Raw genomic sequence first — 57,671 nt, forward strand, 5'->3', positions numbered from 1 at the left:
GCCCCCCCCTGCTCCCCCTGCCTCCTGGCTTTTAACCTCTAAATATATTTTTATCGATGAAATCCTATCTTGCCGCGGCTATTCAAATGACCAGTACACCTTGGCTAGACAAAAATCTAGCGGAGGCAGAAGAATTGATTGATTTAGCAGTTCGTCAGGGGGCAGAGTTAATCAGCTTGCCTGAGAATTTTCCCTTTATGGGCGAAGAAGCCGAGAAAATGGCTCAAGCTGAAACTATTGCTCAAACTACAGAAAAATTTCTTAAAACCATTTCCCAAAAGTTCCAAATTACTCTATTAGCTGGAGGATTTCCAGTTCCTTCGGGTGATGGCAAAGTATATAATACGGCGGTGTTAATTGATGCTAATGGTCAAGAATTAGCCCGTTATCAAAAAGTTCATCTGTTTGATGTTAATTTACCCGATGGTAATACTTATCGGGAATCTAATACGGTGATGGCGGGGACGGTTTTACCTCCGGTTTATCATCATCCAGAGTTGGGCAACCTGGGAATATCGGTCTGTTACGATGTCCGATTTCCAGAACTCTATCGCCATTTATCCGCAAAAGGAGCAGAAATTTTATTTGTCCCAGCAGCTTTTACTGCTTATACAGGTAAGGATCATTGGGAAGTTCTCCTCAAGGCTAGAGCGATTGAAAATACCTGTTATGTGGTCGCACCTGCTCAAACAGGATGTCATTATGGGCGTCGGAATACCCATGGTCATGCAATGATTCTTGACCCTTGGGGGGCGGTTTTAGCCGATGCTGGTGATAAACCAGGGATTGCGATCGCAGAAATTAATCCCACCCGTCTGGAACAAGTTCGTCGCCAAATGCCGAGTCTGCAACATCGGGTATTTATGTGAAATGGGGATCACGGATTTAAGAGGATTTCACGGATTTTAATCTGTGTTAATCTTGCCAGAATGGTTGTTCATTTCCTACATGGGTTGTATTAGTAGCACTGTAAATATTGCCCTGTAATTCTTGATAATAGTCATCATCTAAGAAATTAACATTAATTCCGGCAATGGCAACCCGACGTTTAAAGTCTTCTTGGGTGTAGTCTCGGCCATCAATTAAGGCTCCTTTCGGATTAGATACTAATAATTCCCCATTCACATAAACCGAATTAATTAAATTTGGCCACCAAGCATACCCACTATAACTAAATAAAGCCGGAATTCTAATAATTTGATCATTTCTGAGATTAAATTCTTTTTTGAGTTGATTAATTAAGGGTTCGATTTTCTGTTTTTGTAAATTCAGATTATGTTGGATTAATAATTGATTATTTAAGGTAGCTCTGACTGTTGTTTGAGTGCTTAATCCGCGATTAATTGCCGCCCCTTCATAACCTTGTTTTTCCAGTTCTTTTAATAGTTTAACTCCTTCCTCTGGACTAGCAATTAACATTAAAGGTTCGCCGGAAGCACTAGGAATAAAATTAATAATTTCATCAACATGACGCAACATCAACCAAGAAGTATCAATGGCAACGGGATCACCTTGAACTTTTTGGGCTTTTAAAAACTCAACAACTTCGGGATTTAAACTAACATTATCAGCTGTGCCATAATAAATTCTTCCCAAAGGATAATCAGGTAAAGCGGGAGTTACGGCTAAATTATTATACCAATCTGCCCATTGATTAAAAGCATCTAATTCCCGAGGTTTACCCACTTCAAACCAGCCAAAATTTTGATTCATTAAAGATTTAGCATAATCATCACTTTCCGCACTTCGGTTTCCTTTTAAAACCACCGGATTTTTCTCTAAACCTTCGGGTTTGGGAAACTGAACATAGCCTATTTCTTGAGTTCCTCGCATCCATAAAGTCGCCCCTGGTGTGACTTTAACCTTTGCCCCAGTCTTTTCAACAATGGTTTTTACATCTTTAATGATAGTTTGATTATCACCGCGATCGCTAATATGAACCTCGGAAACAGGTTCAGTATTATCAGACATAATCCAAGGAGCAACCCCCATAGAAATGCTATCCGTTGCCACCACAATTCCCTGTTTGCGAGCAATGGCTTTTAAATTAACTAAACCCGACCAATTGCTATTAGCAAATTGTTTTGCTTCTACTCCTAAAACAATATCTGAACCAAATTCTAAAGGCGTTGTACCCGATAAATCAATAGCTTTCCACCCGGTCGATGTTTTCTGGAAAATATTAATATAGGGTTGTGCTGCTTGATCAACGGTGAGCAATAATTCAGAACCTTTATACTCTGGATCAACTTTAAAATGAACTAAAGCCAAATCCTTTTCATCTTCAGCCCCATTAACTGTTTTATCTCGCCAATCGGGTAATCCATTAATATCATCATCATCATTATTAAATAATATTAACGGCCCTAGGGATAAAGACCATTGTTCCGGGCGTTGTTGATCTTGTTCATTCACAATACCATCTCGGTTTGTATCTCCATAGAGTTTAAACCCGGGAAATTGAGGATTTGCAACGGAAACGGTCGAAATTGTTTGCGGTTTTTCTGGTTGTTGTTGTTGGGATTGTTGGATTAAGGCGCGTTGATAGGTGGCGATCGCTAAATAACCCTGATATTCTACGGTTTTATCAATAGCTTTAGAACTCAGAAAAGACTCTCTAGGAATTTTCCGTAGGGTATCAATAGCTTGAATCCATAATTGTTGTGCAGTTTCCCAATCTTCTATTGTATTAGTTTCAGATTGTTTACCAAAATTTGCCGCTTGAGTGGCTATTTTTATTACCTGATTCCAAGTTTCCAGGGTTTTTTCTTCAAATTTAATTTGAGCTTCAACTTGGCGATTAGCTTTAACTAAAGTTTCGTATTGTTTCAGTTGCAGTTGATATTGCCAAACTTCTAAATTACTATTAATATCAGGAGGACTAGAAACTTTCTTCAATTCAGCTTTAATCAAATCTTGTAATTGATATAATTCGGCTAAGGATTGGGGTGTAACTTCTGTGGTTTCTGTGTTATAATTGCCCGGAGTACCTGCTTCAAATCCTTGCAGTTGCACGCCGGAGTCATTAATCCGATACTCTAAATTGAGATCCGTTGGTGAAGATTGGGCTAAAGTTGAAGGGGCAGGAACTAGGATAATTCCAACAACTACACCCAAAGCATTAATTAAAGCAACAGCAATGTAGCGCATCCAATTCATGGTCAACCTCAGACATCCTGATTGATTGTACCTGAAATTGGCTAACTGTAGATCAGATATCCCTCAATCCTTTTTAAAAAGGCAGATTTTAAAATTCTTAATGGTAGGGGCGAGGTCTTCTCGCCCTCTTAATATCCTGAATCTGACAACCTTTTATCCAATTCCCAATAAAGGATCACTAATATTAATAATAGAAATACTATTTTTAACAGTATTAACATCGGTAATATTAGCCACTAGACCAAAAATATTTCCGGTTGTCGTTTGACGAATAATTATTCCCTGAGATATTCCAGTTGCTAGTTGTAAATTAGCAGTTTGATCAAATGTTTCTAGGGTTAATTCTTGTGAATTTAAACTAGCAATAATCACAATTTTATCCCCTTCTGTGGGGTTAAAATCCGTAATGAAATCGGCTTCTGTGGCGTTAACCGGAACTTCGGAAGCATTTGCACCTAAAATAAAAGTATCAGCATCAGTGCCGCCTGTCAGGATATCAAAGTCTAAATCTCCGATTAAAATATCCCGTCCGGCACTACCTTCTAAAATATCTTTTCCTTTCCCGCCTCTTAATAAGTCATTTCCATCACCTCCCATTAAGAAATCATCCTCACGATTGCCATTAATAATATCATTTCCCCCATCGCCATTAAAAGTATCATTTCCCTGACCGCCTCGGAGTAAATCAATGCCTTCGGCACCGGATAATTGATCATTTCCGGTATTACCATTCATAACATCAGTTTGATTAGAACCCACTAAAATATCATCCCCAGCTAAAGCCAAAATACCCCCCGGATATTCCCTTGTCCATTCGGGCAAAACTAACCCGGTGGGTTGTTGGGAAATATTAAAATAATTGGCGGGTGCTAAGATATCAATATCATCGGTTAAAACAAACAGTTGAGCAGATTTTCCCGATAATTCGGTTAAGGTTTTATAACTGCTTAAAATATTAATATCTTCGAGAATTAGACTCGGTTTCACTTCCAAAGTAGGGGCGGTACTTAGGGTAATTTGGGGGTTTTGTTCTAATAATTTATTAACCCAAGGTTCCGCAATGGGTAGAATGGTGTTAAATAAGGGTTCATACTGGGGAAAGAAGGTGAAAATAACGGGTTTAGCAATGGGAAAAATGACATTGCTAATGAAGTTAATAATTTTGTTAAACATAGGGAAAAATTTTTAAGTGAAAATCATTAGTTATTCTTTTTGATTTTGCACTTTCATTTGTGATCATTCAGGATAGTTTTTTCAGCTTTACCCTCTCTGACAAAAACTCAACACGCCCAACCATTAAATAAACGGAAAAACCCCCATCGGCGCGGAAAATCTTGCCGGGGGTTTTACTTGTATGAAATAATTATTTCAATTAATTTTTACTAAAATCGAATCTTTTTCCACCTTGGCAATATAGGTGGGGAGAGGTTTATCAGCCGGGCCTTGTAGCACCTTACCATCCCCGGCAAATTTGGAGTCATGACAGGGACAAACAAAGACATTTTGGTCTTTCTCCCAGGTCACGGCACAACCCGCATGGGGGCAAATGGGATTCACGGCCTTCACCTGATTACTATTGGTAGGATCTGGAATTACCAACACCTTCCCCGACGCCGTTGCCGCTAGAAGTTGCCCTTTAGCACTCAGATCGGAAACAGTCCCAACGGCCACAAAGCCATCACTGCGGGGGGAATTGACGGTCAAATTTTCCTTTGTCCCCGAGCTACAGGCAGCGAGCGCCAACGGCATCATACTGCCTACACCCACTAAACCGACAAATTCTCGACGCTTCATAAATACCTCTTTGATCAGTCAATTGGCTTAAATTACCGACTCATAAGCTTGACCAGAGGTTACACTAGGACAACTAGCTGTATCCCCTTCATTAACTACGGTTTCACCAGAAACTTTACAGACGTAGAAAGGGGTAGCCTCGCGCCAAGCGGTTAAATTCTCAGACGCTTCTGTGTAGAGTTTAGCGTGTTGAGTTTCGGCCGCCAGCGCATAGTTGAGGCTTTTCAAAGCAGCCTCGTTATTTTCAGTTTTGGCTTGAGTAATAAAACCAGGATACATGGTATCCCGTTCATAGGATTCACCCTTAATTGCTTGCTGTAGGTTTTCAGCCGTCGATTTCGCTTCTGGGGTTGTAATCGTATTTTTGGGAGTTGCTCCCATGGTTTGAATGACCTGAGCATGGTTATCTCGGTGGATTTGTTCCGCTTTAGCAGCCGCCCGGAACAGACTGGCAACTTCTTTATATCCCTCTTGCTCCGCTTTCTCAGCAAAGCCAAGATACATGACATGGGCGTTGGACTCCCCATTGTAAGCAGCTTGCATATTTTTCAGCGTGGGGGATTCTGCTTGAGCAACTGGTTGGGCTGGTGGTTGTGTAGGAGGTGCCTCCACCTTAGCAACAGGAGGTTGAGATTGGTTACAACCGAATAGAGATGCTGTTCCCAGAACCGCCAGAGAGGCTAAAACGGCTGTTTTTTTGGACAGACTGTGGGATTTAAAAACGCGAATCATAAAATAATCTCCTGAAGAAAATTAAGGGGAAAGATATTAATAATCTGAACTAATTTCAACAGTAGAACCAGAAGGGGGAAGAAATTGGGGTAGATGGAAAAAAAATTCACACAATGGGTAAACGAACTTGAAAACAACTACCAACCCCCAATTGACTACTCACCGTAATCTCTCCACGATGCTGTTGGGCAATGGTTTGAGCGATCGCCAGTCCCAAACCAGTCCCCCCAACCCGTCGAGATCGGGCGCGATCTGCTCGCCAGAATCGATCAAAGACAAATTTCAAATCTTCCGGGGCAATGCCAATGCCTGTATCGGTAATTGCGATCGCCACTGCATGATCTATTTTCTTCATAGAAAGTATTACTTGTCCTCCCTCGCAGGTGTAATGGAGGGAATTTTCCAGTAAATTTGTGAATAAGCGATGGATTTGCTCAGAAATTCCCCTAACTTCTACATTGGGCAGTAAATAAAACTGAAGGTCAATGTTTTTGGCTTGAGCTTGCCCCTCTAATAACGAGCTTAAATCCTGTAGGAGCAGATCCAGTCGGATCACCGTTGACTCCTGGGTTTGGGTAATCACATCCGCATCCATCCGGGCTAACAACATCAAATCATCCACTAGCCGGGTCATTTGTTTAGTGGCATTAGCAATTCCCACCACCTTCTTCATTTCCAGGGGATGAATTCGTTCTGGGTAATATTGCATCACCTCCGCCGAGGTCTTAATCGCCGCTAACGGACTGCGGAGTTCATGGGAGGCGTCGGCGGTAAACTGTTTCAATTGTTGTAAACTACGTTCAATTGGTTTCAGGGACTGGCGGGTCAGCCAGATACCACCTAAACCCGTGACTGCTAAAATGACGCTACCCCCAAACAACAATCCCCATCGGAAGCGGTCGAGCAAATCCTCCACCTCGGTAATATCTTCGCTGGTGCGAATATATCCTTCTAATTGAGGTTTTCCCTGTGGGTAACTGTAGACGGACAAGGTGACCAGACGAATGTTACCCGGTTCTAAGGTTTGCCAGCCGGGAACAGGCGGGAGATCCCAAAGCAGTGTCCCGGCATTGCCCACCAACTGCCCCTGAGCATTAAACCATTCCACACCCTGATTTGGTTCTCGCAATTTCCGCCAAGGAATATCTAAGTCTTGATCGTGATCTAATCGCCGGGGGACATCGGGATCAAGGATGTGATTGGGATTGCCGTTTTCCTGTGCTTGGAGATATTCAGCTTTGATGCTTAATAAACTGTGGGAGGCAGCCTGTGCTAGTACCTCCAAACGATGCTCGAACTGAGCATAAAGACTATGATAGGTAAACTCATAGACGGCGATAATTGATGACCCCAGGATGGCTAACATCACCGCTAAGTAATATAAAAGCAACTGCCAACGTAGGCGATGGGATGTAGTATATTTAGTTCTGTTTAAGTCGATACCCCAAGCCATAAATACCTTCTATTAAATTCGCTGGCGCACCTGCGGCTCTTAATTTTCTTCGCAATGCTTTGAGATGAACTTTTACCGTTTCTTCCATGGGTGGCTCGTCCAGTGACCACAAATGGTCAATGATCGTGGCCCGACTGATCACTTGTCCTTGATGTCGCAGGAGTAAGTCTAATAAACCGTATTCTTTGGGAGTCAGGTTGAGTAGTTGTCCCTGATAGGTGACTTGACAATTACTAGGATTCAGCGATAATCCATTTGTTTCTAGTAGGGGTGTTTGGGTGGTGCTACCCCGACGCATTAAGGCTCTGATCCGCGCTAGTAATTCCGGCAGGTCAAAGGGTTTCACTACATAATCATCGGCTCCCACATCCAGACCCATGACCCGATCACTGCTGCCATCCCTTGCCGTCAGCATCAGAACGGGAGTCTGATGGCCATTTCTGCGCAATCTCCGGCACAAACTGATGCCATCTAGTTTGGGGAGCATAATATCTAACACAATTAAATCATAAGCAGAGGACTCAATCAACTGCCACGCCAGTTCACCATCCCCAACAGCATCGACTATATAATGCTGTTTGTCGGTCAGAACTTGCTCTAAGGCTTCAGCAATTTGCTCATCGTCTTCTACTAATAAGATTTTCATTATTAACTTCAGCAGGATCTGCCTATGTCTTCTTTATTTCTATGTTTTCGTCTTGACTAAACCATAATAACCGAATTCCTAATACCGCAAAACCGATGGCGGCGGCAATTTTAACTAGACGAGTGGGTAAAACTTCTGCAACCCCTTGTCCCACTATCACACCGAGGAAACTGGCTAATAATAGGGCGGTGGCTGTACCAAAAAAGATAGCCCGGGGGGATTTGCTAGTCCCACTCAAAGCGATCGCCGCCACTTGACTTTTATCCCCTAATTCTGATAGAAAAACCGTGATAAAAGTCAATCCTAATAGTTGAAAATCCATAGATTTAATTATCACTAATTTAGTGTAAAACTTCCCAAAACAATAGCACCGAAATCAATAATAAACTGCTACCCGCAGCCAGTTCTAAGGTTCGGGGTGAAATCCGAGAAGCTAACCATTGTCCGACTAAAACCCCTAAGAAACTGGTTAAAACTAATGCACTTCCCGCCCCGGCAAAAACGATCCAAGGATTACGAGATTCTGCTGTCATTAATAAAGTGGTAAGTTGGGTTTTATCTCCAATTTCAGCTAAAAAAATAGTAATGAATGTGGAGACAAAAATCTCCCCCGTATTGGGTTTCACCGAATCTTGCTGTTGATCTGTCTGTTTTGCGGAATTAGCGATCGCAGATAGTTTACTAGCGGGGTCTTCCTGAACTTCAACAAGGGTTTGGGGTGAACTCATTGGTTGACGGTTGGGGTAATATTAAAACTATATCATAATCTTTTCATATTTTACCCCATCCGGCAATAAAAAACTGGGAAAGTCCCTAGAATTCATACCCGACGGTTTGATTAAAACGCTCCATTTCCGGGGAATCATCCCCATAGATGCCTTCAATTTGTTGTTGACAACAATCAATGGCAAAATCGTTTAATTCTGACGCTTCAATTCCATATAATTCCTGAAAAACATCGGATTCTACCCGACAAAATCGAGGGCGCTGATCATAAATTTTGCATTCTTTAGTTTCAGAATCAAAATTAATACACCATCCATCTTCTCCAACTAAACTTAAATATAATTGTAAGTCTTGCGGGGCTAAATATTGATCTAATTCAGGGCGTTCACTGGGGTCGAGATGACAGCACGCCCCACATTGTTTGATACAAAGCCAAGTGGTCATAATTCTGGATTAGCAGTTTTTAAATCAGTTGTTTCTGGTTGAGGATTAACCGATGGAGGAGAACTTGTTTCCTCAGATTCCGTTGTTTCTGAAGGAGTTTCAATTTCTGCAATTGTCATCCCTTCTTCAACACTTTCTGATTCTAAAGTATTAGTTTCAGAGGATATTTCTCCTATCACAGATTCCTGAATTTCCTCAATAATAGGATTAACCTGTTCTGTGATCGTTTCCACAACAAATTCAACCTGGGGAGTCACAATTTGTTCAAAGGGTGAAGGAGAAGATTTTTCAACTTCTTCTAGGATTTCTGGCTCACTAACCGCAGTTTCTGGGGTGAATTCCCCCTCAACAGCTATTGTTTCCCGATCCTCAAATTCAGCAAACTCATCCTTAGTCACCGTCTGACTGTCTTCTACAACCGTGGAAGCCGGGGGAACGGGGGTGGGTTCTGGGGATTTCGGCTGACTGGGAGTTTTAGGGGTTTTTGGCTTTTTATTGAATAAACCTGTTAAATTACTGACCAAACCCGATAGGGTTCCGGCGATCGCCGGGATAGATTTTTGAGGTTTAGAATCGGTTTTTGCAGTCTTGACCTTGGGAGTAACTCCAGGTTTTTCTGCTTTGACCTTGGGTGTTTCTACCTGGGTGTCTGAAGTTGGGGGAGTAATCGATGGTGTTGCTTCAGTTTCAGGAAGACTCTGTTCTTGGGTGATCGGGGAGATCGGCGGTTCCTCTACAATTTCTGGGGATGGGGAAATAATTTCTGGTTCGGGTTGTTCCTGGGTTTCTACAGGGGTCTCAGGAATCACTGAGTTGTTCTCAGACACGGGTTCGGGAGCAGTAACAATATCCTGTACGGGTTTGGGAAAAATTACCGGGGACTGACCACTGAGAAAGCCATTCAGTTTTTGTTTCACCTTCGCTGGAACCGGGGTTTGTTCAGTCACGGGGGTTGCTGATCGTCGTAGGGTCAGAACCTCCCATCCCAACCAAACCAACAGGGACACACTCGCCACCTGACCTAACAGCACGGCTCCGGTAATCCGTCCCGCACAAGCCCACAGAATTAGTCCATAAAACAATCCGACTCCACTCCAGACGAAATCACTTTTGCGGTGCACTTCTGGAAAGAAGAAGGCAGCCATATAAAGGCCAAAACTTGCTAAACCCACTGCGATCGCTAGAATATATGCCAGCATTTTTCCCTCTCACTCTATCAAAAAACCTCTATTCCGTTATTTTACCGTTAACGGTTGACGGTTAGCCGTTGAGATTTTGACTATTGGCTGTTGACGGTTTGTGATTCAGATCATAATTTAATGTGAATTTTATCACCTATCAACATTGTAGGGAATCATACGGAAAAGAAACATCGTCTAATTAATATATATATATCTACGATTTAAGGGTGCGGCTAGAAATTGTTTGATGGGGAGTTGATTATGTTAGAAAAATTATTGTTGGCGGCTTTTATTACGTTGTCTCTACATTTGCAAGTAAGTGTGAACTGGTTCGGCTCTAAACCATTATCCTCAATGGGAGTAGCCTCTCAAATGCAAGTGGAAAAAATTGTTCTGTCTCCAGACGTGATCGAGTAGATTTGGCTAACCTAGGCTATTTTAGGGACTAAACAATCCCTCTATCCTGTAGATAGAGGTTCCCTAAAAATCGAGTTTTCTTTTATGAAACTTTTCTCATCAAGATTTCATTTCTAGCTTACCCTAAATCGTTTCAGATTTTCCCTCACAAATCCTGATTTCCCATTGTCCACTCCCTCTTGCTATAATAAAATTCATAAATTTTTACTCCAAATTCCTCCGTTTTTCAGCCGATCTAAACAGATTCAGAAGCGGGGTTTTGTAAAATAGTGATTAAGGATTTGATAAAACTGGCTAGGGGAACTGCAATAATTAATCCGAGAAATCCGGCAATTCTAGCACCAATTAAGAGAGAAAGTAAAATTAAAACTGGGTTTAACCCGGTAAATCCTCCTAATAACCGAGGCGCAATACCATTTTCGATAATTTGATCGACAATAATTGCTGTAATTAAAACTTTTACCCCTAACCAAATACTATTCAAAGCCACTAAAAAGCAGATTAAACCAATTCCTAAACTGGCTCCGAAGGGAAATAAAGCCATTACCCCAATTACCATGCCAAATAGTAACCCAAAGGGAACTTGAATGATCACAAATGCTAAAGTCATCAGTATTCCTATCAGTGAGGCGACGGAGGCTTGACCAATTAAATAATTCTTAAAGTTTTTTTTGAGTGCTAGACGAATAGGAGTGCGAATTCGGACTGGAAAGAGTTTATATAAATCGTCCCAAAGCTGATCTCCATGCAACAATAGATAAAAGGTCATGGCGACCGTAATAACTAGATCTAATACTCGACCAAAAACCGTTAGTACCCCTCCAATTACATCTCCGCCTAGACTCTGAACTTGACTCGATAATTTTTCTAAAAGCTGAGAGGTGACTCCTCCAATATTCACTGGAATATGACGACTCATGGCCCAAGATTCTAGGGTTTTAACTTGTTGAATTCCTGATTCAATCCAACTGGGAAGACGTTCTATTAAAGTATTAAACTGTTGGAGAATCATGGGGATGAGGGTAATCCCTAAAATGATGAAAATAATTAATGTGATCAATAAAACCCCTAAAATTGCGATTGTCCGTTTGAATCCATAGCGTTGTAATCGTTGTACGGGATAATCTAAAAGAAATGATAATAGGGTAGCGGTGACAAAAATATTGATAATTGATTTAAAGTATTCTAACGTTAGTAATAATAGCCAACCATTTAAAACTAAGGCCGGAATTGCTGAGGCTATGACTAATAATCGGAGCCACGAGTTTTTAGTATTCATATAGGGTTTAACCATTGTTAATCTGATCCGTTGGGCCGGGACTTGACAAAAAACCCTGGTCGGGCTATTATATATTTACTGGTCTGTCGTTCGCGCCCAACCTTGACTAATTAATCAATAATTTTACTATCACCCAGTTCAGTGTCGCCAACTTATTTGTGTTTTCCTGTCCTTGGGGTTAGGCCATAGTTTTTGCTAAAGCTGCTAACGGTAAACCCGGAGGATAAATTCCTTCTTCCTTAATTCGCCGAATATTAGCATCTGGAATGGGAACTTTCAGATAGTTCGCCACCGAGCGTACCACATCCCCCCGATCAATGATACCCGCTATGGCGACCGCCGGAGATAATACCGTAATTCGACGTAATTCTTGGTCTTCCATCAGATTAATTACCTCCACCAATGAGGCTTTTTCTGATACCGTAATCAGTTCATTTAGAGGTTGCAGAATTTGATTTAAAGTTTGACTTTCCCATTGACTGCGTTCAACCACTCGCAACGCTTCCACGGAAACCAACCCCCGATAACGACCATTAGAAGATGCAAAATACACCGGAATGCTCTCAACCCCAATTAAATATTCATCGGCGAATTGACGTAAACTCAAATCCGCATCCACCACTCGAAATTCCCGGGTCATAGCGTCCCCAGCTTTAATATTAACTAAAGCTTCTTGTAGATCGGTGATTCGATTATAGGAAGTGGCATTTTGTAAGACAAACCAACCGATTAAAGCAATCCATAACCCGCCATAACTTCTGGCTAAAAAAACCGAAGATAAGCCCAAAGAAATGGCTAAAATGCCTAAAAACTGTCCTGTTCGTGCCGCCCAACGTACCCCGGTTAAGCGATTTCCAGTAATTTTCCAAACCGTTGCTTTAAGCACCTGTCCCCCATCGAGGGGTAACCCGGGAATTAAATTAAAGATTCCTAAAACTAAATTAATTCGGGCTAATTCCCCAACCACGGCATAAATTAAACTCGAATTCGGTAAGAGTTGGGCAACAAGATTCAGAATAAAAAATAAGCTAAAACTTACCAGAGGGCCAGCGATCGCCACTTGAAACGCTTGACCGGGGGTTTTTGATTCCTTATCAATAGCAGCCACTCCCCCAAACAGAAACAGAGTAATGGAGTTGACTCGAATTCCCTGGGATTGGGCGACCAAACTGTGGCCTAGCTCATGGAGTAACACCGAAGCAAATAACAAGAGTGCAATAGCTAACCCAGCAACCCAAGATAAAGTTTGCCCCCACTCCAAATAACTCTGGCGATTGGCAACCGTAAACAGCACAACAATCACCAACCAAGAAGAATCAACAAAGAAGGGAATTCCAAATAACGATCCAATCCGCCAACCTGCCTGCATGAGATGTCTTTGACTCCGTTTATTTCATTGTAACGGTCTAGGGTCTGCGATCATCGACCCCGGCCAAAAAATAGTCTGGAAAATTGCGACAGCCTTTACGGTATGATTGGGGTCAATAGAAACATCTATCTAGTCAAACTTTAGCCTGGTTTGGGCGATGCCATTGTTAGGAGGAACAAAGTAAGTGATTAAGGTCGCAATCAACGGTTTTGGAAGAATTGGACGTAACGTTTTACGCTGCTGGTTAACCCGGCAAAATAGCAATTTAGAGTTTGTGGGCATCAATGATACTTCTGATCCGAGTACCAATGCTCATTTGCTGAAATACGATTCCATGCTCGGCACACTCAAAGGCGTTGATATCAAAGCCGATGAGAATTCCATTACCGTCAATGGCAAAACCATTAAGTGTGTTTCCGATCGTAACCCATTAAATCTGCCTTGGAAAGAATGGGGTGTGGATTTAATTATTGAATCCACCGGGGTCTTTATTACCGAGGAAGGTGCTTCTAAGCATATTACCGCCGGAGCCCAAAAAGTCCTGATTACGGCTCCTGGAAAGGGAGAAGGCGTAGATACCTTTGTGGTAGGTGTGAATCACCATGACTACAATCATGATCAACACCGGATTCTGAGTAATGCCAGTTGTACCACCAACTGTTTAGCTCCCTTTGCCAAAGTGCTGCATGAAAAATTCGGCATTGTCAAAGGCACAATGACCACAACCCACAGTTACACCGGAGATCAGCGTCTGTTAGATGCCAGTCACCGGGATGTGCGTCGGGCCAGAGCCGCGGCGGTGAATATTGTTCCGACTTCCACGGGTGCTGCAAAGGCCGTTGCTTTAGTGATTCCTGAACTGAAAGGAAAACTCAACGGGATTGCTTTCCGGGTTCCGACTCCTAATGTCTCGATTGTGGATTTAGTGGTGCAGGTAGAGAAGGCAACCTTTGTTGAAGAAGTGAATTTAGCTCTGAAAGAAGCTGCTGACGGCCCCATGAAAGGGATTCTGGAATATAGCGATCTGCCTTTGGTGTCTTCTGACTACAAGGGACATGATGCTTCTTCGATTGTGGATGCCAGCTTAACAATGGTGATGGGTGGCGACATGGTGAAAGTGGTCGCCTGGTATGACAACGAATGGGGTTATAGTCAACGGGTGGTTGATTTAGCCGAATTGGTGGCTTCCAATTGGAAAGCCTAGATTTAATTGGGACGCCGTAAGTCCCCCACTGAATTTGGTAATCCGAATCAGTGGTGGGATATAAGGCAGGTGATAACGATTGCATCTAGTATGGCTTTTTTGCTAGGCAAAAACAAATGCTGGATGTAATCCGAATCACCAATTATTTGATTGAGCTAGTTCACCACAATATCAATTGGCGTTAAAGTATTGTTATCGCCCGAGGTGATGCTGAGTGTTACACAAAGTTGTCCAAGTCCGTTTATATCCATCAAAAGAACAAGAAATACAACTAGCTCAAACATTTGGTTGCGCCCGTTGGTGGTGGAATTATGCTCTGAACAAATCTATTGAGACTTATAAGGAGACGGGTAAAGGACTTGGGCGTGCAGCACTCAACGCATTTCTCCCCCCACTCAAAAAAGCTGAAGATACGGTATGGTTAGCCGACTGTTATAGCCAAGTTTTACAAGCTACAACACTTAATCTAACTACAGCATACAAAAACTTTTTTGAGAAACGTGCCGGATTTCCTAAGTTCAAATCTAAGCAGGGCAAACAGTCAATTCAATACCCTCAAAACGTCAAAATTGTCGATGGTAATGTCAAACTTCCTGGCAATATTGGGATAATCAAAGCCAACATACATAGACCAATTGAAGGGAAAATCAAGACTGTAACTGTTAGTAGAACACCATCAGGCAAATATTTAGCATCTATCCTGACAGAAGTAGAAGGGGAAAACCCTACTGTTTCAGAAGGTAAAATCTATGGTATTGATTTAGGAATCAAACACTTTGCAGTTGTAACTGATGGCGAAAAGGTTTCTAAATACGATAATCCTAAACACCTTGCTAAACATGAGAAAAATCTCAAACGCAAACAGAAGAAATTAGCGCGTAAACAAAAGGGGAGTAAATCCAGAAATAAATATCGTCAAGTTGTTGCCGCATTATACGAACGAGTTAGTAATTCCCGGCAAGATTTTTTACATAAACTTAGTCATAAGTTGGTCAGCGATAGCCAAGCTGTTATAGTAGAGAATCTTCATGTCAAAGGCATGGTTCGTAATCACAATTTGGCAAAAGCAATTTCTGATTGTGGATGGGGAACTTTCACTAATTTCTTAGCCTATAAACTAGAACGAAAAGGTGGGAAGTTAGTCGAGATTGATAGATGGTTTCCCAGTTCTAAACTCTGTTCTAATTGTTTCTATCAAGTCAGTGAGATGCCGTTGGATGTTCGTGAATGGACTTGTCCTGATTGTGGCACTGATCATGACCGTGATGAAAACGCAGCGAGCAATATTAGAGCAGAGGGTATCAGAATACTTGCATTGAGCGCAGTCGAAATGCTAAAGACGGATGGTTCAGCCGTTTCTGCTGTAGGAGGGGATGTCAGACCCCATCTTGGGCGAAAGCCTAAGTTGCGGCATTCCCCTGTGAGTACAGAAGCCGACACTGTACTTGGTACTCCAAGTCAGTGTGGGTAGTTCACCTCCCTGTTATCGGTGAAAAGTGCTGAAATCCTCGACTCAAGGATAGTTTTTCAACAGTTGAGGGTTCAGCATTATCTATTAATAGAATATCTGGGTTAGCAGTAATTTCACCAATAATAGTAGCGGTGGTTCCTAATTGTTGCATCAGGATTTGGGCTTCATCCGCAGCCACAGACAACACTAGTTGAAAGTCTTCGCCCCCATACAAAGCCCAATAAACAGCCTGTTGCGGAGAAACAAAGGTTTTTAAGGCTTGAGAAATCGGAATTTGAGGACGTTGTATTTTAGCCCCGACCTGACTTCCTCGACAAATTTGGACAATCGCATCAGCCAGTCCATCGCTACTATCCATTCCCGCAATTATGGTGTCGGGATGGGAGGCTAACCAGCTTTGCAATTTCGGGACAATATCCAGACGGGGTTGGGGCCGTTGATGGGCTTGGATTAAGGATAAACGCTGATCAGAAGTTAATTCGGTTCCTAATTCGGGATGTAGGAGTAATTCTAATCCAGCCCGGGAGTCGCCATGATCTCCAGTCACGATAATTCTATCCCCAGGACGGGCAACGGAACGCCGAATGGCTAATTTTGGGTTAACCCTTCCTAACGCCGTAATAGAAATACAAGTTACCGCCGACCGACAAATATCCCCGCCCACAATGGGGGTCTGATATTGATTTAAACAGGTGGTTAATCCTTGATAAAGTTGTTCTACCCAGCTAACGGTTTTGTTGCCCGTGATCCCTAAAGCGACGGTAATTCCGAGGGGAAAAGCACCCATAGCCGCCAGGTCGGATAGGTTAACCGCAGCCCCACGCCAACCGACATCAAATGGTGATGTGGTGCGATCGCTAAAATGCACTTCATCCACTAACATATCCGTGGTAATTACTAAGGATTCATCCCCAGAAACCGCCAAAATTGCCGCATCATCCCCCACCATTTCCGAGGGACAAAAACCCTTAACAATTTCCAGTAAACCCTGTTCTCCAATATCTTTAATTAGCATCGTAAATCAGTTATCAGTTATCAGTTGTAGGGGCGGGTTCATCGAGATTCGCGGTGATTAACAAAGATCTAAAAGAACCCGCCCCTACCAGTTATTAGTCTATTACCCATTACCTCTTTCTTACCCATTACCTATTACCTCTTACCTATTACCCATTTCATACCAATGCTCTTAATAAAGCCTGTAACTTTAACTGAATTTCAGCTACTTCTTTTTCCGGTTCTGAACCCGCAACAATTCCGGCTCCCGCATAGAGTCTAGCACGATTTCCGTCTAATAAAGCCGAACGAATCCCCACCACAAATTCCCCATTTCCTTGATGATCAATCCAACCAAGGGGGGCGGCATAAAGAGACCGATCAAAACTTTCATAGTGATGGATATGTTGTTGGGCAATATCTCTGGGAGTTCCCGCCACTGCCGGAGTTGGATGTAATTGTGATAAGATTTCCAAGAGATGAATATTGGTTGAAACTTGACATTTAATCGGTGTCCAAAGGTGTTGAATATTGGTGAGTTGTCTTAAACAAGGTAAATCCGTTAAATCTGGGGTTAAACCCAAACTTAATAACCGTTCGATAATAAAATCTACCACTACTTGATGTTCTCGCAGATTTTTTTCACTATTGAGTAATTCTTGACCTAAATTAATATCTTCGATTGGTGTTTTACCCCGAGGGGCTGAACCCGCCAAGGCATCCGTAATTAATTGATTATTTTTCAGACTAATTAATCTTTCTGGACTCGCCCCAATAAACTGTTGACCCTTGCCATTCCCCGTTGAAAAAATATAGCAATCGGGATATAAAAGTCTTAAATTATTCAAAGAATGAATTAAATTAAAGGGGGTTTTAGACACCACATCAATCGGTTGAGATAGAACTAATTTTTTTAAAGATTTAGATTTAATTAAATCTAAAGCCGAATGGACAGACTGTTTAAATTGTAAATAGGGTTTAGGGTCGGTTTCGACTTGTTGGGTTAATAATAAACTAGGGGTTTTACTTGTAACAGAAGGAATTAAGGTAGTTTTTAACGCATTGATTTGTTGACTTTTATACCAAACATCACTCAAAATATTTTCAATTTTAGAGTTTTTCTTCAAAACAATATTAACAATCAAAATACAGCGATTTTTTTTTCTAATTACTTGCCATTTAGGTAAAAATATGGTAGCGGGAGGGAAATAAACATTTTCCGGTTCACCTGAAGGATTCTGTCGGGAATTTAAGGACAAATTAGGATTAAAATATTGGTCAAAGAAAGTAAAACTACAGCAAAAATAAGGCTTAGGTAAATGGCTATTTTTAGAACCAATAATAACGGTTTTATCTAAACAAGATTGAATAAATTTTTGCGCTTCAAAAAACCTATTTTTTCCGGCTGTCGTGAATTTTAGAGCCGTATCAACCGCCACAAAGGACTCCTCAAATTGAGGTTTTTCAAAATAAAAATGAATTAAATTAGGATGATAAAATTGCTGTAAAATTTCTAAAGGATCAATCCATTCAATTTCATGGGCAATACTCAGAATTTTAGTCTGATAGTCCTGTAATCCATAATTTTGAAACTCTAACAAAAAACGATGCAGTTCTTGGCGATCTTGCAATAACGGGGTTGCAGAAGGAAAAACTGGCATATAAAAAATGAACAAAAAAAGGTTAAAATAGGGAAAACTGTTACCGAAAAATCGTTAACTCATGTTATTTTAATCTATGTTAACGACTTTCAGAGTCATTTACCCCTTATTCATAATCTCCCCTCTAAAAATATTGCCCTCAGTCTGTAAAAAAAGTTCATAATTGAATTATTTTCTCCCGCCCTGGCTTTCCCCCCGCTCTGGTGTTTCCCCCCGCCCCGGTGTTTCCCGACTTCCCTGGCGGAATCTTTTTGCACTTCTCTAGCCTATCAGATAGTGTTATGGGACAATAAACCCGTTAAACCTCCGCGACTTGCTATGACCACAGAATTAATTGCAACCTCAAAAAATAAATTATGGTTAGCGGCAATTAAACCTCCAATGTACAGTGTGGCAATTATGCCAATTTGGGTGGGGACTGCTGTTGCTATCTTTGAAACTTCTACGATTAATTGGAAAATTTTTACCACCTTTATTACATCGGCAATTTTAATTTTAGCATGGGAAAATATCCTCAATGATGTCTTTGACTCAGAAACGGGAATTGACAAAAACAAAGATCATTCTTTAGTCAATTTAACCGAAAATAAATCCCTGGTTATCGCCCTGGGAAATAGCTGTTTAGCCCTAGCAATTTTGGGTTTATTAGTGATTTGTTGGTGGCAACAGGATTTAACGGTTTTAGGGTTAATTCTCCTCTGTTGTGGCTTAGGCTATTTATATCAGGGGCCACCCTTTCGTTTGGGTTATCAAGGTTTAGGGGAATTTTTATGTTTCTTTGCCTTTGGGCCGTTAGGAGTTTCTGCTGCCTATTATAGTCAAACTCAAAACTGGTCTTGGGTCTGTTTAGCCACATCAATTATTGTGGCAATTCCGATTACTTTAGTTCTCTTTTGTTCCCATTTTCATCAAGTCGAAGATGATATTAGTGCGGGTAAAAAGTCCCCGATTGTTCGTTTAGGAACCGAACGGGGGGCAAAACTTTTACCCTGGTTTTGTGGTAGTATTTTTACGCTGACGGGTGGATTTGTCCTCTGGGGAATATTCCCGATTTGGACTCTACTTAGTTTTGTTGCAATTCCCTCTGCGATTAAACTTTGTCGCCATGTCAGTCAATACCATAACCAACCTAGCTTAGTCAGCAATTGCAAGTTTATCGCTATTGCTCTACAGTTTTGGAGTGGCTTATTCTTAGGAATTGGTTTTATTTTAGGTTAATTGAATCTATTGTTAGGGTGGGTCAATTCCACCCAGAAGCAAAAAAGCAACTAGAGGTTAAATAATGATCCAGTTTATTCCCTTAATTGGTAGAACATTTTTAGCAACAATTTTTATACACGCAGCTATTAATAAAATCTTTGATTTTGCCGAAACTCAAACAATGATTACCGGACGAGGACTACCTTTGGCTGGGGTATTATTAGTTATAACTATTGTTTTTGAAATTTTAGGTGGATTATCTTTAGTTTTAGGGTATCAAACTCGTTTAGGAGCTTGGCTTCTGATTGTATTTTTAATTCCCGCTACGGTAATTTTTCATAATTTTTGGGAAGTTCCCTCAGAAAAAATTGATTTTCTCAAGAATTTATCCATTATGGGTGGGTTACTGATGATTACCTATTTTGGAGCCGGGCCAGTGAGTGTTGATGAACATATTACCATGAGTAATACTGATTTTACCGATCCTGATAACCCATAACCCATTCTTGAATCTGTTGTTGATTTAATTTTCCTTGAGAATTGCGAGGTAATTGTTCTACAGAAATCCATAATTTAGGGTGTTTGAATTTAGATAATTTTCCTAAAATTGCCTGTTCTAATTCAACTTCTAAAAGCTGTTTATAATTAGGAACATACACCGCTACCACAATTTCACCCCAATATTGATCAGGTTTTCCAATCACACAAATATCTTTAACCAAACCCGTAGAAAAAATAACTGCTTCTACTTCGGCGGGAAATACATTTTCTCCTCCAGTAATAATTTTATTACTTTGTCTCCTTACTAAAGTTAAATATCCCTGTTCATTCCAATAACCTAAATCATCGGTTGTAAAGCTATTAATTCGTAAGTTTGGCTCAAAATTATCTTGATAATATCCTAACATTAAAGAATCGGCTTTAATCTTAATTATTCCCAGTTGGTTTGTTTTTAATTCTTCTCCATTCTCATTATATATTTTAATTTGAGCATGGGGTAAAACCTTTCCACAGCTATTATTATCTTGTAAAAAATCCGAAGGTCTTAAAGTGACAATTTGGGAAGCGGTTTCTGTCATACCATAAGTTAATGCTAGGGGAATTTGATAAAAACGACTCTGTTCTAATAACTCTAACCAGGGTGGTGCTCCTCCTAATAATACGATCTGAAATTGAGATAACCAACGGGTTAGGGAGGGATATTGTAATAAACGGTGTAATTGAGTAGGAACTAAGGAGATAAAATAGTTAGTAGGATTAAAATTAATCCAATCTTCTGCTTCTACGGTTTTAAAAGACGTTAAAACTAATTGTCCGTTTGTTAAAAGCGATCGCATCCACTGCATTAATCCACTAACATGATAAAGGGGTAAAGCACAAAAAGAATTAATAGTAGGGAACTGAAAATATTGCTGGACACCTATGACTGAAGCCGTTAAACTATCCCAATTATGGACAGTAAACTTAATGTTTCCTGATGTGCCTCCGGTGGGAATCATAATCAAATTTTTGAGAATTTCATGATTGGAATTTAATGGTTTTTGATAATCAGAAATTCGACCTTGAGAAATTAATAAATTAGGTTTAACTAATTGATAAACCTGTATCCATTCCTGTTGTCCCCATTGAGGATTACATAAAAAAACCGGACATTTGGCTGTCACCGCAGCAACAAAAGCCGATAAGAATAAGATAGGATCGGATTCTGATATTAGAATTTTGGGATAATTTTTATTTGAATTAATCCATAAATTGATATTTTGTAAATGAGTTTTAGAAATATCTATTAAACGGTCTTTGTCATTTAAAATTAACCCATTTTGGATTTTATCAATTAGATTCATATTTAACCCTTGCAACGTTGTTTAACCATTTCTATTGCCAAAATTGATCAGAAAAATAAGTTCAAAATCAATCCAGAAGGCATTGAACAAACAAAAACTTCCCAAGTTACTACAAAATTCAAAAAATACAAGAAAAAGCTGATCACCCATAGGTTTGTTCTAACATTTTTGAGGTAATTTGTTGTTCTCCGTGATAGTGTAAACGTCGATTTAAACAGCCAATAGTTTTGACATAGGAAGACATAGTATTAATATCATGGGTAATCATTAAAATTGTCATATATTCATTCAATTTTAATAATAGCTCATAGATATTCGCGCACATTTTGGGGTCAACACTAGCGGTGGGTTCATCAAGGAGTAAAACCTGGGGTTCACTGGCTAAAGCTCTAGCAATAAAAACCCGTTGTCGTTGTCCTCCCGAAAGTTCACCAATGGCGCGATTTTTTAAATCTAACATTTCGACTTTTTCTAAAGCCTGAATCACAATTTCTTCATCTTTTTTTGTATAGGGTTGAAATAAATGACGCTTTCCTAACCGTCCCATTCTGACTACTTCATTCACCCGCACAGGAAAATTGCGATCAAATTCTAAAATTTGCGGGACATAGCCCAAATAACGCCGTCCTTTTGTAACAGAATAACCCATGATTTTTACATCCCCTTTCAATGGTTTTAGCAGTCCTAAAAGCACTTTAATTAATGTAGTTTTTCCTCCCCCATTAGGGCCAATTAATCCGATAAAATCTAATTCATTAACCGTTAAGTTAATCCCCTCTAAAATCGGCTCCTGGGAATCATAACCTGCCCAGACTTCTTTCAAGCGGATGACTTCATTTTTTTGAGAACTTTGTGGGGATAATTCTTGGGGATTTTTCACGGATATAAATGTAAATTTAGGAAGTAAAATCACGGTAAAAAATTAAATTAATTTATGGCTTTAAAGTTTGTGATAACAGTTCAGAAACTTGAAGCAAATTAGTAGACCAATTTTCCTCTAAATCACTAACAAAAATAACTTTTCCTCCGATTTCTTTAGCTATGGTTTCCGCAGAACTGGGATTAAATTCTGGTTGAGCAAAAATTACCTTAATATTCTCTTGTTTGGCTTCAGAAATTAAGTTAGCTAACTCGGCTGCACTAGGTTCCTGTCCTCCTACTTCAATTGATTCTTGTTCTAAGTTATAATCCTTGGCAAAATAACCCCAAGCTGGATGAAAAACGATAAATTTACGGTTTTTGAGCGGGGCTAATTTCTGGCTAATTTGTTGATCTAGTTGGTCAATTTCTGTGATAAAATGATTTAAGTTAACCTGATATTCGGCTTGGCGTTTAGGGTCAATTTTGACTAAGCCATCATAGATATTTTTAGCTTGAGTTTTAACTAATTTAGGAGATAACCAAATATGAGGATCTAAAGTTTCTTCTGCTTGATGGTTTTCACCCTGATGATAATTTTCTATCATGGGTATTCTCTCAATTCCTTGACTCGAATCTATAATTAACATTTTTTGATTAGCGGCTTTAATTCTATCTATCCAAGCCGTTTCAAAAGCAATTCCAGTGGCAATATAAGCCTTAGAATCATTTAAAGATTGTAACTGTTGAGGTTTGGGTTCATAATTATGTAAATCTACTCCAGGAGGAATCATCACATTTACTCTCACATTTTTGCCTCCAATTTTTTCAACAAAATATTTTTGGGGCATAATGCTAACAGTAATATCAACAGTATTATTAACAGTTTCATCTGCTATTTGTTTGGCTTGATGGTTGTTATTCTCAACCGAACTTTTCGGTGTAGAAACGGTGTTACACCCACTAATTACACTCATACCCCATAACAGTATTACCATTCCGGCGTAAACCGAAAATCTCATCTTGATGTCCTCAATGCAGTTTTGCACCCCATCAGCCAAACAGAATAAAGGTAGGATGGGAATATGGTCGGTTTAAGTATAATGATAATCGTTTTCAAAATTTTTGGCAAGAAGGTTGGATTTTCGTGGCGGTGTCTTCGCCAAAGTCGGCCAAACAAATTATTCCCCAAACCTCAGACCGTCCCCCTCTGTAGAGGCAAACTTAAAGGATGGAATATTAACCCTAGATGTCTTTGAATAATCAAACTGAGTCGTCAACAGTCAACTTATCCAAAATCTAAAGTACAAAATTCTTGATCACGGTTTATGCTAAAAAAAGTATTTTATATTCTTTTATAATGACTCAACGTTCTAATCCTCTAATTTCTGTGCAGGGCTTTTTTCAGCACTATTCTGAAATAATGGCGACGGTAGTTTGCGCTGTTTTAGTATTTATTGGTTGGATATGCTTACAAATAGGTTGGGTGGGATTAGCATTTTTGGCCCTACCCATTGCCTATGTTATCGGCGGTTATGGAAGTGCCAAAGACGGGTTAACAACTCTCGTAGAAGAAAAACAATTTGATGTTAATTTATTAATGATTGTGGCTGCATTAGGGGCAGCTTTTTTAGGAGTTTGGAAACAAAATTATTCTCTAATTATAGATGGTGGAATCTTAATTTTAATTTTTACTTTGAGTGGTGCATTAGAAAGTATTGCGATGAAACATACGGAACGCAATATTGAAAAATCAATGCAATTGATCCCCGATACAGTTAGGGTAATTGATAATCAACAAGAGCAACAAATCCAAATTAATCAATTAAAAATAGGAGATGTTATTTTAATCAAACCTGGGGAAATAATTCCTACCGATGCGATTATTTTATCGGGGAATAGTTCGATAAATCAAGCTGCGATTACCGGGGAGTCGATGCCCGTAGATAAAACCGTTGGTGATCAAGTATTTGCCGGAACATTAAATGGCAATGGGGTGTTAAAATTAAAAGTCCATCAACCTCCTGAAAGTAGTTTAATTCAACGAGTAATTAAGTTAGTTGAACAGGCGCAAACCGATGCACCTCCATCTCAAAAATTTATGGAAAAATTTGAACACAGTTATGCTAAAGTTATTATATTAACGGGTCTGGGATTAGCAATTATACCGCCTTTATTTTTAGGTTGGGATTGGGAAACTACAATTTATCGAGCTTTAATTTTTTTAGTAGTTGCTTCTCCCTCTGCATTATTAGCCTCGATTATGCCCACATTATTATCAGGAATAGCGAATGGGGCAAGACATGGAATTTTATTTAAAAATGGGGCGCAATTAGAAAAAATTGGACGAATTAATGCGATCGCTTTTGATAAAACTGGAACCTTAACAACGGGAAAATTAAATATTGTTGATATTATTCCTATGGCGGGTATATCAGAAACAGAATTATTGCAATTAGCGGTGGCGGTGGAGTTGGTTTCTGAACATCCAATTGGACAAGCAATTACCCAATTTGCCCAGGAAAAAAATATTCCTCGAATTACAGCCGTTAATGTTGCAACTCAAATCGGGGAAGGAATTATTGGAAAAGTGGATGAAGACCATATTTTTGTCGGGAAATTAGAGTGGATTTATCAACATAATATTTATGTTAGTCCTGAATTGGTAGAAATTAGTGACCATTTAGAAACCGATGGTAAAACCGTAGTTTGGGTAGCACAAAATCATCAAACTTTAGGATTAATTGCCGTGACGGATACGGTGCGTTTAGAGGCGAAAACCTTAATTAAGAATCTGAAAAAATTTGGCATTGAACAGGTCGTCATGCTAACCGGAGATCATCAGCGAACTGCCGATAGTGTGGCAAAACAGTTAAATATTGATCTGGTTTATGCTAATTTATTACCAGAGGATAAATTAACAATTATTCGACAGATAAAAAATCGTTATCCAGGGGTGGCAATGGTGGGAGATGGAATTAATGATGCCCCAGCTTTAGCATTAGCTGATGTGGGAATAGCCATGGGTGGTGCGGGAAATGATGTGGCGTTAGAAACCGCAGATATTGTGTTAATGACGGATCAATTAGGCAAGATCTTAAAAGCGATTAAATTAGGTCGTCGAGCTAATCGAGTTATTAAACAAAATATTGCTTTTTCTCTTTTGTTTATTATATTATTATTAATCTTTAATTTCTTAGGATTAATTAATATGCCCATGGGGATAATCGGACACGAAGGATCAACGTTATTGGTAACTTTAAGTGGTTTACGGTTATTAAGGAATTAACAGAAACCTGGTTTCTTGAAGAAACCAGGTTTTGAGGTTATGTTAAGGATTTTATAGATTAATAATTTGTTGGGAAAACCAGAAAGCGGCGTTAAAATTATTGGTTTTTTCGAGTTGTTCTAAGGTTAATTCTAATAAAGCGATCGGCAATCCATTCAAAGCAATAGAAGTATTGATTTCTTGATATTTACCATTGTCTTGTAAGCGAAAAGCGATCGCCCGTTTTCCTCGAATATCAATTACCCAATATTCCGGTATTCCTAATCCAGCATAGAGTTGTTTTTTCTCATCTAAATCTATTGCTAAAGTCGTATCGGAAATTTCTCCAACTAAATCGGGAACTCGCCATTGTTCTAAATTAATTCTGCGGGGTTCTCCTTCCTGCCATTTGGGAGAATTTTCACCAATATATAATACTTTATCCGGTGAAGCTCCTCGCTGTTTAGGTTTTTCAATCACACATCCTCCTAAAAGATCAACTAACAGATCAGGTTGACGGGCAAACCAAAACCCAAAAACCAAAGTTAATAATTCATTAAATCGAGCGTGATTAATTCCTTCATTACCCATATCAATCCACAAATAGCCTTGATTAAAACTAATATTATAGTCCTGCAAATGGGGATTGTTCACAAAATCCAAATAATCCTCCCAGGTCGCCGGTTGCCATTGCGTTTTTTGAGCAGATTCAGGAATAGAAACTAGAGTTGTCATGGTTTCATCCTAACTAAGAAACAAAGTATAGACTATTTTAACATAGGATTAAAGATGGTGCGCAGGCCCAGCACACGCACCCTAAACATTAGAACTGTAGTTCTTGTAATAACCAAAATCCGGCAAAAGATTCAGAATTGGGGTCAGATTGAACCGCTAAAAAATGTACATTTTTGGCTTTTTGTTTGGCGAGTTCAAAATTTTGGGCTTCTGTTTGGGTTTTACTATCGGGTAAATTGGCTAAAATCCAACTTTCACTTTCCCCGGTTTCTAATAATAAATTAGGACGGGAATCCTGATCTAATCGTAAATAAGCTAACTCTAATCCCGACATCCAAGCCGCTAAAGGATTAGCCCGAGAGGAATAAATAATTAACCCAGGAATGGGGGTTTCTGGTGTTAATCCGACCATCGGTAATCCGAAGGCTTCACCAAAGCTAATATCCCATTCCGAGAAGTCAGAAAAAGCACCTGCTTCTAAGGTCACAAAAGCCCATTTATCCCCCTGCAAAGCATCAGGAAGGGGCTGGGGTTGAGATGCGATAAATTGAACCGAAGGATTAACCCCCGCTTGATAATTTTCCAACGTGGGATAATAGGTTTCTATGCGTTGGTTTAACCATTGATAGAGGGCATAGGTACGCCGACTAGCCGAGGCAGGAATGGCTAATTCTTTACAGGATTTAGAAATCATATTCGCCATCGGACGACGGAAAAAGCGAATCCGAGAGGGGGGTGTGGGGGCGGTGGCGATCACATTTTCAATTGCCTCTTTTAGCCAAATTGAGTTGACTTGGTTACTGGGGCAAACCTGGGTGTAGCGAAACATTGTCTCGGCGCTATCTTCAATATTGAGCGGGGTTTCACAGATTAAGACTTCCCAAACTTTTTTCCCTTCTTCGTCCCGCAGGGGGCGGCTATAAAAATCGAGTTCCCAAATAGTTGATTTCATCAATGACTGGATTTTGTGGGTAATTAACGTCTAAAAATAAATCCTACCAGCAATTAGGGTTAAGCTGTAGCTAAGGATTCATTTTTCAGGGATTAACTCACTCATTCTATCGTTAAATTAAACGGTAAACGGGTATAAATTCCTTTCGGGTCATTCATTTCTTTAATCATCAATAATTCCTCTTGCAGTCTGAGAAATTCACGGGTGAGGGGATCAACGGGGGTCGGTATTTTTGTTAGGTTATCTCCGGCTAAATTCTCTAAAATTCGTTCTTCTAATGTCCGAGGTTTAGCGGGTTCTTTGAGTGTCCAATCCTCTCCTAAATTAGCTTTTTTGGCTGCCGCCGCGATCGCCGCATCTAACCCCCCAATTTCATCGACTAACCCTAACTGTTTCGCCTGTGAACCCGACCAAACTCGCCCTTGGGCAATTTCTTGAACCTTATTTTTAGGTAACTTACGATGGGTGGCTACGTTAGAAATAAAGCGATCATAAATTAAGTTAACCACCTTTTGTAACCGAGCTAATTCCTCGGGACTTTTTGGCCGACTATTAGTTTGAATATCCGCAAACTTACTGGTTTTAACAATATCCCAGGTAATCCCATTGTTACTAGCAATATCTTGAATATTAAACAGTAATCCAAACACCCCAATTGATCCGGTCACCGTATTAGCCTGGGCAAAAATTTGATCCGCACCCATGGCAATCCAATATCCCCCGGAAGCGGCAAAATTCCCCATAGAAACTATCACAGGTTTTTGTTTTCTGATCAGTTCCACTTCCCGCCCAATCACTTCCGAAGCTGTGGCACTGCCCCCGGGACTATTAACCCGTAAAACCACCGCTTTTACCTGTTCATCTAAGCGTAATTTTCTTAATTCTTTGGCTAACCGATCGCTTCCAATTTGGCTAGAAGTTCCTCTCCCATCGACAATTTCGCCTTCAGCATAGATGATGGCAATTTTATTTTTACTATTTTGATTACCATTATTAATATCAGCAACTTCAGGGATTTTAGAATAGGAATTAATACTAATTTGCCGGAATTGTTGACTTTTATCCTGGGATTCTCCTGTCATTTTTTTGAAGTCTGTAATCACTTCATCACTATAGGCAACTTGATCAACTAATTTTCCTTTTAAAGCCGTATCTGCTAATAAAATACCTTCAGTATTAGAAAAGGCTTGTAACTGTTGGGGTGTTACTTTGCGACTGGGTGCAATGGTTCTTAACCATTCTCCCCATAAATCTCCTAATAGTTTTTGAGTTTGTTCTCGATTTTCTGGACTTAATTTTTTCAGTACAAAAGGTTCAACGGCTGCTTTATATTTTCCCACCCGAATCACCTGCACCCCAATACCATATTTTTCTAAAGCTCCGGTTAAAAACATGACTTGAGAACTTAACCCTTTAATATCTAAAGAACCCAAGGGATTAATCACGACTTGATTCGCAACCGAAGCTAAATAATATTCGGGTGCTGTCCAATCAATATCATAAGCAATAATGGTTTTTCCACTCTGTTTAAATCGTTGTAAGGCTTGACGAATTTCTTTTAAATTAGCTAATCCTGTAGAAATAGGAGTATTAGTTCCTTGCAAATAAAGGGCAACAATTTTATCATCTTGACTGGCTTGATCAATCGTTTGAACTAAGGTTCTTAACTGAATTGAAGTCGGACTATCCTCTGATAAAAGTTCCTGTAAGGCTTCAGAGGTTGAGGGATTAGGCCCCGTATCACTCACACTCAAGGAGAGGTCAAAAACTAAAACGGATTTATCCTTAACTAATGGCCCAGACTCTTGATTTGCCATTAGAATTACTAGGAAAATTAATCCTCCAATGCCTAGAGTGGTAGTCAAGACCAGTCCAATTAAGTTTCCTAATAAACTGGCAAATGTAAATTTTAAAAAATCTTTCATATTATTAATAAACGGGATAATTTCATTTAATGGGTTGCGGGGTTTAGGGTTTAGGTTTCAAGGCTCCTGATGTTTGCAAATCATTTAGAGTACGATTATTGGTACAAAATAGCACGGTGATCAATTCTGCTTTTAAAATCTCTACTAAAGTATAGACTGCTGCTTCCGATTCGGCGGCGGCTTGCAAAAACGGCCAAGCAAACCCAGCTAAATTCGCACCCAGGGCGATCGCTTTAGCCGCATCTAAACCACTGCGTAGCCCCCCCGAAGCAATTAAGGGAATATCGGGAGACACTTCTCGAATCCTGGTAATACAATCGGCCGTGGGTATGCCCCAATTGGCAAAGGTTTCCCCTAGACGACGCTGTAGGGGGTCTAGGGCGCGTTCTCCTTCGATTTTAGCCCAGGAGGTTCCCCCCGCCCCTGCCACGTCAATAGCGGTCACTCCTGCCTCAATTAATCGTTTGGCCATGACGGCATCAATCCCATTTCCGACTTCTTTGGCAATTACTGGAACCCGAAGTTGAGTACATAATTGTTCTATTTTATGAAATAATCCTTTAAAATTGGTATCTCCTTCGGTTTGAATACATTCTTGTAAAGGATTTAGATGTAAAATTAAGGCATCGGCTTCTAATAAATCAATGGTTTTTAAACACTGTTCTAAACCATATTCATAGTTTAATTGAACGGCTCCTAAATTGGCAAAGAGTAAAATATTAGGGGCGAGCGATCGCACGGCAAAAGTATCAGCTACATCGGGATTTTCCACAGCTACCCGTTGGGAACCGACTCCCATGGCAATCTGATAATGTTCAGCCACGGCCGCTAACCGATAATTAATTAATTTTGCCTGTTCTGTGCCTCCAGTCATGGAGGAAATTAATAGGGGCGCTCCTAATATTTTACCTAAAAATGATGTGGTGATATCAATTTCGCTACGGTTTAAATCGGGTAAACAACAATGGGTAAAGTCATAACGTTCTAACCCCGTTGTTGTTTGTCGAAACTGCACATCTTCTTCTAAACAAATTCTTAGGTGATCAGCTTTTCTATTTTCAATTTGATTGGGAAATACCATATTCAGTTATCAGTTAACAGTGTAAGAGTTATCAGTGTAAGAGTTATCAGTGATCAGTTGACAGTAAAGAGTGCATTGTTAATATGTGTGGGCTAAAATAAAAACAGTTAACTGGTACGGGCGGGTTCATCGAGATGCGCGGTGATTAACTCATATCTAAAAGAACCCGCCCCTACAACTGATAACTGATAACTGTTAACTGATGACTGATGACTGAATTAGGATCGTCGAATATTAAAACAACACCAGTCTTGACGACGCCAGAGGGTAGCAACGACCCAGCCCTGTTGTTCTAAAGTATCTGCAATTGGTTTAGCCTGATCCATTAAAATCCCGCTTAAAATTGCCCAAGTATTTTTCTTGGATATGGCATTAAATTGAGGAATTAAATCGATAATCACTTCTGCTAAAATATTACAAACAATTCCATCTACAGGTTGCTCTACTGCTTGAATTACTTGCTCAATACTGCCATCTTGAATATTAATTCTTTCTGGTGAAATTTGGTTTAATTCGCAATTTTCGTAAGTTGAACGAGTCGCTAACGGATCATTATCAACTGCATACACCTTAGAAGCTCCTAACAAAATTGCCCCAATTGATAAGATACCAGAACCGCAACCAATATCTGCAATCACCGCTTGGTTGTGTTCTCCGCCCAATCGCATTTCCAAAGATTCTAAACACAGTTGAGTTGTGGCGTGGGTTCCGGTTCCAAAGGCAACCCCGGGATCTAAACGTAATAGGATGCGATCGGGATTTTCGGGTAATGCTAACCAAGCCGGGTAAACTAAAAAGCGATCGCCAATTGGTGTGGGTTCCCAATATTGTTTCCAACTACTTGACCAGTCCTGTTCATCAATTAAATCCCAAGTCACCGCCGGAATTGGCATTTCTAAACATAACGCATCTTGACGTAACAATAAAGCCAGGGCTGCTAAATCTAGTAAATGGGCTTTTTCTTCGGGGAGATAGGCTGATAACAAGCAGGAATTATTCTTTATTTGACTCGCTGTTCCTCGACAACCAAATGCTTCCATACGCCAAAAAACGGCATCTTCTAGCATCGGATCACACAATACTTTAATTTCCCACCAACTATTAGCCATAATCAGTAATCAGTAATCAGTTATCAGTCATTAGTTATCAGTTATTAGTCATCAGTCATCAGTTAACAGTGTAAGAGGTATCAGTCATGAGTTGACAGTAAAGAATTCATGGTTAATAGTTAATTTTTGTGGGCTATAAACTGTTAACTGGTACGGGCGGGTTCTTTTAGATCTTTATTAATTACCGAGCATCTCGATGAACCCGCCCCTACAACTGATAACTGTTAACTGATCACTGATAACTGATTAAAGCGTTACGGTATAAGCATCGCGGATGCCAGCCACTTTGATGATTTCTGCAAGAATACCTTCAGGCAACGGATCATCAAGACTCAAGACCATGACAGCCTCGCCCCGAACAATTTTACGTCCGACCTGCATACTGGCAATATTGACATTAAAGCTGCCCAAAAGTGAGCCAATTTTACCAATAATCCCCGGTACATCCCGATGGAGGGTAAACAACATATAGCGGGTGGGAGGAACGTTAATAGGGAAATCGTCCACACTGGTGATCCGAATTTCGTGATCGCCTAATAGGGCTCCGGTCACTGAATGCGTCCCTAAACTCCCCTTTGCTTCTAAATGTAGCGATCCCGTGTAGTCCATCAAAGAAGCATCCCGGGTTTCAATTACTCGGATACCCCGTTCCTTTGCTTCAATACTGGCGTTCACATAGTTAACCCGCTCCCGTAAGGCTTGGGACAGTAACCCTTTCAGAGAAGCCACCACCACCGCTTGGCTTTTCGTTCCGGCCAGTTCTCCTTGCAAACGGACATCGAGAAAATCGATCCGTCCCCCAGCTAATTGACCCACCATGTTCCCCAGGGTTTCCGCCAATTGCAGATAGGGTTTGAGTTTTTCCAAAACATCGGGATATAACCCCGGAATATTCACCGCAGAGCGGGCTGGCAGGCCCAATAACACATCCCGAATTTGTTCAGCGACATCGATCGCCACATTAACTTGAGCTTCCTCTGTCGAGGCTCCCAGGTGGGGTGTGAGAACAATTTTAGAGCCCAATTCCCGCAGGGGAGAATCCGCTTCTAGGGGTTCATTTTCAAAGACATCCAGGGCCGCCCCGGCAATTTGGCCAGTTCGTAGAGCATCAGCTAGGGCTGCTTCATCAATCACACCGCCCCTAGCACAGTTAATCAGGCGGGCGGTGGGCTTCATCTTGGCGAAGACTTCCGCATTAAACAGATGGTAGGTTTCTTTGGTTTTGGGGATATGCAGCGTAATATAATCGGACTCCTGAACCAAGAGATCCAAGTCCACTAACCGACAACCAATTTGATCCGCTCGTTCTTGGGATATAAAGGGATCATAGGCCAAAAGTTTCATCCCCATTGCCTTTGCTGCGGCGGCAAAGTGGGAACCAATTTTACCTAAACCCACAATTCCGAGGGTTTTCTTGTAAACTTCCACACCCACGAAGCTTTTACGATCCCACTTGCCACTTTTCACCGATTGGTTCGCATCGGGGATATAGCGAGACATGGATAACATCATTGCCAGGGCGTGTTCGGCGGCGGCAATGGTATTTCCTTCGGGGGAGTTGACCACCACAATTCCTTTGCGGGTAGCGGCGGGAATATCCACGTTATCCACACCGACACCAGCCCGACCAATAATTTTTAAGTTATCGGCGGCTTCAATAATTTCTTGGGTTACACGGGTTCCAGACCGGATCATCAAAGCATCATACTCTGGAATAATCCGCACCAGTTCTTCTGGGGGTAAACCTATTTTGACATCCACCTGAGCCACTTGAGACAGGATGTCTATACCAACTTGATCGATAGAATCGGATACGAGAACCTTAGACATGATTTAGGAAAATGATTGCAATAGCGGGAAACGAAACATGACCCCCGGACAAAATCCGCTAGGGGAGGGGGAAGTTCGGGAGAGTTTTCATCAGCTATTTTCTCTCCCCAATACGGTCTGTATAAATACCGCAGTAGGTCATTTTAACTGTTAATGGGTATATTCACTGCGAATTCTTGGAAAAAATTTATGGAGGGGAATGGGCAATGGGGAATGGGCAATGGACAATTCAGAGCCTCTGGGGAATCGAGATCAGACCCGAGATTGTGTAGACTAACAATAGATTGATAGCCTATTCTGAACCGTTATCCTATGAACTATCTTGTCACTGTCCTGGCCGATCGCTTTCAAGCAGAAACGGCCTATGTTGAATTAGAAAAAGAAGGTGTGCCCACCACTCAAATCAGTATTCTAGGAAAAGGTTATAAAACCGCCGATGAATTTGGCTTAATTGACCCGAATGAAAGCGCCATTAAACAAGTTAAATTAATGGCAACTTGGTTAATTCCCTTTGGATTTGTTTCGGGTTTTTGCTTTAGTTTAATTACGGGATTAGATACCTTTGCCTGGGCGGGAGTTCTGGGAAATCATTTAATTGGTGCGGTGCTCGGCGGCATTTCAGGGGGGCTAGGGAGTATATTAGCCGGGGGTGGCGTCGGATTAATTGTTGGGGGCGGCGATGCTTTACCCTACCGTAACCGCCTGAATGCGGGGAAATATTTAGTCGTGGTTACGGGTTCGGAAACCCTGATGCGCAAAGCTAATCGGATTTTAAGAGACTTAGAACCGGAAAATATTCAAGGGTATACCGTGGGGGAAAATGAATAATTAAAATAGGCGGAATTGATCATGAAATCTATCCCTTTTCTTTCTAGGTATTTTTAATCATTTAGAAAGAAAACTCCTCAAAATCAATCGCATTTTTAATTAAAAATGTTATCATAATAATAGCATAAATTTTCATCTTCCCTCACCTAAAATCCCCCCATGTTACCCAGAGAAGAACTCCTAAAAGGCATTGAAAATCGAGATAGTCTAGCCCGGGTGATCGACTTGGCAGAACAAGCCCTGAAAACCTGGGAAATTACCCTAACCGATTTCCTTTCTCCCCCGGAATTGGCGGAATCTCAAAAGGTGTTTAGCCGATTAACAGAAGTACAAATGCTCCCCTGGGGCGGTTACCCCCAAGCGGAACGCCAACGGTTAGGAATTGCCAGATCTGAACTTCCTATTGATCAAACTCAAGTTAGCGTTATTGTGTTAGAAATATCGGGTAATTTTCTCTTTGACCCGGCTACCCATCGAGACTTTTTAGGGTCGATGTTAGGGACAGGAATTGTCAGGGATAAAACTGGGGATATTATTGTTTTGGGAGAACGGGGTGCCCAAACAATTGTTACTCCAGAATTGGCGGATTTTTTAGAGTTAAATCTGACTCAAGTTCGGTCTGTTCCGGTGAAAACTCGACGAATTGATCCCGGTGAATTAAAGGTTAGAGAACCAAAGAAGAAAGAGTTAACCACGGTAGAAGCTTCCATGCGTTTAGATGCGATCGCTTCTGCTGGATTTGGGATGTCTCGTAGCAAGATGGTGAGTTTAATTGATGGGGGAGATGTGCGGGTGAATTGGAAGGAAATTACCCAAGCGAGTTATCAATTAAAGTCGGGGGATTTAATCGCTATTCGGGGAAAAGGACGGTTAGAAGTTAAGGATATGGCTATTACTAAAAAACAAAGATATCGAGTTGAATTAACCCGCTATCAGTAATCAGTTTTTACTGGATAATTTAAGGAGAATATTAGTCATGGTTAGACTTTATGATCAATCCTTTGAAATTTTAAAAAGAGAATTGCAAAAAAATGCTCAGAAAGATTTAGTCGGGGAAGTGGGGGCAGAAATTATTCTGAAACGTTTGGAAAAAATGCGATCGCAGCCAGGAGAACCCCTGACTTTAGATGAGTTAAATAACTTAGTTTCCGATCAATTTCCTGACTTTAATCAATCGGTTTTAAAGCAAGCTGCAAAAGCAAATCATCCCCCCGGAATTGGGTCTAAAATGCTTTTAGGTACAGCCATTTTAGGGGGATTTGTAGGAATTGTGGCTCTCGCTAATTTACCCTATCCGATGATTCGCTTTCCCGTTTCAAAAACCGTACCTATTTTATTAATTCCCAGTTACATTAGTATGGATTATAACTATCGACAAGCGGTGTCCTTAGTCGAACAATCCGATCAATTAATTAATCAAGCTACGGCAATTACAGATATTGAATTAGGTATTAAAAAAGTCGAAAAATCTCAACAGCATCTGGATAAACTCCCCGTTTGGTTTTTAGGGTATTATCCTCAAGCTTACTGTTCCTTTATGGGTTGTGTTTGGCGATTTACCTTCGATGAATATGAAAGTGCGAGAAAGAATATTGGCCGGATGGAATCTAAAATTTTTCAAGAACAAAATGCTTATCAAGCATATACAAAAGCTGAACAATTAATCAAAGAATCTCAAAAAAACTTCTCCAAACTTAGCGCTGGAAATCAACAACAACAGATGATTAACCAGTGGCAAAATGCTATTGATCAATTAGATAAAATTCCCTCCGCAACCTTAGCCGGAAAATTAGCTGAAAAAGACTTAGAAACCGCCAAACGAGATTTTCAAGAAAAACTGGGATTTGTCGCGGGAACAATTAAAGGAAATACCTTAATTGATGCGGGGATGCAGTTTGGAATTCAGGCTGCAAAAGCCGCTCAAAATCCGCCTCATACCGCCAAACAATGGGAACAAGTAATTAAATTATGGCAAGAAGCTATTCGTCGCTTAGAACAAGTTCCAACGGATAATCCTAGTTATTTGGATGCTCAGAAAAAATTAGCTGAATATCAATCTAATTTAGGGAGTTCCGAAAGTCGGTTACAAGCGGAAAAAGACGCGGTAGAATCTGTTAAACAGGCAAAAGCTGCGATTGCTCAATGGCAAACCTCAGCCCGTTCTAAAGAGCCTAATATTGGTTCCTTAATTGGTCAATTAACTGATATTATTAGTATATTAGAACAGGTTCCCGCAGGGACAACGGTTAGCGCAGAAGCCCAAAAATTATTAGGATCGGCACGACATACCCATGATAAGTTATCAGAAAAATGGGTTTAAAACCCCTAAGTTCCACCGTGGAGAGAAGGTCAGTCTTTCTGTAAAGAAAGCACATCTCGGCGAAGCGTCAACCCGTCCAGAATTTCAGCAGTTGTCAATCTTTGATTTGTTGAAATAGATGGAATCCCCGCCCGTTTTACGGCGGGGCGGATGTCAAATACTAACTAACTTGATATTTTGAAACTGTTCTGTCCTTGAAATTGATTAATTCTCTATAATTATGACTCAAACACCACAAGATTCTTCCCCATTTATTTCCTCAACACCCGATCCATCAGCAGATCCGGCTAAATTAATACAATTATTACGGCGGAAAGAAGGAAATTGGGTGGAATGGGGCGATGCCTGTGCTAAATTACAAAAATCCGGTTATAATCCTCAACAAATTTTTGAAGAAACGGGTTTTGAACCGATTCAACAAAATCAAGTAATTGTAGCAGGGCAAGTTTTTTCATCCTTAATCAAAGGCAATTTATCCGAAGAAATTCAATCCCATTTCCAAAACCGAGGAAGCGATATTTTATATGAATTTCGTATCCTGAATCAAGGAGAACGGGTGATGGCGACTGAATTTTCAGATCAACGCAAATTAGATGCGGATGAAGCCCGAGAATTAGCTAAAGCCATCAAAGAATTTTCTCGATTTTCGATTCTCCCTCCTGGTTTTTCTGAGCATCCTGGGGATGCTTTAGCCTATCAAGCCTGGAAAGCTGCCCGACAACATCATGATTTACAACAGCGATCACGTTTAATTGCCAAAGGATTAAAATATGCGCACTCCCAAACCGCCCGAGAAATCATAGAACAACTGTTAACGGATTTTTCGATTACCGCCAAAAAATCAGCACCTCGTTTACCTATTTATCGTTTAGAAACGGAAGAAGATCTACCCCGTTTAATTCCGGTCGCGGGGAAATTTCCCTTAACTCCATCGGATTTTAAAGCCGTTCCTTTGATTGAAGAATTAGGGGAATTTAGGATTGTTAAATCATCAGGAAATGCAGCTTGGGTAGCGGTTCCCGGGTGGCAAGTCGTCAGAAATGCGGAAGATCCAGTTGTAATTTTAGGAAATAGTGCTAATTTACCGAATCCCCTACCCGGTAAATCAGAACCGATTTTAATTTTAATTGATCGCGCTCAACGAGAATGGGATATTGATTCTTATTTCTTAGTTGAAGAAGCCGAACATTTGGAATTACGATGGTTTGATGAAACTCCTGCTATTCATTTACTGGGAAAATTGATTTTAATTATGCGTCCTAAGAAGGTCTTAGATGAGGATCAAATTCATGATGTTTGGCAAATTGATGAATAGGAAAAATAGCTTGATATTCCCATAAAATTTATCAAAATCAAATGCAGTGCGAGCGTCCCCGCTCGCTATTTACACCCAATAAATCCTAAAATCCGTGAAATCCGCGAAATCCTCTTAAATCCGTGATCCCTATTTCATTCTATTGTGACGATACCAACGATAACCATAAATTCCTCCTCCAACAATTAATAAATAGGGACTAAAAGCCAATAACCATAAAACCAATCCCACTAATAGCCAGGTAAATTCACCCATCCTATGAGTTGCTTTTCCCCAAGTTTCTTGGACTCTTAAACCCAAATTGTCTGGAGCCGGAGTCACGGAAACTAATGATTCAATCCTTAAATTAATCGTCGAATAAGCCACTTGATTTTGTAAATTTCTTAACTGAGCATCAATACGTTCAATGGATTCTCGAATTGTACTTAATTCATTAGCCGCCTTCAAAACATCCCCAACCGAACCCGCGCGCTCCATAATTTTTAAGATCATTTCCTCCGATTTCCGTAAATTTCGCAGTCGCGCCTGAACATCCACTAATTGATCCGAAACATCCTCCGCCGTAATCATTTGATTTTCTACGGTTCCCAACTTGGCTAACGCATTTAAGGTGGTTTCTAAGCGCTGTTGCGGCACTCTAAATTCTAAATAAGCGGTTTGACGCTGACTATTATCCGGGGATTTCTGAGCTTCAAATTTTAAAATATCCCCTTGCTGTTTTTTTATAATTTCCGTAATTGATTCCGTGGTTTGATGAATTGATTGTACGATTAAGGTTAACTGAGCACGCTTAATTAGTTGGGATTGTTTTTTAGGTTCCGGGGTCGTTTGTTCTGGTGCAGAATTAGCCATTTCCAGACCCTCTGCGGCGGCTAAAGGTGCAGGTGCGCTGGCGGGAGCAATCTGTTTAGCTTTATTCGCCTGAGCGCAACTCGATAAAGCTAAAATTGATACCATTAACCCTAAAATAAATCTGGGCTTTAATCCAGTCTGAGAGCGAATTTGATTAGGATTCATAGTGTTATATTCCTATTATCGTTGATTATTCACTTAATATTGAGCCTAGCATGACAGACGATTTTGATCTCGATCCAGTTTCCTCTCTTAATTCTATCCTAACCCCGGAAATAGCCTTATCTGATCCAACAACGAACCCATTAGAAAATATTGATCAAATTCGTGCATTCCGAGATCAAAAAATTAAAGAAATTTACCAAAGTTTGCGTCCGGGTCAACAACAAATGGCCGATTGGAATGGGGGCCCACTAGCTATTTCTGCGGTTCCAGGGGCTGGGAAATCAACGGGAATGGCTTTTGCTGCGGCTTTAGCGATCGCTCGTCATCAACTCCATTCCCAGCGTCAATTAGTGATTGTCACCTTCACCCGTTCCGCCGCCGCTAATATTCGCGCGAAAGTGAGTCAAGAACTCAAACAAATGCGATTACCTTTAGGGGGATTTGTGGTTCATACTTTGCATGGTTTAGCCTTGAATATTGCGTTAAAAAACCCGGAATTATCGGGGTTGAATTTAGACAATTTTACTTTAATTTTACCCACTCCCAGTAATCGAATTACCCGCAGTTGTGTAGAACAGTGGATCATGGCTAATCCTCGCCATTATCAACGATTAATTGAGGGGGTTCAATTTGATGGAGAAGAAACCGAACGCTTAAGGCGACAATCGGTTTTAAGGACTGAAGTTTTACCAAATTTAGCTTGGAAAGTGATTCAAGAAGCCAAAAGTTCAGGACTGCGACCGCAGGATCTAACGAATATTTCCGAACAAATTCCTGATGATTATGAAACCTTAAAAATAGCTGCTGGATTATATGAAAATTATCAAAATATATTACGATCACTGAATTTTATTGATTATGATGAGATGATTTTAGCCGCCTTACGAGTATTAGAAAATCCCACAATTCGTCAAGTTTGGCAAAATCAAGTTTTTGCTGTTTTTGAAGATGAAGCCCAAGATTCTACCCCGCTACAAAGTAAACTATTGAGAAATTTAGCTAGTTCTTCTGAATCAATTACTGATGATTTAGAAACTTTAAATTTAGTTAGAGTCGGTGATCCAAATCAAGCGATTAACTCAACATTTACTACGGCTGATCCAATTTATTTTCGTCGATTTTGTCATGATTGTGAACAGTTGGAACGATTAGCTACCATGGATCAAGCTGGACGCAGTAGTTGTATTATTATTGATGCTGCTAACTATATGTTATCCTGGGTCAATCGTTCAAAATTAGCTGGAAATGAACAACCGTTTAGGGAGCAAATGATTCGATTAGTCGGATTTCATGACCACCAAACTAATGCCAATCCCCCAGCCTATGATCGAGGTTTAGAACTATGGGAAGTGGCGGATATTTATCAAACTGTTGAGTTAATTGTTCAAAAAATTGTGACTATTCTTGAAGATGATCCTCAAGGAAAATTTGCAATTTTACTCAGAGAGAATAAACAGGGAGAGTTTATTTCTAATGTTTTTAATCATCCCCAATTATATAATATTAAAATTCCCGAAGATTTTCAAACCAAAATTCGGATTTATGATGCCTCCCAACAGGCACGAAATTCTCAAATTCCGGCAGAAATTTTATCTTTATTACAATTTTTAGATCGTCCCCATTCACCGGATTACTTAAAATTAGCCTTAAAAGTATTAGGCGATCGCAATTTAATTCCTAATTTAGATTATAATAAAATTGCAATTCATCCCGAAGAATTTCTTTATCCCGGCCCCCTTGACCCACCACAATCGGAAGAAATTCGCCAATGTCGTTATTTTTGTTGTCAATTATTGCAAGCCCGTTTAGAGCTTCCACCCTATCAATTGATTTCCTTTTTAGCCCTATCCTTGCAATACGAAAAAACGGAATTAGCCACGGCGGATAAATTAGCGGAACGGATTGGTAAAAAAACTTTTGGTAACCATTCCATGGGAACAATTTTAGATGTTTTAAACGATATTGTCAGTTCTGAACGGTTTGAAACCGTGGATATTGATGAGGAAGCAACCTCTAAAGACAGTCCCTATACCCGGGAAGGTCAATTAACATTAATTACCATGCACAAAGCCAAAGGATTAGATTGGGATTATGTGTTTATTCCCTTCTTACAAGAGTCTACAATTCCTGGGAGTTTAAGAGTATTACCCCAAGCCAAATTTTTAGGAGAATTTACCCTTTCGGAAGTAGCCCGCGCCCAAATTCGAGCCGCTGCTCACGGACAAGAATTAATTCCTGATATAGCCACAGCTTGGGAGCAAGCCAAAGATTTAAAAACCGCCGAGGAATATCGATTACTCTATGTCGCCATGACCCGAGCTAAACGTTTTTTATGGATGTCTGTCTCGCGTTTTTCCCCCTACAGTTGGCATAAACCTGAAAATATGCAGGAACAAAAACCCTGTCCAGTTTTTATTGCTTTAAAACAACAATTTCCTCAACATTTTTTAGAGCCATTTTAAAAAGATACAAATAATTATTTGCTCTAATTAGACTTGATATAAATTGTCTCCCTCCTTAGTAGGTTTGAGTTTGAACTTTTTTGAACGTGATTAACACTGATCATAATCAATGCTATTAAAAGAGCAATTAAAAATCCTATAACTTGCCAAGAATTAGATTCCGAGAAACGCTGATTACAAGTTGCACAAAATTTATCATTAGGATGATCTGGATGGTTGGTAATATTACATTTGGGGCGACCACGCCGATTAACTTGACAGGCCATAATCTTGTCCTCTTAACAATAATTAAATTGCAGGAAAAAACGATTTTAAAACTGTTTTAATTTGCATAAAATTAGATAATTTCTAAGAAATTAATTCCCTCATGCTGTAGGAACAGTAGGTGTCTCCTCATCTTGGCTCTGATTTTCATCAACAAAATTTAAAAAATGGGTTTTACCGTTAATTTGAATCCCGTTAAAATTGATTTTGGGGTGTTCTGAGTTGAGACGGGTTTCTAATTGACTTAATCCTAAATTGCCTAAGAAAACAACACACACAAGAGTTAAAAAAGTATTCATTTTTCTTTGCACCTTTGGTTTTTCAGTTGTTAATCTTTTAAACGGACAACAGATTCTGAATATTCCATTAACTCAAATATTTTTTTAAATTAAGATTTAAAACTATTTGCCAAATCTTTTAAAAAGAAAAAATACCATCTGCTAATTCAAGTTAGCAGAGGTTTAATCCATATATAATTTATTTTAAAAATTCAAAGTTTTATTTCAGAAAAAACCATATCTAACTGCTCACGAGACTGTTGGCGAACTTGACCTTGTATGACTGCATATTGTAAGTTGGTAAAGGCATTTAATTCAGAGACTCCATATTTTGTCCCCTGTAAAAGTATTCGTAACTTTTGTTCATCTTCCAGGGTTAAATAACCCGTTTCTAAAATATTTTTCACAAGTTGGCAAATTTGGCTCATTTCCCTCAAAGATACTGTTAATTGTGGACTAATCTTGATAACGTCAAGGAGATTAAGAATATTCCAACTAACCCAGAATTTCTTGGGAGATATCCTTTAAAACTTCATCCTCTCAAAATAGATTTAGTTTTCCGACGACAACTCGACAGACAAAAATGCCGATCAGATAAGTAAATTTACTCTGTCCCAAAATTAACATTATTAAAAATCCGTAGTCATACTTCGTTTTTTGGCAACACCAGATGCTGTAGTCTGTAACCTCAGTTGTGAAAACGAGGCTTAAATTATAGGTCATCTTAAATTTTTATTTGGTCGCCGACTAAAAAAATTAAGAAAATCTCAGAAGTTGACTCAAGAAAGTCTAGCTGAGTTAACAGGTTTATCTGTAGAATTTATTAGTTATATTGAAAGAGGAATTCATGCTCCTTCATTTGATACCTTAGAAAAATTATCAGAAGCCTTAAAAGTCTCGTTTTCAGAACTATTTAATTTTGAACAAGATCGAGATAAGATTGATGAATAAACCCATAGAAAAAAATATCATTCAACAGCAAATTAACGAAGGCAAAATACGATATACAAATGTACACCGGAAAACTATAGAAGAACTTTTGCTAATCATCAATTTACTAGCAATTCAAGAGAATAAAATCTCTACAGAAAATGTCAATCTACTCTACTCAGGAGTAAGAAGTTTATTTAAAAACCATTTACTTTTAGCTGGATTTGATCAAAAAAAGATCGACGCTATTAGTACAAAATTCAATGATTCTGGGCCACGTTCAGCCCCTTGGAAACCGAATTCCAGTCGTATACCAGGAAGACCGCAAGATGGTCAAGATGGTAATAGAATTAATCGTTGGGAATTGCCGAAAGATCATAAATTTTATGCTACTGAAATTGATGCTAAATTAGTAGGAGTCAAATACTTTTTACAGGCGTTATCAATGGAAGGTGCGCCACTTTTACCACCTAATTCCATACAAAATAGTTTTATTTGGTTATTAGGACATCAAGTAGAACCGGGTCAATGTCTCGATCCCATTCAATTAGAACCTATCTCTTTTTCAAGATTCATTAAATATCCTAGAAGCATTGAATCTGGTCATGTAATTCCTTTAGATCGGGGTGGAAAACATATACCCTCAAATACATTTTTAATGGAAAGTCAAAGCAATAGAATTCAAAATAATTTAACTTTAGATGAGTTATGGGTATGGATAGAAAAAATTCTGCGGAAGCACAAACCCGAACTATTTAAAGAATAAATTTTTCTATTGTTTCTGTCGTATTCTTGATCAAATTTGCTGCTTCATATCTGAGAAGATCAGCTTTTAAGATTTGATCACCAATTTTATTAGCTTTTTCTACACTTTTAGGATATAACACAGGAATTAATGAAATATGACTACAATTAATTTCATCAATAACCGAACCAAAAATACCGTCTTTTAATAATCTTTGTCCTATTTGGCTTTTGAGATATCCATAGAGATACCCCGGGTTTAATTTATCAGGATTTGGTACAATTCTAATAATATGTTCTGATGCTGCAAAACCCTCCCAATCTTGAGGGACGGTTGCTACTATTCCAGTTGTTCCACTGCGAGTAATCAAAATCCAACCCGCTTTTAATGCTAATTCATTATAGTGCGGACTACTTTTTAAAATTCTTTTTTCGGTTACGGGAATTAATTGGGTAATGTTTGCACCCCCTAAAAAGGGAACAGAATTATCATGATCCAAATTATCTGTATAATCTCGCTTAAAACGCCCAGGATAAAAAATCTTATCTACTAATTCTCCTAATGTTGAAATAGTAAAATCAGGATTTTGTTCCGTTATTGTCACTAATTGTTGTTTTAAATTAGAAGATTTTGGTTCATAATAAGCTGCATTTAAACGAATATTGTTAGAATGTGTAATAGATTTTGAAGAAATTATGAATGCTTTTTTAGTAACTTTACTTGGATCATTTGCTTTTAAAAATTCTTCATAAGCTTGGCTAATTTCAGGTAAGTCTATATCTACAATAGTCTGTTGATCATCTTTAAAGACAGGTTTTCCTCTGCGATCATGTCCAATTTTTATAGGTCTAGCCATAAAGATAGGATATTCGGGTTCATCTTCCCATAAAGGATTGGGTTTTTCTCGTTTTTGAACAACTAATAATGCTCCTTTTGTTCCTGTATAAGGTTGAAAAGTATCTTCAGGAAGATCAATAACAGCTATAATTTTACAATGAGTAATTAACCATTCTCGCACAAATTCTTCTTGAGGGCCACTGAGGATTTGATAAGGAAAAACAAGTACCATTTTACCTGTTTCATGTTTCAATAAATCTAAATTTCTCTCAATGAATAAAATATCAGGAGAACGGGGAACAATTTTTTCTGTAGATATCCATTGATCTTGATGCTTTTTCCATGATCTTGCTAACTGAAAAGATTGTAAAATCTCTAAATTTTTAATAGTAATTTTAGTTCCAAACGGAGGATTTCCTACCATAAACATTTTTGAATCAGGTGAAATTCGATCTAATAGTTGGCTTTTCCAATGTTGAAAAGGAAGTAAACTATCTTGATTTTCTACTATTTTTTGAGGGAGTTTTTCCAATTCGGGTGATGTGTTAGAAATTTGGACAAGATCTTGGTCAACTTCTAAACCCAACAATAAATCGGAAATTAATTGGTTTTGTTTAGATTGATCAAGAATTCCTTTTTTTTCTGCTGATTTTATAATAATTTTTCTGGCTTGGTGTAAAAATCCTGATGTCCCACAACTAATATCAGCTAATGTTTGATGGTTTTCCCCTGTAAATCCAACTAAATTTAATGCTAATTCAATTACAGGTCTAGGAGTAAAAAACTGTCCCCCTTCTCTTTTCATGATATAGCTTCTGAAGGTTTCTAAAGCATCACCTAAAACATCGCTAGGAGTTTGACTTAAAGATATTCCTTCTAAATGAAATACAGTATAATAAATTGATTCATGATCTAACTCTAAAGATCTAATTTTGTGACAATCATCTTTGTTTAAATTATATTTATGGAGAAGATTTTTTATCCTTTCAGCAACTTGATTAACGGCATCTAAATTAGGAGTAATTTGATCATCATATTTTTTATATAATTCTTTCCCTGTCAGACAAAATTCGCATTGATCATCAACTTGTTCCTCATCAAATTTTTTAATTAATAGTAATTTTTGAATTTCGATTCCTAATCTTGAAGGAATCCGAATATTACTATTTCCATAGAGGTGATCATGGAGATTGGCTAAAATAGATTTTAAATTATAACCAGGTGACAAACTAGATTTTAAACGATAATAATCTGGATTTGGCAAATTTTCTATTTCTTTAAAATGAGGAATAAAGGGTGAAATCTCATGATAATTTTGATGATTATCCAAGGCAAATACTCTGATAATATCTTTTTGTTTAAAGATTAAAACCTTGGCTCCTGAATATTGCCATTTTTCCAGTAATTTAGCGTTTAAATTCTCTAAAGAGTCAATAATTTTAATCACCAAAATAGGATTGATATGCAATACAGAGTTTTCAGGCAAAACAATAATATCACCTAAAAAAGTCTGACCATTAGAACCCCAAAAGTTGCTATTGAATAATATATTTTTATTGGGATACCCTAAATCACATAATTCTTGAATTATTCTTTGGGTTTCTAAATTAGGAATATTATTTTTATTGTTTGCCTTAAATTCAGCTTTTTTTTGCATAGTCAAATATAGAGATTAAAAGTGCAAAACACCCTAATCTATCTTAAACCACCAGCAAAAAAACTCAACATAAACGCCTATCATTCTTGTAAATCAGCCAATATTCGATAGCCAACACCAGACACCCGTGCAACTTTACGCTAAAATCTGATCTATAGAAGTGTTAATATAGTATTTCCTGTGCAAAATTCTGGACTGCAATACCTATCTGCATCAACGGATGCCTTAGAAACCCGATCGCCTAATCAACAACTATTTCCTTTGACAGCAAAAGTCAATCCGCAAGATCACTTAGAAATTGGCGGTTGTGACGTTACCGCCTTAGTCAAACAATTTGGCACACCCCTTTATATTGTTGATGAAACCACCCTGCGAACCGCTTGTCAACAATACCGGGACGCCTTCAAACAATATTATCCTGGTGAGTCCCTAGTCCTGTATGCCTCCAAAGCCTGGAATTGTTTGGCGGTTTGTGCTATTGTGGCTTCCGAAGGATTAGGCATTGATGTCGTATCAGGAGGTGAGCTCTGTACCGCCCTCCAAGCTGGAGTTGCACCGGAGAAAACCTACCTCCATGGGAATAATAAATCCTCGGAAGAAATTCAATTAGCAATTGAAAATGGGTGTACCGTTGTTGCGGATAATTGGTTAGATTTACATACCCTCGCTAAACTGAGTCAGCAGTCTATCGTTGCTCATCCCATTCGGATGATGATTCGGTTTACCCCAGGAATTGAATGTCATACCCACGAATACATCCGCACCGGACACTTAGATAGTAAATTTGGTTTTGATCCCGGTCAACTGGATGAAGTCTTTGAATTTATTAGTCAGCAATCGGGTTTATCTTGTATTGGAGTTCATGCTCATATTGGCTCCCAAATTTTTGAATTGCAACCCCATAACGATTTGGGCCATGTGATTATTGATACTTTAACTAAAGCCAATCAACATGGTTTAAATATCTCAGAAGTCAATATTGGTGGTGGTTTAGGCATTTGCTATACGGAGTCAGATGATCCCCCAAGTATCGAAGATTGGGTAAAAATTGTGACTGAATCCGTTATCAAAGCCTGTGAACATAAACAATATCCCCTGCCGAAATTATTATGTGAGCCGGGACGCTCTGTTATTGGCTCTAGTTGCGTTACAGCTTATACTGTAGGTTCTCAAAAACAAGTTCCCGGAATTCGGACTTATATTGCTGTAGATGGCGGGATGTCCGATAACCCTCGTCCGATTACCTATCAGTCCTTGTACCGAGTGGTTTCAGCTAACCAAATGTCTGCACCCATGACCGAAACCGTTACCGTTGCAGGAAAACATTGTGAATCTGGGGATATTTTAATTAAGGATGCTCAACTTCCCAAAGTTGAATCTGGGGATATTCTCGTGGTTATGGCAACGGGAGCCTACAATTATAGTATGGCCTCTAACTATAATCGACTGTCTAAACCGGCGGCAGTTTTGGTTAATAATGGCGATGCTAATGTCATTATTGAACGAGAATCTTACCAAGATTTAATCCGTCAAGATCGACTCCCAGAACGCTTAACCATAAATCGTTAAGGGTTGCCGAGGTGAACTACAAGATCGGTGTCAACAATTGCCAAAAACTCATGCTGATCGCCGAGCTCTGATTCCCCTAAGTCCCCCTTTTTAAGAGGGACTTTGATCCCCCCCTTTTGTTAGGGGGTTGACTCAGGCTTCTATTAATTTGAGCAAAATTCGATGAATGCGGCGTCTAGTCATGACTAAGCAAGGAATTCCTCCCTGGTTAATTCAAAGTCTTGATATTGGATTAGTTTTTGCCGTCGCTTATGTGGTTTTGGTCATCATTGGAGAACGTCGTACCCTTTGGATGGTGCGTGGGTTTATTATTCTAATGTTGGCAACGGCCATTAGTAACTGGGCAAATTTAAAATTATTGCATATTGCCCTGAATAGTTTAGTTACAGGTTCTGCCGTAGCGATGGCAGTCATATTACAATCAGAATTCCGCGAATTTTTGGAACAGTTGGGTCGCGGAGAAGTTTCACAGTTGTTTGGTCAGGGTCGCCGTGTCATTCCTGAACCCGATGGGGTTATTGATCAACTTGTAGAAGCGGTTAAAGAACTCTCCCAAAATCGTACAGGGGCATTAATTATTATTGAAACCGGAAGTCCCATTGATGAACGGGATTTTTCTGTCCCAGGAGTCAAACTCAATGCCGAAGTTTCCAGGGAATTATTACAAACTATTTTTCAACCTAAAACCCTCCTCCATGATGGGGCGGTATTAATTCGGGCGTCTCGGATTGCGGCGGCTGGGGTGATTTTACCTCTATCGGAACGCATGGCGTCCCGACAATTGGGAACTCGTCATCGGGCGGCGATGGGAATTACGGAACGAGTGGCAAAATGTATGTGTATTGTGGTGTCGGAAGAAACGGGTTCAATTTCTCTGGCGGAAAAAGGAATCCTCAACCGACCCTTAACTAGCAGTAAACTAAAAGAGCTATTAGAAGCTCGTTCTTGGACATCCAATGATGACGGAACTGTTGCTTCGATTTCTATTACCCATTGGGGAAACCGCATGGGTTACCAAGGATGGGCTTTAGTGTCTCGCCTATTCCGTCCTCGATCCAAAGCTTCTCGGGAGAAAAAATGAGTGCTAAGACAAGGGTTATATATGAATTACCCGTAGATTTAGACCAGAACCGCTTGCCTAAACACATTGCTGTGATTATGGATGGCAATGGTCGCTGGGCGAAGCGTCGAGGTTTACCTCGAACTATGGGCCACCGTCGGGGAGTCGATTCCCTCAAAGAAGTCTTACGCTGTTGTCGAGACTGGGGTGTGGCGGCACTAACGGCCTATGCTTTTTCTACGGAAAATTGGGGACGTCCTTTAGAGGAAGTAGATTTTCTCATGGCATTATTTGAGCGGGTTTTAATGCGAGAACTGCGAGAAATGATGGAGGAGGAAGTGCGAATTCAGTTTGTCGGAAATTTGGCAGCACTCCCTAAATCTCTACAGGAAAAAATAGAATATTCAATGGAGGAAACGAAACAAAATAAGGGGATTCTCTTGACAATTGCCACTAATTATGGTGGGCGACAAGAAATTTTAAAAGCCTGTCGAGAGATTGCAACTCAAGTCAAACAAGGGTTAATTCTACCGGAAGATATTGATGAAACTCTGTTTGAAAAACATTTATATACCGCCGAAATCTGTCACCCTGATTTATTGATTCGTACCAGTGGAGAAATGCGAATTAGTAATTTTTTATTATGGCAACTCGCCTATGCAGAAATTTATGTAACTGACACTCTTTGGCCTGATTTTGATCATACGGAATTGCATCTAGCATTGTCTTCCTATCAAAAACGGGAACGTAGATTCGGCAAAGTTTGAATCGTTAATCAGTAAGCGGTCATCAATTAACTAACAACTAACAACTAACAACTGATAATTAACAACTGATAACTAACAACTACCAACTGATAATTAACAACTGATAATTAACAACTGATAACTGGTAACTGATAACTGGTAACTGATAACTGATAACTGATAACTGATTAAGGCCCCCCAAATATAGCAGCTTCAAGATCTCGGCGCGGAAGGGAATATTTAAAAGAACGTTGAATATCTTGACCATTGGTTGTAGCACCGATATAACGGACTGTAATTTGGTCAACTTCTAACCATAAATCCGCTGTCCAATTTTGGTTTCCAATGCGCCAATAATGGAGTTCTTTTTTATCCTGTTCACCCCCATGAGAGCGTAACCATTCTTCAATATCGGGTAGGGGATGATTATATAAAGGTGTCTCTGAACTCGGCAAAGTCATAAATAAGAAGAAAGAGAGCTAATTTATATTAGGTATTGATTATAGCATTTTTGATCAATTCCAACCAATACATAAATATTAATAACGAGTTAAACTAATAAAAATTGCTAACAGGATACATCCAATAAAAGTTAATCCCATTAGAAATAATGAAAAAACTTCTCCAGAGGAAAGAGGACGATCTGTTGGGTCTAAATAGGCAGAAGAAGAATGAGAACGATTGTTTTTAGAATAGGGTTGATTTAAGTCCGTTGGAACCTGAATTAAATGATATCGAGAATAGCCAATTTTTTGATCATAGGACTGACGCCGATCTGGGTTACATAAGGTGGCATAAGCTTCATTCAGTTTCTGAAATTTTGCCGTGGCGATCGCTTTTGATAATGTTGTCGTATCAGGATGATACAGTTTACTCAATTCTCGATAGGCGCGTCGAATTTCTATCGGGGTGGCACTGGGATGAACCCCTAACAGGGTGTAATAACTAGAACTCAGTGCCCGATGGTTTTCGGGTTGTTGCTGTTGAGATGAATTTCTGGGAGAAGTCACGGCTATCCTAACTCTACATCATGAAACAGTTCCGTTTATTATACAGAATAAAGCCAGAAAATAGGCAACCCGAAAACAGGTAGAGACGCCATATCTAACGCCTCTACACAACGGTGGGATCTGTACTATTTTTTATTCATCTGATTTCTCCAATATTAGCATGGGGGCCATTAGTCATCAAAACAATTCGATCAGACATATAAATTGCCTCATCCACATCATGGGTAATCATCATTACCGCTTGACGATTTTGTTCCGCATCTTTGGGAATTTCTTTAAGTAATTAATGATACTGACTATTCAGAAAATTATTATACAAACAGAGTATTATTTATTATTTGTTAACAGGGAAAAAAATGATTAGGATTTTCTTCCCTGGTTTGGGGAATTTTTGCTGAACTAGAACAGGACTGCTGGTCATGGATTAGGATTAAAAACCAACCTCTAACATATCTATTCCTGATGGACGAACATCTCCTCTCATTCCATCATTAAAAGTATTATTTGGGCGGGAAAAAGAATTTGAATCAATGGGTTTAAGTGGGTTAAAAGTTGGATTAACCATCTCATCCAAATATTCTTGATTATATTCAAAGGGTTGATCGGATTCTGGCCCCCCAAAAGGGAATACTAAACGATCAGGGTCTCGTCCAATTGTTAGTTCTTCTGGCCTTCCTAAATCCTGGGCGTAACCTCCAGGAAGTTCAGCCATCTGTAAAGTAGGAATTGCAAATTCAGTTCCAGTTAAATCTGCATTCAACAGATTTGAACCTTCTAATTGAGCTTGAACTAAATTAGCATTAGTTAAATTAGCATTACTAAGGTTAGCATGATTAAATTCAGTCTGATTTAAAAACGCGCCCTCTAGGTTGGCAGATGTTAAGTTTGCTCCGGTTAAATCTGCACCTTCTAAATTGATATTAGCTAGGTTTGCACCCGTAAGGTTAGCATCTCGTAAATCAACACCAATCAAATGAGCACCGCTTAAATTAGCTCCTCTCAAATCACACCCTTGACAGAATCGGGTTTCTAATAATTGTTTAAGATCATTAGGATTTTGTGAATAGGCTGGAGTCGTGACTCCTAAACCGAGTAGAAGCACTGTGGCGGCTCCAAAAACTGCTGTGGATAGGATTTTCATAACTGTATCCTCCGCTTCGGCCACCGAAAAACTACACCTAATAGTTTTCGTTTTTCTTATTATAGCAAGAGGCAATAGGGAATGGGCAATGGGCAATAGGTAAATACTTACTATAAGTAGCTTTTAGCTTTCAAGAATGTCCTAATAGATGTGGCAACTGCTATATCCCTCTTCTGTCAGTCTCCTAGAAGTAAAATTAGAAAATAAACCACATGGGTAGCTAGAAGGGGGATAGGGTAATGGATGTAGAATTACAGATTATCAAACATTTAGCCAGAGATGCACAACCAACAGTTTCAGTGATTGATGAATATTGTCAAGGTTATAAAGACCTATTCCCTGAAGTTAGAAGTTACGAATGTTTTAAATACTTACATCTAGGAATCATCTCACCAATTCCGAGAAAATCTTTACCGGAAATTGCTAAAATAGTAGGAATTAGGTCGCCGCAATCACTCCATCATTTTTTAGCCAATTCGCCTTGGTCAGCAAGGGAATTAAAGGAAAGAAGATTAGCTCGAACTCTAAAAGCATTGAAAGAAGAGAAGATTATAGTAATAATTGATGAAACAGGAGATAGGAGAAAGGGTAAAAAAACCGACTATGTAGCCCGACAATACTTGGGAAGTGTGGGCAAAATAGATCGGGGAATAGTATCAGTTAATGCTTACGGTGTTTATAAAAATATAACTTTTCCTTTAGTGTTTAGAGTATTTAAACCCAAAGGAACATTAAAAGAAGGAGATGTCTACAAAACTAAGATTGAAATCGCATCAGAAATCCTAACAGAGTTGGTTGAACTGGGATTTCAAATTGAATTGGTATTAGCAGATAGCCTTTATGGTGAAAGTAGTTCGTTTATCAGTACATTAGATAAATTTGGATTACCTTGGGTGCTGGCAATAAGAAGTAATCATGGAGTCTGGATGTCAAGCGAGGAGAAAGTTAGAGCAAACAAATGGTGTAAATTTGAGAGAGTTTTTAGCAATGGAGAATCAGAAACCCGATATATTAGAGAAATTATATTTGGAAAAAGAAGTCCGAGAACCTATTGGGAAATCACCACAGATCCAGAAACAATGCCAGAAGCCTCAACTTCATTTGTCATGACAAATTTAACAGAAAATAGGAACCAGATAAAAAAGACATTAGGTAATTTATACGGGTTAAGAACATGGGTGGAATATGGATTTCGACAATGTAAACAAGAACTGGGTTGGACTGACTATCGGTTGACGGATTTTCAAGATATAGAAAAATGGTGGGAAATCATTTTCTGTGTGTATTTAATGATTAGTTTCAACTCCGAAGTTTTCCGGTCTTTAAGTCAAGGAAGTCCCAGAGAATCGGAGAGCAAAAAAAACACCACAGATTGCTCGAATCACCAACAATGGAATCATAAAGAGGGATGGAAAAATGTTTTAAATAATTTGCGTTTAATAATTCAGCCTACTATTATATTGTGGTTGATTGCCCCGTGGTTAGATGTTTTTCCTGATCGTTATTTATTGCTTGGGTTTCATAAATTAATTCAGAATATTAATCAATTTCAATCTTATTTTCCCAATGGATAACTCTACTTTTTATTACTTGTTGGTTTCGGAGACTGACAGAAGAGGGATATAAGCCCAATCAAAGTCTAAATCCCCAACCCATTAAGAAAAGTTAATAAAAGAAAAAGCGATCGCACTTTTGATAAGTTGGAGAGCGATCGCTAACTTTGAAAAAACGATACTTAATCAATCCGTTTAAATCCTACTAAGCTAAAGCCGGAACTTTCAAGCTCAAATGGGGATATAGAGGAAAGCGATCGCACAAATTCGCCACCCGTTGACGACAGGCTTCGCTGATTGCTTCATCTTCCGGGTTGAGCAGACGATCTGCAATAATATTCCCAATTTCGATAAATTCCGTTTCTCCCATCCCCCGGGTGGTCATAGCCGGAGAACCCAACCGTAAACCACTGGTGACAAAGGGAGATTCAGGATCAAAGGGAACAGTATTTTTATTCGCCGTAATATTAACTTCAGTAACCAGTTGATCCGCCCGTTTTCCAGTCATATTCACCGACCGTAAATCTACTAACATCAAATGATTATCCGTACCACCGGAAACAATTTTTAAGCCTCGGTTTTGTAACTGAGTAGCCAGGGCCTTCGCATTAGCAATCACTTGACCCGAATAGGTAGAAAATTCCGGTTTCAGGGCTTCCCCAAAGGCAACAGCTTTCCCCGCAATAACGTGTTCTAGGGGGCCACCTTGACTGCCAGGGAAAACAGCTTTATCCAATTTTTTGCCCAGTTCGGCATCCCGACTTAAAATCAATCCACCCCGGGGCCCTCTCAAGGTTTTGTGAGTAGTGGTGGTGACCACATCACAGTAGGGAATCGGGTTAGGATGATGACCCGTTGCCACTAACCCCGCAATATGGGCAATATCGGCCATTAAATAGGCCCCGACTTCATCAGCAATCGCCCTGAATTTCTCAAAATCGATAATCCGAGAATAGGCCGAATACCCACAAATGAGCATTTGGGGTTTATGCTGTTTGGCCAGTTCTAAAATCAAGTCATAATCCAGTTGTTCGGTTTCCGGGCTAACCCCATAATGACAGGCTTTAAACCATTTACCAGAGACATTGACCGGAGAACCATGGGTTAAATGTCCCCCATGGGATAAGTCCATCCCCATGATCGTGTCACCTGGTTTGAGCATCGCCAGGAACACCGCAAAGTTGGCTTGAGCTCCCGAATGGGGTTGAACATTGGCACTGGCGGCTCCGAACAGTTGTTTGGCGCGCTCAATGGCTAATTGTTCGATGCCATCGACAAATTCACAACCGCCGTAGTAGCGTTTTTTGGGAAGCCCTTCGGCGTATTTATTGGTGAGCACCGACCCTTGGGCTGCCATTACCGCCGCCGAGGTAAAGTTTTCACTGGCAATTAATTCTAGGTGTTCCCGTTGACGACAGAGTTCATGCTGAATCAGATCAGCAATGACGGGATCAGTTTCAGATAAGATTTCTAGGTTAGACCGACTCACAATAAAATTCCTCTTAATTAGACAATTTGATCACCGATTTAAACGGATTAGGATTATCCCTGATTTTAAATCATAACTTTACTGTGCTGATGGTTGATTCCAAAATTGTATTAAGTTGTGACTCATTTAGCCGAATCCCCTACAACTATCGACTTAAAATGGAAATTATAGTTGGGCGTCTGTCGGAGGAATCATTATGCTAGTCATCTTGATGGATAACCAGATACTTGCTTCTCAACAAGTTTGTCAGGGATGTTTATTAGCCGATCAAAGCGGTCAACCTCGTTGGAGAGGGGGGCAGTTGTCCTGTGGGCATTTAGTTCGTCCCTCCATCAACAATCAACCGAGTCAGTACGAGTGTCAGATGGGCTTCCGCATCGCTAATATTCAGTGAGATCAAGACCTGATTACAGGTACAGTCTAGGCTTCTAAGAATCAATTCCCGGCTTTTCTTCCTAACATCCGACCCCAATCTCTGGGACTGCGCTATCCTGGGTTTAAGAGATACTCAGGAGAATTGGTTATGACTTGGCGCGGAACCACGACAGTACGCGATCGCATTTTTGCCGCCCTACCCTATCTACTGCCTTTAATGGATGGGTTGCCCTTTGGACGCTTTTTATTCCAACAGTTTCCAGTTTTACAAATTATTACATTGCCTGTTATTCCTTTGATTTTCCTTTATCAATACATTCCTTTCGCTGGATTTGTTGTGTTTATCGGCCTGTATATGTTAGTGGTTCGCAATGAAAATATTCCCCATTTCATCCGATTTAATACAATGCAAGCCATTCTGATTGACATTGTTCTGATTTTATGCACGTTAGTGTTCCAGGTATTCGGCAGTATTCTTTTACAAGGATTTGTCGGTCAAACCCTTTACAACATGATATTTCTGGGGCTTTTAGCAGTATTTTTCTATTCTGTGATTCAGTCTTTATCTGGGAAATATGCAGAAATTCCCACAATTTCTGATGCTGTTTATATGCAAGTTCGGTAATAGGGAATGGGGAATGGGGAACTTTACCCTCTGGGTTTGAGCATCCGTTGATGTCCTAATCGTGGGTTGCGAGACTACTATTAACGTAAATTGTCACCCTAAACCTGATACAATCAGAGATCCTTGCTTCTGAATCCAGAAGCCCCGTTGTCCACAAGGAGAATCACAGCATGAAGCCTTTTGTTTACGAAACGATGTATATTCTGCGCCCCGATCTCAATGATGAGCAAGTTGGTCAGTCTATTGGCAAATACGAAAACATTCTTAAAGAGCAAGGCGGACAGAATATCAAAATTCAAAATCGAGGTAAACGACGTCTAGCCTATGACATTGACAAGCATCGGGAAGGCGTTTACGTTCAAATGAATTATGAAGGCCCTGGGGCTCAGATCGCTATTTTGGAAAGAGCTATGCGAATTAGCGATGAGGTGATTCGTTATCTGACTATCAAGGAAGAAGTAACGGTCGAACCTGTCGAAGCCACGGAAGCGGAACCCGAATCTCAAGAGGCTGAATAGATTAAGAACACAGTAGAGACTCTCCCTGGAACATCTCTACTGTGTTCTTCCTCTACTCCGTTTTTTTCACCCTTGCCGATTCGGAATACTAAGAGTATTTTAAGAGTAAATATAAAGAATAAATTTATAGGAGCCGTTAATCATCGTGAGCCAAGCTAAAAGTCAAACGCCACAGGATTTACAAGCTGAAGTTACTCGTTTGAACGAGGAGCTACAAATGCGGGAGCAGTTGATTCAACAGTTATCCCAGGAACTTTTCCGTTTGGTAAAAGGGGATGCTAACTTATTACCAAGCCCGGAGGTTTCTGAACGTCATCAAGTGCAAATGGTGGCCTTGCGCGAACAACTGCAAGAGATGGAGCAGCAAGTTAAGTTTTATCAAGGACAAATAGCCGAACGAGATACGGAAGCCTATCAACTCAGACAGTCAGTGGAGGAGTTAACAGACCGTTCTCGAATGTTGGAACAGGTCGTCCAGGAGTTACCCGGGGTATACCGTCAGAAGTTCTCAGAACGTCTGAACGAAGTCATGGAAAAAGTTGAATTACTTCAACGGGAAAATAAACAACTCCATGCGGAATTACAAAGTGTCAGCTATCGTTTAGCCCAGAAAAGTCGCCGTCCCAGTGGCTTGGATTTACCCAGTTTTCAGAATCGAGGTTCGGGCTCTGTTGAGATTCCCACCTTGGGTAATGCTTGATTATTGATAGCTTAAAAATTATCCCCTATTAAAGTTTAAGAGGTTGTTCCCGATTAGGAATAGCCTCTTAAGTGTTTTTTATTGATATCAATAGATTCTGTAAATATTTTCGCCTGTTCCAACACTAACTCTGTAGCTAACGCCTGCATATCCGGGGGATAACCATACTGGCGTAGTAAGCGTTTAACCATCACCTTCATTCTAGCTCTAACACTTTCTTTCAAATTCCAATCAATTGTCACATTCTGCCGAATTCTCTGCACTAAAACGATCGCTAATTCTCGTAATTGTTCAACCCCCATCACTTCCGTTGCACTTTCATTTTGAGCCAGGGCATCATAAAATGCTAATTCATAGGGTTCTAACTTCAATTCTTCCCCCCGTTGATTTGCCGCTTGGGTATCCTTAGCAATTCCTAATAATTCCTGAATAATATCTGTTACACTAATCACTTGATTTTGATAACGACGCAAGGATTCCTCTAACATTTCTGCTAGTTTGCGACTTTGAACAATATTCGTCCGACTTCTCGCTTTAACCTCATCTTTCAATAAACGAGTTAACAGTTCAACAGCTAAATTTTTATGTTCCATACCCTGCACTTCTGCCATAAATTCATCAGAAATAATAGAAATATCAGGGTTTTTAATTCCAGCCTGATCAAAAATATTAATCACCGCACTGGAAACCAGCGCCTGGTCTACCACTTGACGAATGGCGGTTTCAATTTCAATATTACTCACGCCCCCATCACTGGTTTCTAACTTTTTGAGACTGGCTAAAATGGCTTGGAAAAAAGATACTTTTTCTGCTTCTCTGAGGGCTTCAAGATGGGGAACTGCCAGAGAAAACGCTTTAGAAAGGGCAACAACCCCATTTTGAAATGGAGTTTTACGGGACG

General features: G+C 39.7%; 54 protein-coding genes (1 of these 54 running past the window's edge). 22 read left to right on the forward strand and 32 right to left on the reverse strand.

Annotated features, from left to right (window positions below):
• The first annotated feature begins 56 nt into the window (after positions 1-56).
• Positions 57-869, forward strand: coding sequence for a carbon-nitrogen hydrolase family protein (locus PL11201_RS06585; protein WP_079677777.1), 813 nt, complete (start codon positions 57-59; stop codon positions 867-869).
• Between the two features lie 46 nt (positions 870-915).
• Here the strand turns inward: PL11201_RS06585 and PL11201_RS06590 are convergent, their stop codons facing one another.
• The 10 genes from PL11201_RS06590 to PL11201_RS06635 form a co-directional block, all read right to left on the reverse strand.
• Complete coding sequence (locus tag PL11201_RS06590) at positions 916-3,159, reverse strand: protein-arginine deiminase family protein (RefSeq protein WP_079677778.1); 2,244 nt, start codon at positions 3,157-3,159, stop codon at positions 916-918.
• Positions 3,160-3,312: 153 nt separating this feature from the next.
• On the reverse strand, positions 3,313-4,332 hold the full coding sequence (locus PL11201_RS06595) for a calcium-binding protein (RefSeq protein WP_079677779.1): 1,020 nt from the start codon (positions 4,330-4,332) through the stop codon (positions 3,313-3,315).
• Between the two features lie 195 nt (positions 4,333-4,527).
• The gene (locus PL11201_RS06600; RefSeq protein ID WP_079677780.1) at positions 4,528-4,953 is read right to left on the reverse strand and encodes a QcrA and Rieske domain-containing protein; all 426 of its coding nucleotides are present in this window, start codon (positions 4,951-4,953) and stop codon (positions 4,528-4,530) included.
• A 27-nt stretch (positions 4,954-4,980) separates the two neighbouring features.
• Complete coding sequence (locus PL11201_RS06605; RefSeq protein ID WP_079677781.1) at positions 4,981-5,685, reverse strand: rubrerythrin family protein; 705 nt, start codon at positions 5,683-5,685, stop codon at positions 4,981-4,983.
• Between the two features lie 106 nt (positions 5,686-5,791).
• Positions 5,792-7,138, reverse strand: coding sequence for a sensor histidine kinase (locus tag PL11201_RS06610; protein ID WP_079677782.1), 1,347 nt, complete (start codon positions 7,136-7,138; stop codon positions 5,792-5,794).
• On the reverse strand, positions 7,107-7,784 hold the full coding sequence (locus PL11201_RS06615) for a response regulator transcription factor (protein ID WP_079677783.1): 678 nt from the start codon (positions 7,782-7,784) through the stop codon (positions 7,107-7,109). Before PL11201_RS06615 ends, PL11201_RS06610 begins: the two co-directional genes overlap by 32 nt.
• A 22-nt stretch (positions 7,785-7,806) precedes the next feature.
• Complete coding sequence (locus PL11201_RS06620) at positions 7,807-8,106, reverse strand: TMEM165/GDT1 family protein (RefSeq protein WP_079677784.1); 300 nt, start codon at positions 8,104-8,106, stop codon at positions 7,807-7,809.
• A 19-nt stretch (positions 8,107-8,125) separates the two neighbouring features.
• The gene (locus PL11201_RS06625) at positions 8,126-8,512 is read right to left on the reverse strand and encodes a TMEM165/GDT1 family protein (protein ID WP_079677785.1); all 387 of its coding nucleotides are present in this window, start codon (positions 8,510-8,512) and stop codon (positions 8,126-8,128) included.
• 85 nt (positions 8,513-8,597) lie between these two features.
• A complete protein-coding gene (locus PL11201_RS06630) occupies positions 8,598-8,954 on the reverse strand; it encodes a YkgJ family cysteine cluster protein (RefSeq protein WP_079677786.1) in 357 nt (118 codons plus the stop codon).
• Complete coding sequence (locus PL11201_RS06635; protein ID WP_079677787.1) at positions 8,951-10,153, reverse strand: Ycf66 family protein; 1,203 nt, start codon at positions 10,151-10,153, stop codon at positions 8,951-8,953. Before PL11201_RS06635 ends, PL11201_RS06630 begins: the two co-directional genes overlap by 4 nt.
• 243 nt (positions 10,154-10,396) lie before the next feature.
• On the opposite strand from PL11201_RS06635, the gene PL11201_RS26420 reads away from it, so the two are divergent.
• A complete protein-coding gene (locus tag PL11201_RS26420) occupies positions 10,397-10,552 on the forward strand; it encodes a hypothetical protein (protein WP_159451518.1) in 156 nt (51 codons plus the stop codon).
• Positions 10,553-10,787: 235 nt separating this feature from the next.
• Here PL11201_RS26420 and PL11201_RS06640 read toward each other — a convergent pair whose 3' ends face one another.
• Both PL11201_RS06640 and PL11201_RS06645 read right to left on the reverse strand, forming a co-directional pair.
• Positions 10,788-11,846: an AI-2E family transporter gene (locus tag PL11201_RS06640; protein ID WP_234996627.1), complete on the reverse strand. Its 1,059-nt coding sequence runs from the start codon at positions 11,844-11,846 to the stop codon at positions 10,788-10,790.
• Between the two features lie 163 nt (positions 11,847-12,009).
• Complete coding sequence (locus PL11201_RS06645) at positions 12,010-13,200, reverse strand: site-2 protease family protein (RefSeq protein WP_079677788.1); 1,191 nt, start codon at positions 13,198-13,200, stop codon at positions 12,010-12,012.
• Between the two features lie 184 nt (positions 13,201-13,384).
• On the opposite strand from PL11201_RS06645, the gene PL11201_RS06650 reads away from it, so the two are divergent.
• Both PL11201_RS06650 and PL11201_RS06655 read left to right on the forward strand, forming a co-directional pair.
• A complete protein-coding gene (locus PL11201_RS06650) occupies positions 13,385-14,404 on the forward strand; it encodes a type I glyceraldehyde-3-phosphate dehydrogenase (RefSeq protein ID WP_079677789.1) in 1,020 nt (339 codons plus the stop codon).
• A gap of 214 nt (positions 14,405-14,618) precedes the next feature.
• Positions 14,619-15,875, forward strand: coding sequence for an RNA-guided endonuclease InsQ/TnpB family protein (locus PL11201_RS06655; protein WP_079677790.1), 1,257 nt, complete (start codon positions 14,619-14,621; stop codon positions 15,873-15,875).
• A gap of 1 nt (position 15,876) precedes the next feature.
• On the opposite strand, the gene thiL is transcribed toward PL11201_RS06655, so the two are convergent.
• Both thiL and PL11201_RS06665 read right to left on the reverse strand, forming a co-directional pair.
• Entirely contained in the window at positions 15,877-16,890 is a 1,014-nt protein-coding gene (gene thiL / locus PL11201_RS06660) for a thiamine-phosphate kinase (protein WP_079677791.1), read from the reverse strand.
• Positions 16,891-17,047: 157 nt separating this feature from the next.
• Entirely contained in the window at positions 17,048-18,529 is a 1,482-nt protein-coding gene (locus PL11201_RS06665; RefSeq protein ID WP_079677792.1) for an isochorismate synthase, read from the reverse strand.
• A 318-nt stretch (positions 18,530-18,847) separates the two neighbouring features.
• On the opposite strand from PL11201_RS06665, the gene menA reads away from it, so the two are divergent.
• Together menA and PL11201_RS06675 are read left to right on the forward strand one after the other, a co-directional pair.
• A complete protein-coding gene (gene menA / locus PL11201_RS06670) occupies positions 18,848-19,747 on the forward strand; it encodes a 2-carboxy-1,4-naphthoquinone phytyltransferase (protein WP_079677793.1) in 900 nt (299 codons plus the stop codon).
• A 64-nt stretch (positions 19,748-19,811) separates the two neighbouring features.
• Positions 19,812-20,228 carry a DoxX family protein gene (locus tag PL11201_RS06675; protein WP_234996628.1) on the forward strand — a complete coding sequence of 139 codons (417 nt, stop codon included), beginning with the start codon at positions 19,812-19,814 and terminating at the stop codon, positions 20,226-20,228.
• Here PL11201_RS06675 and PL11201_RS06680 read toward each other — a convergent pair.
• From PL11201_RS06680 to PL11201_RS06690, 3 genes are all read right to left on the reverse strand, one after another.
• Complete coding sequence (locus PL11201_RS06680) at positions 20,206-21,573, reverse strand: 2-succinylbenzoate--CoA ligase (RefSeq protein WP_079677795.1); 1,368 nt, start codon at positions 21,571-21,573, stop codon at positions 20,206-20,208. The genes PL11201_RS06675 and PL11201_RS06680 overlap by 23 nt on opposite strands.
• A 142-nt stretch (positions 21,574-21,715) precedes the next feature.
• Positions 21,716-22,453, reverse strand: a complete 738-nt coding sequence (locus tag PL11201_RS06685) for a metal ABC transporter ATP-binding protein (RefSeq protein WP_079677796.1) — start codon at positions 22,451-22,453, stop codon at positions 21,716-21,718.
• 52 nt (positions 22,454-22,505) lie between these two features.
• Positions 22,506-23,453: a metal ABC transporter solute-binding protein, Zn/Mn family gene (locus tag PL11201_RS06690; protein ID WP_079677797.1), complete on the reverse strand. Its 948-nt coding sequence runs from the start codon at positions 23,451-23,453 to the stop codon at positions 22,506-22,508.
• A gap of 338 nt (positions 23,454-23,791) precedes the next feature.
• Here PL11201_RS06690 and PL11201_RS06695 point away from each other — a divergent pair, with 338 nt between their 5' ends.
• Positions 23,792-25,720 carry a heavy metal translocating P-type ATPase gene (locus tag PL11201_RS06695; RefSeq protein ID WP_079677798.1) on the forward strand — a complete coding sequence of 643 codons (1,929 nt, stop codon included), beginning with the start codon at positions 23,792-23,794 and terminating at the stop codon, positions 25,718-25,720.
• Positions 25,721-25,771: 51 nt separating this feature from the next.
• Here the strand turns inward: PL11201_RS06695 and PL11201_RS06700 are convergent, their stop codons facing one another.
• The 6 genes from PL11201_RS06700 to serA all read right to left on the reverse strand — a co-directional run bounded on the left by PL11201_RS06700 (position 25,772) and on the right by serA (position 33,331).
• A complete protein-coding gene (locus PL11201_RS06700) occupies positions 25,772-26,434 on the reverse strand; it encodes a Uma2 family endonuclease (RefSeq protein ID WP_079677799.1) in 663 nt (220 codons plus the stop codon).
• An 88-nt stretch (positions 26,435-26,522) separates the two neighbouring features.
• On the reverse strand, positions 26,523-27,386 hold the full coding sequence (locus PL11201_RS06705; protein ID WP_079677800.1) for a Tab2/Atab2 family RNA-binding protein: 864 nt from the start codon (positions 27,384-27,386) through the stop codon (positions 26,523-26,525).
• Between the two features lie 101 nt (positions 27,387-27,487).
• Positions 27,488-29,311 (reverse strand): signal peptide peptidase SppA, encoded by a 1,824-nt coding sequence (gene sppA / locus PL11201_RS06710; RefSeq protein ID WP_079677801.1) that lies wholly within the window; start codon positions 29,309-29,311, stop codon positions 27,488-27,490.
• Positions 29,312-29,354: 43 nt separating this feature from the next.
• Positions 29,355-30,392, reverse strand: coding sequence for a type 2 isopentenyl-diphosphate Delta-isomerase (gene fni / locus PL11201_RS06715; RefSeq protein WP_079677802.1), 1,038 nt, complete (start codon positions 30,390-30,392; stop codon positions 29,355-29,357).
• 218 nt (positions 30,393-30,610) lie between these two features.
• Complete coding sequence (prmA, locus tag PL11201_RS06720) at positions 30,611-31,501, reverse strand: 50S ribosomal protein L11 methyltransferase (RefSeq protein WP_079677803.1); 891 nt, start codon at positions 31,499-31,501, stop codon at positions 30,611-30,613.
• A 246-nt stretch (positions 31,502-31,747) separates the two neighbouring features.
• Positions 31,748-33,331: a phosphoglycerate dehydrogenase gene (gene serA / locus PL11201_RS06725; protein WP_079677804.1), complete on the reverse strand. Its 1,584-nt coding sequence runs from the start codon at positions 33,329-33,331 to the stop codon at positions 31,748-31,750.
• Between the two features lie 312 nt (positions 33,332-33,643).
• On the opposite strand from serA, the gene PL11201_RS06730 reads away from it, so the two are divergent.
• The 4 genes from PL11201_RS06730 to PL11201_RS06750 all read left to right on the forward strand — a co-directional run bounded on the left by PL11201_RS06730 (position 33,644) and on the right by PL11201_RS06750 (position 37,794).
• Positions 33,644-34,159 (forward strand): hypothetical protein, encoded by a 516-nt coding sequence (locus PL11201_RS06730; protein WP_079677805.1) that lies wholly within the window; start codon positions 33,644-33,646, stop codon positions 34,157-34,159.
• A 159-nt stretch (positions 34,160-34,318) separates the two neighbouring features.
• Positions 34,319-35,098: a photosystem II S4 domain protein gene (locus PL11201_RS06735; RefSeq protein WP_079677806.1), complete on the forward strand. Its 780-nt coding sequence runs from the start codon at positions 34,319-34,321 to the stop codon at positions 35,096-35,098.
• Between the two features lie 37 nt (positions 35,099-35,135).
• Positions 35,136-36,479 carry a hypothetical protein gene (locus tag PL11201_RS06740; protein ID WP_079677807.1) on the forward strand — a complete coding sequence of 448 codons (1,344 nt, stop codon included), beginning with the start codon at positions 35,136-35,138 and terminating at the stop codon, positions 36,477-36,479.
• Positions 36,480-36,699: 220 nt separating this feature from the next.
• On the forward strand, positions 36,700-37,794 hold the full coding sequence (locus PL11201_RS06750) for a RuBisCO accumulation factor 1 (protein WP_079677808.1): 1,095 nt from the start codon (positions 36,700-36,702) through the stop codon (positions 37,792-37,794).
• A 129-nt stretch (positions 37,795-37,923) separates the two neighbouring features.
• Here the strand turns inward: PL11201_RS06750 and PL11201_RS06755 are convergent, their stop codons facing one another.
• Positions 37,924-38,811, reverse strand: coding sequence for a DUF4349 domain-containing protein (locus PL11201_RS06755; protein ID WP_079677809.1), 888 nt, complete (start codon positions 38,809-38,811; stop codon positions 37,924-37,926).
• Positions 38,812-38,861: 50 nt separating this feature from the next.
• On the opposite strand from PL11201_RS06755, the gene PL11201_RS06760 reads away from it, so the two are divergent.
• On the forward strand, positions 38,862-41,273 hold the full coding sequence (locus PL11201_RS06760) for an ATP-dependent helicase (protein WP_079677810.1): 2,412 nt from the start codon (positions 38,862-38,864) through the stop codon (positions 41,271-41,273).
• 365 nt (positions 41,274-41,638) lie between these two features.
• Here the strand turns inward: PL11201_RS06760 and PL11201_RS06765 are convergent, their stop codons facing one another.
• Together PL11201_RS06765 and PL11201_RS06770 are read right to left on the reverse strand one after the other, a co-directional pair.
• Positions 41,639-41,836, reverse strand: coding sequence for a hypothetical protein (locus PL11201_RS06765; RefSeq protein WP_079677811.1), 198 nt, complete (start codon positions 41,834-41,836; stop codon positions 41,639-41,641).
• Positions 41,837-42,027: 191 nt separating this feature from the next.
• Positions 42,028-42,243 (reverse strand): hypothetical protein, encoded by a 216-nt coding sequence (locus PL11201_RS06770; protein ID WP_079677812.1) that lies wholly within the window; start codon positions 42,241-42,243, stop codon positions 42,028-42,030.
• Positions 42,244-42,529: 286 nt separating this feature from the next.
• Between PL11201_RS06770 and PL11201_RS06775 the strand changes: the two genes are divergently transcribed.
• Together PL11201_RS06775 and PL11201_RS06780 are read left to right on the forward strand one after the other, a co-directional pair.
• Complete coding sequence (locus PL11201_RS06775) at positions 42,530-42,766, forward strand: helix-turn-helix domain-containing protein (RefSeq protein ID WP_079677813.1); 237 nt, start codon at positions 42,530-42,532, stop codon at positions 42,764-42,766.
• Entirely contained in the window at positions 42,759-43,511 is a 753-nt protein-coding gene (locus PL11201_RS06780) for a hypothetical protein (protein WP_079677814.1), read from the forward strand. Before PL11201_RS06775 ends, PL11201_RS06780 begins: the two co-directional genes overlap by 8 nt.
• On the opposite strand, the gene PL11201_RS06785 is transcribed toward PL11201_RS06780, so the two are convergent.
• A complete protein-coding gene (locus PL11201_RS06785) occupies positions 43,501-45,984 on the reverse strand; it encodes an N-6 DNA methylase (RefSeq protein ID WP_079677815.1) in 2,484 nt (827 codons plus the stop codon). The two genes, PL11201_RS06780 and PL11201_RS06785, sit on opposite strands and share 11 nt — an antisense overlap.
• 180 nt (positions 45,985-46,164) lie before the next feature.
• On the opposite strand from PL11201_RS06785, the gene lysA reads away from it, so the two are divergent.
• The 3 genes from lysA to PL11201_RS06800 all read left to right on the forward strand — a co-directional run bounded on the left by lysA (position 46,165) and on the right by PL11201_RS06800 (position 49,380).
• Entirely contained in the window at positions 46,165-47,553 is a 1,389-nt protein-coding gene (gene lysA, locus PL11201_RS06790) for a diaminopimelate decarboxylase (RefSeq protein WP_079677816.1), read from the forward strand.
• A 166-nt stretch (positions 47,554-47,719) separates the two neighbouring features.
• Complete coding sequence (cdaA, locus tag PL11201_RS06795; RefSeq protein ID WP_079677817.1) at positions 47,720-48,634, forward strand: diadenylate cyclase CdaA; 915 nt, start codon at positions 47,720-47,722, stop codon at positions 48,632-48,634.
• Positions 48,631-49,380, forward strand: coding sequence for an isoprenyl transferase (locus PL11201_RS06800; RefSeq protein WP_079677818.1), 750 nt, complete (start codon positions 48,631-48,633; stop codon positions 49,378-49,380). Before cdaA ends, PL11201_RS06800 begins: the two co-directional genes overlap by 4 nt.
• 167 nt (positions 49,381-49,547) lie before the next feature.
• On the opposite strand, the gene PL11201_RS06805 is transcribed toward PL11201_RS06800, so the two are convergent.
• The 3 genes from PL11201_RS06805 to PL11201_RS06815 all read right to left on the reverse strand — a co-directional run bounded on the left by PL11201_RS06805 (position 49,548) and on the right by PL11201_RS06815 (position 51,510).
• Complete coding sequence (locus PL11201_RS06805; RefSeq protein ID WP_079677819.1) at positions 49,548-49,820, reverse strand: DUF3143 domain-containing protein; 273 nt, start codon at positions 49,818-49,820, stop codon at positions 49,548-49,550.
• 78 nt (positions 49,821-49,898) lie between these two features.
• Entirely contained in the window at positions 49,899-50,369 is a 471-nt protein-coding gene (locus PL11201_RS06810) for a J domain-containing protein (protein WP_079677820.1), read from the reverse strand.
• A 430-nt stretch (positions 50,370-50,799) separates the two neighbouring features.
• The gene (locus tag PL11201_RS06815; RefSeq protein ID WP_079677821.1) at positions 50,800-51,510 is read right to left on the reverse strand and encodes a pentapeptide repeat-containing protein; all 711 of its coding nucleotides are present in this window, start codon (positions 51,508-51,510) and stop codon (positions 50,800-50,802) included.
• Between the two features lie 239 nt (positions 51,511-51,749).
• Between PL11201_RS06815 and PL11201_RS06820 the strand changes: the two genes are divergently transcribed.
• Positions 51,750-53,084, forward strand: a complete 1,335-nt coding sequence (locus PL11201_RS06820; RefSeq protein ID WP_079676739.1) for an IS701 family transposase — start codon at positions 51,750-51,752, stop codon at positions 53,082-53,084.
• 184 nt (positions 53,085-53,268) lie between these two features.
• On the opposite strand, the gene glyA is transcribed toward PL11201_RS06820, so the two are convergent.
• Positions 53,269-54,552, reverse strand: coding sequence for a serine hydroxymethyltransferase (glyA, locus tag PL11201_RS06825; protein ID WP_079677822.1), 1,284 nt, complete (start codon positions 54,550-54,552; stop codon positions 53,269-53,271).
• A 196-nt stretch (positions 54,553-54,748) separates the two neighbouring features.
• Between glyA and PL11201_RS06830 the strand changes: the two genes are divergently transcribed.
• From PL11201_RS06830 to PL11201_RS06845, 4 genes are all read left to right on the forward strand, one after another.
• Positions 54,749-54,946, forward strand: coding sequence for a hypothetical protein (locus tag PL11201_RS06830; RefSeq protein WP_079677823.1), 198 nt, complete (start codon positions 54,749-54,751; stop codon positions 54,944-54,946).
• A gap of 129 nt (positions 54,947-55,075) precedes the next feature.
• The gene (locus PL11201_RS06835; RefSeq protein WP_079677824.1) at positions 55,076-55,552 is read left to right on the forward strand and encodes a Tic20 family protein; all 477 of its coding nucleotides are present in this window, start codon (positions 55,076-55,078) and stop codon (positions 55,550-55,552) included.
• A 170-nt stretch (positions 55,553-55,722) separates the two neighbouring features.
• The gene (gene rpsF / locus PL11201_RS06840; RefSeq protein WP_079677825.1) at positions 55,723-56,070 is read left to right on the forward strand and encodes a 30S ribosomal protein S6; all 348 of its coding nucleotides are present in this window, start codon (positions 55,723-55,725) and stop codon (positions 56,068-56,070) included.
• 142 nt (positions 56,071-56,212) lie between these two features.
• Positions 56,213-56,770, forward strand: coding sequence for an Npun_F5560 family protein (locus PL11201_RS06845; protein WP_079677826.1), 558 nt, complete (start codon positions 56,213-56,215; stop codon positions 56,768-56,770).
• A 53-nt stretch (positions 56,771-56,823) separates the two neighbouring features.
• Here the strand turns inward: PL11201_RS06845 and PL11201_RS06850 are convergent, their stop codons facing one another.
• Positions 56,824-57,671, reverse strand: the 3' end of a protein-coding gene (locus PL11201_RS06850; protein WP_079677827.1) for a type I restriction endonuclease subunit R. It continues 2,314 nt past the right edge of the window; the window shows 848 of its 3,162 coding nt (coding positions 2,315-3,162); the start codon falls outside the window, past its right edge; its stop codon occupies positions 56,824-56,826.

It is taken from the genome of Planktothrix sp. PCC 11201 (assembly GCF_900009135.1).
Lineage (GTDB): Bacteria > Cyanobacteriota > Cyanobacteriia > Cyanobacteriales > Microcoleaceae > Planktothrix.

What these genes read in the sequence shown, in the direction of transcription:
- PL11201_RS06695 (WP_079677798.1), top strand. Translation starts at nt 23,792, where the DNA reads ATGACTCAACGTTCTAATCCTCTAATTTCTGTGCAGGGCTTTTTTCAG.
- PL11201_RS06760 (WP_079677810.1), top strand. Translation starts at nt 38,862, where the DNA reads ATGACAGACGATTTTGATCTCGATCCAGTTTCCTCTCTTAATTCTATC.
- PL11201_RS06585 (WP_079677777.1), top strand. Translation starts at nt 57, where the DNA reads ATGAAATCCTATCTTGCCGCGGCTATTCAAATGACCAGTACACCTTGG.
- PL11201_RS06705 (WP_079677800.1), bottom strand. Translation starts at nt 27,386, where the DNA reads ATGAAATCAACTATTTGGGAACTCGATTTTTATAGCCGCCCCCTGCGG.
- PL11201_RS06640 (WP_234996627.1), bottom strand. Translation starts at nt 11,846, where the DNA reads ATGGTTAAACCCTATATGAATACTAAAAACTCGTGGCTCCGATTATTA.
- PL11201_RS06820 (WP_079676739.1), top strand. Translation starts at nt 51,750, where the DNA reads ATGGATGTAGAATTACAGATTATCAAACATTTAGCCAGAGATGCACAA.
- PL11201_RS06630 (WP_079677786.1), bottom strand. Translation starts at nt 8,954, where the DNA reads ATGACCACTTGGCTTTGTATCAAACAATGTGGGGCGTGCTGTCATCTC.
- PL11201_RS06690 (WP_079677797.1), bottom strand. Translation starts at nt 23,453, where the DNA reads ATGAGATTTTCGGTTTACGCCGGAATGGTAATACTGTTATGGGGTATG.
- cdaA (WP_079677817.1), top strand. Translation starts at nt 47,720, where the DNA reads ATGCGGCGTCTAGTCATGACTAAGCAAGGAATTCCTCCCTGGTTAATT.
- PL11201_RS06735 (WP_079677806.1), top strand. Translation starts at nt 34,319, where the DNA reads ATGTTACCCAGAGAAGAACTCCTAAAAGGCATTGAAAATCGAGATAGT.
- PL11201_RS06740 (WP_079677807.1), top strand. Translation starts at nt 35,136, where the DNA reads ATGGTTAGACTTTATGATCAATCCTTTGAAATTTTAAAAAGAGAATTG.
- PL11201_RS06730 (WP_079677805.1), top strand. Translation starts at nt 33,644, where the DNA reads ATGAACTATCTTGTCACTGTCCTGGCCGATCGCTTTCAAGCAGAAACG.
- PL11201_RS06665 (WP_079677792.1), bottom strand. Translation starts at nt 18,529, where the DNA reads ATGCCAGTTTTTCCTTCTGCAACCCCGTTATTGCAAGATCGCCAAGAA.
- PL11201_RS06805 (WP_079677819.1), bottom strand. Translation starts at nt 49,820, where the DNA reads ATGACTTTGCCGAGTTCAGAGACACCTTTATATAATCATCCCCTACCC.
- PL11201_RS06780 (WP_079677814.1), top strand. Translation starts at nt 42,759, where the DNA reads ATGAATAAACCCATAGAAAAAAATATCATTCAACAGCAAATTAACGAA.
- PL11201_RS26420 (WP_159451518.1), top strand. Translation starts at nt 10,397, where the DNA reads ATGTTAGAAAAATTATTGTTGGCGGCTTTTATTACGTTGTCTCTACAT.
- PL11201_RS06680 (WP_079677795.1), bottom strand. Translation starts at nt 21,573, where the DNA reads ATGAATCTAATTGATAAAATCCAAAATGGGTTAATTTTAAATGACAAA.
- PL11201_RS06590 (WP_079677778.1), bottom strand. Translation starts at nt 3,159, where the DNA reads ATGAATTGGATGCGCTACATTGCTGTTGCTTTAATTAATGCTTTGGGT.
- PL11201_RS06785 (WP_079677815.1), bottom strand. Translation starts at nt 45,984, where the DNA reads ATGCAAAAAAAAGCTGAATTTAAGGCAAACAATAAAAATAATATTCCT.
- PL11201_RS06635 (WP_079677787.1), bottom strand. Translation starts at nt 10,153, where the DNA reads ATGCTGGCATATATTCTAGCGATCGCAGTGGGTTTAGCAAGTTTTGGC.
- PL11201_RS06765 (WP_079677811.1), bottom strand. Translation starts at nt 41,836, where the DNA reads ATGAATACTTTTTTAACTCTTGTGTGTGTTGTTTTCTTAGGCAATTTA.
- PL11201_RS06645 (WP_079677788.1), bottom strand. Translation starts at nt 13,200, where the DNA reads ATGCAGGCAGGTTGGCGGATTGGATCGTTATTTGGAATTCCCTTCTTT.
- PL11201_RS06595 (WP_079677779.1), bottom strand. Translation starts at nt 4,332, where the DNA reads ATGTTTAACAAAATTATTAACTTCATTAGCAATGTCATTTTTCCCATT.
- PL11201_RS06675 (WP_234996628.1), top strand. Translation starts at nt 19,812, where the DNA reads ATGATCCAGTTTATTCCCTTAATTGGTAGAACATTTTTAGCAACAATT.
- prmA (WP_079677803.1), bottom strand. Translation starts at nt 31,501, where the DNA reads ATGGCTAATAGTTGGTGGGAAATTAAAGTATTGTGTGATCCGATGCTA.
- PL11201_RS06800 (WP_079677818.1), top strand. Translation starts at nt 48,631, where the DNA reads ATGAGTGCTAAGACAAGGGTTATATATGAATTACCCGTAGATTTAGAC.
- PL11201_RS06750 (WP_079677808.1), top strand. Translation starts at nt 36,700, where the DNA reads ATGACTCAAACACCACAAGATTCTTCCCCATTTATTTCCTCAACACCC.
- PL11201_RS06770 (WP_079677812.1), bottom strand. Translation starts at nt 42,243, where the DNA reads ATGAGCCAAATTTGCCAACTTGTGAAAAATATTTTAGAAACGGGTTAT.
- PL11201_RS06620 (WP_079677784.1), bottom strand. Translation starts at nt 8,106, where the DNA reads ATGGATTTTCAACTATTAGGATTGACTTTTATCACGGTTTTTCTATCA.
- menA (WP_079677793.1), top strand. Translation starts at nt 18,848, where the DNA reads ATGACCACAGAATTAATTGCAACCTCAAAAAATAAATTATGGTTAGCG.
- thiL (WP_079677791.1), bottom strand. Translation starts at nt 16,890, where the DNA reads ATGCTAATTAAAGATATTGGAGAACAGGGTTTACTGGAAATTGTTAAG.
- PL11201_RS06835 (WP_079677824.1), top strand. Translation starts at nt 55,076, where the DNA reads ATGACTTGGCGCGGAACCACGACAGTACGCGATCGCATTTTTGCCGCC.
- PL11201_RS06755 (WP_079677809.1), bottom strand. Translation starts at nt 38,811, where the DNA reads ATGAATCCTAATCAAATTCGCTCTCAGACTGGATTAAAGCCCAGATTT.
- PL11201_RS06610 (WP_079677782.1), bottom strand. Translation starts at nt 7,138, where the DNA reads ATGGCTTGGGGTATCGACTTAAACAGAACTAAATATACTACATCCCAT.
- PL11201_RS06605 (WP_079677781.1), bottom strand. Translation starts at nt 5,685, where the DNA reads ATGATTCGCGTTTTTAAATCCCACAGTCTGTCCAAAAAAACAGCCGTT.
- sppA (WP_079677801.1), bottom strand. Translation starts at nt 29,311, where the DNA reads ATGAAAGATTTTTTAAAATTTACATTTGCCAGTTTATTAGGAAACTTA.
- PL11201_RS06600 (WP_079677780.1), bottom strand. Translation starts at nt 4,953, where the DNA reads ATGAAGCGTCGAGAATTTGTCGGTTTAGTGGGTGTAGGCAGTATGATG.
- fni (WP_079677802.1), bottom strand. Translation starts at nt 30,392, where the DNA reads ATGGTATTTCCCAATCAAATTGAAAATAGAAAAGCTGATCACCTAAGA.
- PL11201_RS06625 (WP_079677785.1), bottom strand. Translation starts at nt 8,512, where the DNA reads ATGAGTTCACCCCAAACCCTTGTTGAAGTTCAGGAAGACCCCGCTAGT.
- PL11201_RS06615 (WP_079677783.1), bottom strand. Translation starts at nt 7,784, where the DNA reads ATGAAAATCTTATTAGTAGAAGACGATGAGCAAATTGCTGAAGCCTTA.
- rpsF (WP_079677825.1), top strand. Translation starts at nt 55,723, where the DNA reads ATGAAGCCTTTTGTTTACGAAACGATGTATATTCTGCGCCCCGATCTC.
- serA (WP_079677804.1), bottom strand. Translation starts at nt 33,331, where the DNA reads ATGTCTAAGGTTCTCGTATCCGATTCTATCGATCAAGTTGGTATAGAC.
- PL11201_RS06815 (WP_079677821.1), bottom strand. Translation starts at nt 51,510, where the DNA reads ATGAAAATCCTATCCACAGCAGTTTTTGGAGCCGCCACAGTGCTTCTA.
- PL11201_RS06700 (WP_079677799.1), bottom strand. Translation starts at nt 26,434, where the DNA reads ATGACAACTCTAGTTTCTATTCCTGAATCTGCTCAAAAAACGCAATGG.
- PL11201_RS06830 (WP_079677823.1), top strand. Translation starts at nt 54,749, where the DNA reads ATGCTAGTCATCTTGATGGATAACCAGATACTTGCTTCTCAACAAGTT.